We start from the raw sequence: 57671 nt of genomic DNA, 5'->3' as shown, positions 1-57671 counted from the left end.
AAATGGACTTTTTCATTTCCCCAGCATATTCTGTCCCGCCAATCAGGACAATTCGTTTGCTGAAGGAGATCATGATGAATGCTTCAGAATTTGTCCCGTCAACTGCTGGATCCGCTTTGAAATTCGGAGCAGAAACAATGCTGAATGCGGTTTCATGTTTAGCCAATTGCTCTTCATTTGGCTTGATAAACAGTTGTTGTGCAAAAAGGTTGTGCCAAGCGAACTCGTTGATTACCTGGATTGGCAGTTGATATTTCTCATCGGCACCTGCAAATCCTTTAAACACGAATACTTCCTCTTTGTTTTCTAAGTAAGTGAGAACTTTGTTATATAGGCGATCAAATACTTCTTCAGAGATAGGACGGTTGACGGTACCCCAATCAATTTTATCTCTGCTGATTTCTTCTTCTACAATAAATTTATCTTTAGGGGAGCGACCCGTGTATTTGCCAGTAGTAGCGAGTACTGCACCAGTAGAGGTAAGGCAGCCTTCGTTACGGTTTAATATCTTTTCTACCAATTGAGGAACAGACAGTTGAACATGTGTGTTGCTTCCGTAAATTAATTTTGTTAACCCATTATCAATTCCAACCGTTTTCATCATGGATAACTCTCCTTCAATTATATAATTTGCTTTTTTCTCATCTGTTAAAAAGTATAACACATTTAACTTAATAGTCCATACTAATTAGCTTATTTTATGAAAATTAATAGGAATTCGTTAACATTTTGTGAAAAAGAGGCTTATCCTAGTGGAAATGCACACTATCCATAAAGTGAAAGCGTTATCATTTATGCCTGTCCTACGAAAAATTTCACCAAACGCCCTCTCTCATTATAAACCCTGCCATCCAGAAGTAAAAGAAAATGATATAGAGATTTTTAAGTGAGGAGAGCTATATTATAAGGAAGCAATTATTTCCTGTAAATTAATGTCGAATTATTTCTCTTTTTTATTGACATGCAAGGTTTTAGTACGCTAATATAGAACCTTGAACGGATACTCTTATTCCGAGCTGGTGGAGGGACAGGCCCTATGAAACCCAGCAACCTGCTCAAAGGATGAGCGAGCGCAAAAAAGCACGCCGCTGTTTTGTATTAGGCCAAGTTTTTGGTCGCTTGAGAAAAGGTGCTAAACCTGAGCAAGGCTTTGACCTTGACCGATAAGAGTGAAAGGCTAATTCTCGACATCAAACCTTTCCTCAATTTTGTGGGAAGGTTTTTTCTATTTTTACACAAGATAACATAGAACATCACAATAGGAACTGAGATCCGTATCAAATATAACTGCTGTACATGAAGAGAAGTCAAACGCTTTTCATAAGTAAAAAGGAGGAACTTTTTTTAATGACTAAACAACGTCGTTTATTTACTTCTGAGTCTGTAACGGAAGGGCATCCGGATAAAATTTGTGACCAAATTTCTGATTCAATCCTAGATGCGATTCTTACAAATGATCCCAATGCACGTGTAGCGTGTGAAACTTCCGTAACTACTGGATTGGTATTGGTTGCTGGTGAAATCACTACTTCCACGTATGTTGATATCCCGAAAATCGTTCGTGAAACAATCCAAGGCATCGGTTATACTCGTGCAAAATACGGTTTTGATGCGGAAACTTGTGCAGTACTTACTTCCATCGATGAGCAGTCTGCTGACATCGCAATGGGTGTGGACCAAGCTCTAGAAGCTCGTGAAGGTCAAATGTCTGATGCAGAAATCGAAGCAATCGGAGCTGGGGACCAAGGTCTAATGTTCGGATTTGCTTGTAATGAAACAAAAGAATTAATGCCATTACCAATTTCACTGGCGCACAAGCTTTCTCGCCGTTTAACGGAAGTAAGAAAAGATGAGGTTCTTCCTTACTTACGTCCAGACGGTAAAACGCAAGTGACAGTGGAATATGATGAAAACGACCAACCAGTTCGTATTGATACTATCGTTATCTCAACTCAGCACCACCCTGAAGTTTCCTTGGAGCGTATCCAACGCAACATCAAGGAATACGTAATCAAGCCGGTAGTACCTGCTGAATTGATTGACGAGAACACAAAATACTTCATCAACCCAACTGGCCGTTTCGTAATCGGTGGACCACAAGGGGATGCAGGTCTTACTGGACGTAAGATCATCGTTGACACTTACGGTGGATACGCTCGCCACGGTGGTGGAGCATTCTCCGGTAAGGATGCAACGAAAGTAGACCGCTCTGGAGCTTATGCTGCTCGCTATGTTGCTAAAAACATCGTAGCAAGCGGACTTGCAGACAAGTGTGAAGTTCAATTAGCTTACGCGATCGGTGTTGCTCAACCAGTTTCCATCGCAGTTGATACTTTCGGAACTGGTAAAGTTTCTGAAGAGAAATTAGTTGAATTGGTTCGCAACAACTTCGACCTTCGTCCAGCGGGAATCATTAAAATGCTAGACCTTCGTCGTCCTATCTACAAGCAAACTGCAGCTTACGGCCACTTCGGACGTAATGATCTGGATCTTCCTTGGGAGCAAACAGATAAGGCAGATGCTTTAAAAGAGCAAGCCAACGCTTAATATAGTAAATAAAGAAAACCGCCCGGGAATAAGGCTTTTTGAGAGCTCTATTCTTGGGCGGTTTTTAGCATTAAAGGATTTCTTCTAATTTTAAATATAAAGAATCTCTTTCCGTTTCTAAAAGAGTGAGTTCTTCTTGCAGCCTTTGAAGTGTCAGCAAGTCTTCTTCATTGTTCATTAAAGTTTCCAATTCATTAATCTCTGTTTCTAAATCCTCTAATTTTTTTTCAACCTCTTCAAAACCATTACTTGAAGAGTTCGGAGCGGAATGCTTTATCTTTTTCTCTATTTCGACAACTTTAGGAAAGTCTGCAACCTTCTTCCTCTCTAATTCCTCGCGCTTTCCACGGGCATACTGATAATTCCCTTCATAGGTAACAAGCATTCCATCCTCTAGCCAGCATGTTTTTTCGAAATATTTATTTAAAAAGTACCGATCATGGGAGACGGCGAGGATGGTACCGTCAAACTCCTCCAATGCTTCTTCTAGCACCTCGCGGGAATCTATATCGAGATGGTTTGTCGGTTCATCCAAAATCAGCAGATTGATGTCCTGGTGCATGAGCTGTGCCAAACGGAGGCGCATTTTTTCGCCGCCGCTTAAATTCTCTACTTTTTTGAATACTGATGGACCATAAAACAAGAACTTAGCTAGCACATGTCTTGCTTGTTCCAATGTGATAGAGATGTCTTCACGGAAAGCTTCAATCAATGTTTGACTTGGATTACTGGCCTTGATGTGCTGAGATAGATATCCTACCTTTACATTACTGCCAAGTTTCACTAAACCGCTATCTGCCTCTAGTTCCCCGAGAAGTATTTTTAGAAGGGTAGATTTCCCTGTGCCATTCTGACCTACAATTGCAGCCCGTTCTCTAAAATAAACTGAAAGATCTATGTTTTTGAACAGATCTTTTGTATCAAATGATTTACGTACATTTTCCATCACTACCACATCTTTTCCGCTACGATCTGTGGCATCAAATTGAAGACCCATCGCCTTCCTTTCTAGGATAGGACGTTTTAGTTTTTCCATTCTATTCAATGCTTTCTCCATGCTTTTAGCACGACGGTGCATGGCAGCATTAGGGGGATTGCTTTGATTCGCCCATTCTTTCAGGCGTTTGATAGCTTCTTTCATTTTTTTGATTTTTTTCTGCTGTTCCTGATACGCAGAGAATTCCAACAACAATCGTTCTTCTTTCTCCTTAAGGAAACCACTGTAGTTAGTGTGGTACGTGTGGATTTCCCCGTCTTCTAAATCTATGATTTTAGTTGCTACTTCATCAAGAAAATAGCGGTCATGTGATATTGCAACAACTGTACCAGCATAGTCCTTTAAATATTGCTCAAGCCATTCTACTGAAAATATATCAAGATGGTTGGTCGGCTCATCAAGCAATAATACATCAGGGTTTTGCAACAGGATATATCCTAAGCATATTTTTGTTTGCTCTCCTCCACTCAAGCTTGCGAAGGGCTGAGAAAGTAAGGAGGTAATTTTTAGCCCGTTAGCAATTCGCTGAATGGAGGCATCCATTTCGTACCCTCCCATAAAACCAAAGCGTTCTTGCAGTACTCCGTATTCCTGCATAATCTTGTTTAATTCGTTCTCTTCTCCAACCACCGTCATTTGATGCTCTAAAAATCTTAACTTATGCTGCAGTTCCACAGTTTCCCGGAATGCGGAAAGTAAAACATCTTCTCCTGTTGTCCCATCAGGATAGGAGGGGATTTGGGCAAGGTACCCGATTTTAGCGCCTTTTTTTATATGAATAGCTCCTTTATCAGGAGCTTCCATTCCACTGATCAGTCGGAAAATCGTCGTCTTTCCGCTTCCGTTTCTACCAACAAGTCCAATCCGGTCATTTACCTGGATTTCCATGGAAACATTCTCAAAAATCATCGTGCCTGCAAAGCTTTTACTTATATTATTTAATGTACATATCATCATATTAAGTTCACTCCTTCAGAATTTAAACGCACAAAAAAACCATGAGTAAGAAGAAGCCTTCTTTCCCATGGTTTTTATTTAGACGCAAAGTACATGATGCATCTAGTGTGTGTCGGGCAAAAGATCTCTTACTATCTGTCTTTCCTATTCAGCTGTCTAAAAATGGACATACGTGTCCCGTTGATAGCTGAATCATGAAAAATTGCACGACAAATATGCAAGTATGCCATGTATTGTGTGCGAGCATTTACAGATAGTAACATCTTTTTCCCTCCTTCCGGACATGTAAGATAGATATAGTATATAATATTCCAATTTAAAGTTGCAAATTTTTTAATAATTTCTTCGCTTTAACAGAAAAAGGAGGCGAAATGGCCTCCTTTTTCTTATGCTAGTATTTGTAGCTTTTGTGGAGTTAAAGCAGTTTGGTAGTCGTGAAGGAGTCTTTCGAAAACGGAGTCCCAGGATTGCTCCAAAGCATAGTTACGGCCGGCATAACCCATTTGTACTCGTTTTTCTTCGTCTTCTATAAGACTAGTTATGGCAGCAGCAAAAGAAATAGCGTCATTTTGTTTGCACAGATGCCCTGTCACGCCTTGATTAATGATGGTCTGGACACCTCCAGCATTGGCACCCACAACAGGTGTCCCCGATGCCAAGGATTCTAAGACGACATTCCCAAAGGTTTCGGTTGCAGAGGGAAAGACGAATACATCAGAACCAGCATAAATCTCTGCCAGGTTTTTTCCAGACTGAAAGCCAGCGAAAGTCATATTGCTGGGGGCATTATTTTGTAAATCTTGTTTTATCGGTCCGTCTCCTACTATAAGCCAGTGCACATCATGACGTATCGTTTCCGGCAGGGAAGATTGAATTTTTGGAAGTAGGGCTACGTCTTTTTCAGGGGCAAGTCTGCCAACGTAGGAAAGAATATATGTTTCTTTTATATTGAATTTACTTTTTAATAGTTGAGAGGATGTACGTGGATGGAATACTGAGCAGTCAACCCCTCTAGGCCAGATTGCAGTATTGGTGAATCCGTGATTCTTGAGGTGATTCTGGGTGTCAGTGGATGGAACAAAAATCTTGCGTAATGGACGATGAAACCAACGCATATAGCTCCAAAGCACTTTTGTCAGAAATTGAAGATCATAGTATTCGAGGTATTTGTCAAAGTCAGTATGATAAGAACCGACAACTGGAATGTTTAGTTTTTTTGCATAGTGAAGTCCGCAAAGGCCGATATTAAATGGCGTTGCAACATGAATGAGGTCTGGCTTGAATTTTATAAGCTCGGCCTTCACTGACAGCATGTTCGGTAAAGCAAGTCGGCACTCGGGATATAAGAAGAATGGAAGACTTGCAAAGCGGTGGACCTGGCTGGAAAAAAGGTCTTTGTTTGTACTTTCTGGCGCAAATACTCGGTATTCCAATCCTTTGTTGTCCAAGTAATTGGTCAATCGTTTTAACGTTTTAGCGACACCATTGACATCTGGTGCAAAAGTGTCTGTGAAAATGGCAATTTTCATAGTGAGCCTCCTTCTTTTTAAGAAAATAGGGGAAGAATTAGTAGAAAGGAAAATATTCCTGTGCTGCTTCCGAGTATCATTCCAACTGCAACATCAGATGGGTAGTGAAGTCCAAGATAAATCCTTGAAATACCTACACATAACGCCAGAGGAATTAAAAGGACTGCCAGTGGCGGAAGAAATAGGACAAAAGGAATAGTACTTGAGAAAATGGCAGTAGTATGACCAGATGGAAAAGAGTGATCTTTAAGCGGGTTAGTGGCCACTTTGATCTCAGCAAGGGCTAGGTATGGACGCCGTCTTGGATATAGTTTTTTTGCAATGGCTACAGGTATGTGACTAAGTGCCAATGATAGCCCCGCTGCAATAGCTGTATGTTTTAGGGAATGATTGCTGAAGATAATGAAAAGTAAGAGGGTGCAAATGGTAAAAGTGGCTCCGCCAACATGAGTAATGTTGCGAAAAAAGAAATTCACATACTTTCTGTCAAAATGACGATTCACACTGCGAAACAAATTGCATTCAAATTCGTAGAAATTAGCTAGTAATTTGACCATCATTAGGACTCCTTTTTAGCTAGGTTTTATTCTTATTTATATTTTAGATGTACAATATTTAGGAAGTTATAAGACTATGTAAAGAATGGGTAAGAATTTGGTGGTGTAATATTTACAGAAATTTTAGAATGAAAACACCACCCTGGGAGTTGGGTGGTGTGTGGAAAGTATATTTTGCATTAACGGTTGATTTCCGTTCCAGGCGCTTCGCTTGCCTGCGGGCGGTCCGTGAGCCTCCTCACTTCGTTGCGGGGTCTCACCTGTCCCTTCCTCCCGCGGGCGTCTTCGCGCCTTCCTCTGCAATCAACTGGGTTTTTCTTTAATCAAAAAATCAATTTTGTATGGATTTGTAAAATTGGCCTTTTTCGACGTATTCTCTGCGGATGCGTGCCATGTCTAGTTTGTCTTCTTCTGTTAGTTCCCGGACAACTTTGGCGGGGCGGCCAAATGCGAGTGAATTAGGTGGAATGCGTTTTCCAGGTGGAACTAGACTTCCGGCTCCGATGAAGGAGCCTTCTCCAATTTCAGCCCCGTCTAAAATGATGGAACCCATGCCAATTAAGGCATTTTTTCGAACAATAGCACTGTGCAGTGTACATTGATGCCCAACTGTGACATCATCTTCTATTATCAAAGGCTTTTTTGGACTTTGATGTAACAGGGATTGATCTTGGATATTTACTCTGTTCCCGATTATGGTCGGCGCAACATCACCGCGAATGACAGTATGAAACCATATGCTGCTTTCTTTTCCGATGATCACATCACCAGTGATGATGGAAAAGTCTGCTAAATAGGCGGTTTCATCAATTTGTGGTTTTTTATCTAGATATGGGTATATTTTATACATGTGTTCCTCCAGCTTGTAAGAGATGATTGTTTTATTTTATTATATCAGAAAGAATTTTATATTTTTAAGGGAGTGTTTGAAATGTGGAAATGGGAGGCTGAAAATCCGAAAGGTACCATTGTCATTGTCCACGGTGCTCAGGAGCATCACGGGAGATACACATGGCTGTTAGATCAGTGGCAAACAAACGGGTATAATGTCATCATGGGGGATTTGCCCGGGCAAGGTCTTTCCACACGAAGAAGAGGGCATATCGATAATTTTGATGAATATATAGAAGAAGTGGAAAAATGGATTAAAGAAGCATATCTCTTGAAACCACCTGTCTTTGTTATCGGACATAGTATGGGAGGACTTGCAGTTATCCGTACGCTTCAAGAAAAGAAACCATTGATGGTGGATGGTGTCATATTATCTTCACCATGCTTGAAACTGTTGCATCATCCAACCAAAGGGCTTGACGTTCTTTCGAAAGGGCTTAACTTTATCTTGCCGAAAACAAAGTTCAAAACGGGTTTGACGATAGACAAAGCGACAAGAAATGAGGAAATACGAAAAACTGCTGCAGGAGATGAGCTTTACATCACGAAAGTGTCTGTTAGATGGTATCGTGAACTTGTTCAATCAATGAATCAGGCTTTTACCGGTATTGAAAAATTCCCGGATATTCCTGTTTTACTTTTGCAGGCAGGAGATGACTTGATTGTTGACAAATTTGCATCAGAAACATGGTTTAATTCCCTGTCTGCCAAAGAGAAAACGTATAAGGAGTGGGAAGGACTTTACCATGAAATTTTCAATGAACCAGAGCGTGCACGTGTTTTCCGTTATGCAAAGGCTTTTGTGGACTTACAATTAGAAGGAAGTGACTGAATTTGAAGGTACCCACCCATCCTTTTTCTTTGATGAAAAGAGTGTATCGAGATGTGTTTCCTGTAGTATATGAGGAGCTGGAGCTTTGGAAAAAGAGGGCTTCTGTTATTCCCGATGAGGAGCTTCGCAAGCAGGCGCTGGCAAGTATTGAAACGAAAGCTTTTCATTGTGAAGGCGGCGGGATCCTGTCTTTACTTGCAGGCACTGATTTTCGTCATGCTGTGAAGTTTATTGTTGCATATCAGACCATCAGTGACTATTTGGATAACTTATGCGACAGAAGCACATCGTTGGACCCTGAAGACTTTGCGGCACTGCATGAGTCCATGCCGGATGCTTTGACAGTCGGAGAACCTTTGAAAGAGTATTATCGATTTCGGGATGAACAGGATGATGGAGGGTATCTCGCCAGTTTGGTGACGACCTGTCAAGAAGTGCTGAGTTCTCATCGTAATTATGATTTGATAGCTCCGCATCTAGTTAGGCTTGCAGGCTATTATTGTGATTTGCAGGTACATAAGCATGTGATCGAGGAAGAACGGGTGCCAAGACTGGAAGAATGGTTCTCTCTTTACAAAGAGGAGCTACCTCCCATGGAATGGTATGAATTCTCGGCTTGTACAGGATCCACTCTTGGGATATTCTGTTTGGTTTCTCAAGCATACCGAGAAACATTCACCTCCCAACATGCCGAGAAAATAGTAGGTGGCTATTTCCCTTATATTCAGGGGCTACATATTCTGTTGGATTATTTCATTGATCAGGAAGAGGATATAGATGGTGGGGATCTCAATTTCTGTACTTATTATGAAAGTGAGTCTGTGTTTTTGGACAGATTACAGCATTTTATGAATCAGGCAGATGCCTATACAGCTGGATTGCCATTTGAGAAGTTTCATCGCCTCATAAATCGGGGCCTGCTTGGCGTTTATCTTTCAGACCGTAAAGTCCACGAATGCAAAGACATCTCCTCCATGGCCAAAAGCATCATCAAAGCAAGTGGCGGCACCGCCTACTTCTTCTACATGAACGGCCGGGCTTACCGCAAATTTCAAAGCTGGCGAGGGGCATGAAGCTTGGAGATGGAAAGCTTCAGTGATTTAGAGAGTTGAAGAGGGGTCTGACCCTCAATGCGTTAATGCAATAAAGGAACCGGCATCTCTGCCGGTTCCTTTATTTTTTTTCGATTGCGATGATGAATGGTGGGTTGTTGATTTGGTTCATGAAGCGGTATTGAAGGACGTGGGCTTTTTTTTGTTCCAGTTTGGTTACGTAGTCGAGAAGGGCGTCGCGTTCGACTTGTCCTTCTGGATGTCCATGGTAGATGACAAGGACGATCACTGCCTCTTTTTCCATCACAGATAATAGGCTGTCGACGGCTTGTATCGTACTTTCTGGAACTGTCACAATGTCTTTGTCGCCACCAGGAAGATAGCCAAGGTTGAAAATGGCTCCTCTGATTTTTCGCTGCTTTTCCAAAGGAATGCGATCCAAAACTTCGGCATGACTATCTTCAAAAAGAGTGACTCGTGACTCCAAGCCATGCTCTGCTAGCAAAGTTTTCGTATTCGACAGTGCTTCTTTTTGAATATCAAAGCCATACACATGGCCGTTTTCCCCTACAATCTCAGAAAGGAAAAGGGTGTCATGGCCGTTTCCGACCGTACAGTCCACAGCTATATCTCCCTCAGATAAGGCGAGCTTCATGATCTTTTTGCTATACGGCAATACTCGTTCCAATTTCATCGGCCATCACCACTATTATAATATTTCCCCTGCCAGCTATCTCGCCTTTTCAACTCTGCATCAATAGCATTCAATACAGACCACTTGTCCACACTCCACATTGGACCGATCATAATATCAATAGGTCCGTCTCCTGTAATGCGGTGGACAATCATCTCAGGAGGTAAGATCTCAAGCTGATCGCAAACAAGCTGGATGTAATCCTCAAAAGACAGGAATTCAAGCATCCCTTTTTCATATTGCTTCACCATCGGAGTGCCTTTCAGAAGATGTAGCAAGTGAATCTTGATTCCCTGAACGTCTAACCTCGCCACAGCCTCTGCAGTCTCCATCATCATCTTGTTATCTTCAAGTGGCAGGCCGTCAATGATATGAGAACATACACGAATACCGTGTTTACGCAGCTTATTGACTCCTTCTACATACGTTTGGAAGTCATGCGCACGGTTAATCAACAGCGCTGTACGCTCATGAACCGTCTGGAGGCCAAGCTCGACCCATAAATAAGTGCGTTTGTTCAGTTCTGCCAGATATTCGACCACATCATCTGGCAAGCAATCTGGACGTGTACCGATAGAAAGTCCGACTACACCTTCTTGTTTTAGCACCGTTTCGTATTTTTCGCGAAGAACTTCAACAGGTGCATGCGTATTGGTGAAAGCCTGAAAATAGGCCATGTATTTGCCGTCTTTCCATTTGTGGTGCATTTTATTTTTAATTTCATTAAACTGTGTAATCAAATCATCAGCACGATTTCCGGCAAAGTCACCAGATCCTGCGGCACTGCAAAAAGTACAGCCGCCATGTGCCACTGTACCGTCCCGGTTTGGACAATCAAAGCCGCCATCTAACGCGACTTTAAATACTTTATGCCCAAAATGGTTACGTAAATGATAATTCCAAGTGTGATATCGTTTATCTTCAACGGAATATGGAAACGGATTTTGCTCATTTGTGTTATTCATCCGTACTCCTCCTCTTTTTTCTCCATTATTGCTAACAAACCATTTTAGCATGTAAATTGCTTCTGCTTCAATGCTCCTCATTTTTTTAGCATGGTCTAAAGAAAAATGAGCAAAATAAAGCCGAGTACACAGAAAAAATGTGGGGTGAATGGAATCATGGCAACAAGAGAATCTGTTGAACAGTTTATACAGCAATGTGAAGATGCATTGCGCAATGCACATGCACAGTACACGGAAGCAAAACAATTGGAACACTACAATGATACAGAGTTTACGAGCGCTCAAGAGCAGATTGAGGCAACGTATAACGACTTGATGCACCTTTCCCAAAGTTGTAACGCACAGCAGCGAGAGCAATTAAACCGCATGCGTCTTCAATTGCAAAACCTGCAAAATGAAATGACTTTATTGAGACATTAAGGGAGGATACCATCAATGAAAAAACGCTCTAAGCAAAATAACCCGGAACAAAAAACAAGAAATGCAGAAAACACTGCAGTGGAAATGGGTGCAGAGTATAATCCGGTAAGAGAAGTTAAGCAAAAGAATCTGAAAAAGTCCCAGCCTGTCCGTTCTAAAAATCATAGCGAAAACGAGTAGGAAGCAGCCTTAGTGCTGCTTTTTTTGATGCAATATGAGTCATCTTGATAATCAAGTAATGTTGCATTCCCTCGGCAGACTAGAGAAAGATGTGCAAAGTTACAAAGTTTATGCAAAAGTCACAATAACCCTTGAAAAAGTTAATATCCACTTAGCAAAAGTCACAATAACCCTCTAAAAAGTCACAATAATCTCTGCGAAAGTCACAATAACGTTCGAAAAAGTTACAATAACACTCTAATAACCACCATCCCCCTCCACCTCGTCCCAAAAGTCAGAATACATACACTTTCAGATTTGAAGTTTTTTATATTGAAACTCCCTTCAAAACGGATTACAATTATTTTGGATTTCGAAATAATTGGTTGAAGGAGGGCATGCAGTGATGCGAAAAATGCCCAGAGCCCTTTGGTTATTAGTAATTGGAATGGCAATTAATGTAACAGGGGCTTCTTTTTTATGGCCGTTAAATACAATATACATTCATGACATACTTGGAAAATCTCTGTCTGTAGCGGGCCTTGTTCTAATGGTCAATGCTGGAGCAAGTGTAATAGGCAACCTGATCGGTGGGATCCTTTTTGATAAAATTGGGGGCTACCGGTCGATACTGTTGGGAATTTCCATCACCATTACAGCATTGATTGGTATGACCATCAATCACTCGTGGACTTTTTATGTGGTATATCTCACCATCATTGGTTTCGGTTCCGGAATTGTTTTTCCATCCATGTATGCAATGGCCGGTTCTGTCTGGAAAGAGGGAGGGCGAAGAGCATTTAATGCCATGTATGTGTCACAAAACCTCGGAGTCGCAATTGGAGCGGCGTTAGGTGGACTTGTGGCAGACATCCGCTTTGACTACATATTCTTAGCGAATACGGTCACATATGCGGTCTTTTTCATGATAGCATTATTAGGTTATCGAAAAATCCAGGCAAACCCGACTAGCCAGACTTCGGTATTGGATCAAAAGCGCAAAATAAAAGATCATACTAAACTTTACGCGTTGTTAACGGTATGTATCGGTTATTTGCTTTGCTGGATGGGCTATGTACAATGGCAAACGACCATTGCTACACATACTCAATCTCTTGGCATATCGCTTAAACAGTACAGTATTTTGTGGACGATCAACGGGGCATTGATTGTGTTGGCGCAACCTATCATCTCGTGGATTGTAAAAAAATACACCAAGACGCTGAAAACGCAGATCATCGTTGGACTGGTCATCTTCATCGTTTCCTTTGCAGTTGTGGGAGTAGCGGAGCAGTATACAGCATTTGTAGTTGCGATGATTATTATTACCATCGGTGAAATGTTTGTCTGGCCGGCCGTTCCAACTGTCGCGAATCAACTTGCTCCAAAGGGGCGTGAAGGATTCTATCAAGGAATTGTGAACTCAACGGCGACAGGAGGACGAATGCTTGGACCTTTCATGGGCGGAGTATTGGTGGACTTATCAGGCATGGGGCTATTGTTTGGCGTCTTGATCTCCTTCATGTTGATAGCCATTTTTACCACATTGATCTACGACCGAAAATTAATGATGGGTACAAGAAATGTTCAGGAGCTATCAAAAAGTGCTTCATAGTAAAAGTAAAACGGTGCTGTTCTCCAATGAATGGCACTGTTTTTTTAATTTATGCTATAGTTGTAATTATCTAAAATATTCGAATGAGGTATAAAAAATGAAGAAAGAAATTAATATACCAATTCGTTGGAAAATAACAGGGTTATCATTTGGAATAGTATTATTTGCATTGCTTATCATCGGCATCATTCTGCTAGGATACATGTTAAGTGTAAAAGAAGAACAGTTTTCACAAAGAGCGCTTATTACTGCTCAGGTTGTTGCAAGTAATCCGGTTGTTCAGCAAAATGTGGGAGAACCAAATGCTTCCGAATTGCTAAGGCCAGTAGTAGAGCGAATAAGGGTGATTAATAACCATGACTATATTGTTATATTAGATATGGACAAGAGGCGTCTCACCCACCCAATTCAAGAGCGTGTGAACACACTTTTTGTGGGAGGAGATGAGGGGCCGGCCTTTGCAGAGCATATTTATATTTCCAAGGCGATTGTATCTGAGGGTGTTACCTCTGTGCGGGCATTTGTACCAATTAAAAAATCTGATCAAGTGCAAGAACAGGTTGGTGTTGTGGTGGTAGGGAATGTGTTACCCACTGTGAAAGACATTATCTATGAATATTTGCACTCTATAATTGTAATCGCATTCATTACGACTTTGTTTGGCGTGTGGGGAGCTTGGCTGTTGGCTAATCATATTAAAAAACAGACATTCGAAATGGAACCGGGAGAGCTGGCTCGTGTACTTGTGGAGCGAACAGCCACATTCAATGCTATCCATGAAGGAGTTATTGCCATTGATGATCATGAGAGAATAACCGTCATCAACCACGCAGCAAAAAAAATGCTTGGTATAAAAGGGGACGCAGTAGGGGCTCAAATTAGAGAGGTAATTCCAGATACACGTCTGCCTGAAATTTTGGAATTAGGAAGGCCGATTTTTCAGCGTGATTTATATGTTCAAAATAAGGCGATTTTAAGTAACCGGGTTCCTATTACTGTTGGAGACAGGACGGTTGGAGCGTTGGCGATTTTCCAAGATAGGACCGAAGTGAATCGGTTGGCTCAAGAGTTGACGGGAGTACAGGCATTTGTAGAGGCTCTTCGAGTGCAGAACCATGAGTATTCTAATAAATTGCATACCATTGCTGGTTTAATTCAACTCGATGAAGGACAAAAAGCATTAGAATATATTTTTTCCCTACAAGATGAGGAAACAGGAATCTCCCAAATCCTCCAAAAGAATATTCATGATGATAATGTAATGGGATTGTTATTAGGAAAAATCAGCCGAGGGAAGGAACTTGGGTATCTTGTCAAAATAGATCCTGAAAGCAGGTTTGGGGAATTTCCCGAAGGCATAACTAATCATGATTTAGTGGTTATGCTCGGAAATTTAATTGACAACAGTTTTGATGCATTGAACGAATCTACCAGTAACTGCAGGGAAGTTACTATTCTTTTAAAGCAAACTGAGCAAGAGTTACTAATCTCTGTGAAGGATAGTGGAAAAGGGATGAGCACATTAGAAGCGGAAAAGATGTTTTCCCGCGGTTACTCAACAAAGGCCAAGCAAGGGAGGGGAATCGGCCTGTTTCTTATCCATTCCATCGTTTCTCGTGTAGACGGTGACATTACATTTAAAAGTGAGCGGGGTCAAGGTACGGAATTCAAGATAAGCTTGCCGATGAAGAGGGGAATGTTGAATCATGTCTAAGAGAGATTCACTGATAAAAGTATTGCTGATTGAAGATGATCCAATGGTCCAACATGTTAATAAGCTTTTTATAGAAAAAATTGAGGGATTTGCTGTATCCGGAATTGCCTCTTCTGGAGTGGAAGGAAAAACACTCATTAAAGTATTAGAGCCGGACTTAGTTCTTTTGGATGTTTATATGCCGGGACAGGACGGCCTTTCCCTAATACAGGAGCTCAGACAAGAACAAATAGATGTCGATATTATCGCTGTAACGGCAGCAAATGATACAAATACAGTTAAAGCTTTTATGAGAAATGGTGTTATCGACTATATTGTTAAACCATTTACTTTTGACCGAATGGAAAAGGCATTTCTTCAATACAAAGAAGTGTACAAACAACTTTATCGAGAATCGGCTATTTCTCAGGATAAATGGGATGAAGTGATGTCCTCGGCCAAAAAGGAAACGTTGAATAAAGTTGTGGAAGGTTTACCGAAAGGGTTGCAGGAACAAACGTTAAATCAAGTATACAACTATGTAAAAAGACTGGAAGGGGCGCAGTCAGCAGAAGAAATAGGGAAGAAAGTAGGGTTAGCAAGGGTCACAACAAGGAGGTATTTAAATTATTTAGAGTCTGTTGGAAAAGTGGAGATGGAATTGATCTACGGGACAATTGGAAGACCAATTCAAATGTATCGTATAAAGGGGTAGGTGGAGAAAATGAAAGGATTTATCGCCATTCTGACCTTTTTATGTCTAGGTGTCATTTCTGCTTATTATATTGGTTTTGGTACAAATGCAAGTACAGAACCGAGAGCGGTAGACCACGAAATGGAAGGCTTAAATGAAAAATATGTGTTGAAGTTTAGCCATGTGGTCGCTGAAAATACGCCAAAAGGTCTGGCTGCTGCGATGTTTGCAAAACTTGTAAGGGAAAAGACGGAAGGTTGGGTGGATGTTCAAGTTTTTCCGAACGGGGTGCTTTATGATGCTCAGGAAGAATTTGAAGCACTTAAGGAAAATGAAGTGCATATTATAGCTCCGGCTTTTTCGGAAGTGTCAGTTCATGACCCTAATTGGATGGTAATGGACTTACCTTTCATATTTGAAAACGAAACAGAAGTGAAGCAGGCATTTGAGGGCAAGTTGGGAAGAAAGCTGTTTGAAAGTATTGAAAAAAGAGGCTTTAAAGGCATTTCCTATTGGGATAATGGATTTAAACAAGTCACCAATCGTATCCGCCCGATCATTAAGCCTAATGATATGAAAGGAATTTCTGTTAGAGTGATGCCAAGTGACGTGCTTAAGGAGACATACGAGCACCTTGGCGCAAAGCCTAGTACTCATTCCTTTAATGAAGTGTTTGAAGTGCTCAGTTCTGGAAAAATTGATGGAACCGAAAATACTTTTTCTAATATCTATTCAAAAGGTTTCTACAAACAACAAGAGTACATGACCGTGACTAACCACAACTACCTAGGATATGCGGTATTAATGAATGCTGATTATTGGAGTGCTTTACCGCTTGATCACCAAAAAAATATTCAAGAGGCTATGGCAGAAGTTACTGACTGGCTTAGGGAATACGCGAAACAACACAATCAAGAAATGCTAGACAAGCTGGAAAATAGCGAAGTGCTTGAAATACACTATCTTTCAGAATTAGAAAAGCAGATTTGGCGGGAGGAATTGAATCCTGTTTATCAAAAGTTTAAGCAGGTTATAGGGGAAGATTTGGTCAATGGGCTTATGGAACAGAAAGAATAGCGAGAAAGGGTTATTATAAAAAGTGGCAGTTCCGGTTTTTCATCAAACGGAGCTGCCACTTTTGTGTGAACAAAAAGACCAAAAAGATACTTAAGAGCAAATAACCAAATAAAAATGAAAGCGCTTTATAATTTGAATAGTTAGAAAAAAACAAGGAAGGAGAAAGTGAATAATGAATATTAAACGAACTTTATTAGCATCTGTAGCTGGAATAGGACTTATTTTCTCAGCGGCATGTGGAGGCAATGAAACAGGGGGTTCAAGCGGGGATGATACAAAGGTTCAATATCAAGATGCACCATCTACGGTTGTAATCGGAACAGCTTCCCAAGGAGGAGTTTACTACATATACGGTGGAGGTCTTGGTCAGCTCTTAGAGACAAAACTTAATGTAACAGCAAATGTAGAAGTTACAGGAGGTCCGGTTGATAATATTCGACTTATACAAAATGGCGATCAGGATTTGGGAATGATCACGACTGGGCCGGGTTATGAAGCAATGAATGGGGTAGGTACAGAGTTTGATGGGGATAAACATGACGATATCCGTGTTGTGTTCCCAATGTACAACACACCATTCCACTGGTGGGCATTGGAATCTAGTGGGGTCGCATCTCTTCAGGATATGGCTGATAGAGGTATTACCCGTGCAGGTGTAGGACCAATGGGTGGAACATCCGGAACATATCTTCCACAAATTCATGAATTGTTGGGCTTGAAAGTAGAGCCAGTTTACGCTGGTGCCGGGGATATGGCGTCACAACAGCAGGATGGACAGCTCGATGTTATCGGATTTGCCGCAGGTCTACCAATTCCTGCAGTCCAAGAAGTAGCCGCGCTTCGTGATGTTACTCTTTTCGGAATAGATGGAGAACAGCGCGACAAAGTTATCGAAGAGTTCCCTTTCTTTACTCCTTTCACAATTGAAGCTGGAACCTACGAAAATATCGACCACAATGACATTGAAACAATTGCACAATTTAACTTCGGGGTTGTTCATAAAACGATGAATATTGATTTTGTATATAATCTGGTAAAAGCGTACCATGAAAATAATGATCTATTAGTAAGTACCCACTCCTCAGCAGAAGAAGCAGTACCTGAAGCAATCTTATTAAATGAAACAGTGCCATTGCATCCTGGAGCTATTAAATACTATGAAGAGATCGGAATTGAATTACCTGAATCCGTCTATCCTCCGGAATATGACAAAAAGTAAAAAATAATTCATTCACTTTCCATTTAGCAATGGAAAGTGAATCTTCTAATAAATGGTATTCCAAAAGGGGTTTACCTTTTTAGAAACCTTTCGGAATACCATTTGAAAAATAACTGTAACCATAAGGAGGTTTTTTCCTTGAGCAAAAAGACAAACAAGAAAAGCGCTGACGAAGAAAAGGTTCATTCCATCGTCAGCGATGAAAAAGCAAAAGAGCTGGAGGAAGCAGTGGAAGGCAGTTCCAACATGAGGGTGCTGACAGGATGGATGAAATACACGTTCATGTCCATTGCCGTCTTTGGGGCATTGTTCCATTTATATATTCTTAACTTCCACCCTATTGACCCGCTGATTTTTCGGAGTGTCCATTTGGCATTTGGAGCTGTTCTAGGCTTTATTCTCTTTAAAGGCTGGAAGTCAGCATCCAACAAAGTGAACGTTTTAGACTGGCTGTTAATTGCAGCTATTCTATATGTTACATTCTACTTTTATACCAATCTACAGGCAGTTCTCAGTAGATTTGGTACTGTACCGCAAACGCAAGATACCATTGTAGCTGTGTTAGGTTTTATCGTTGTACTAGAATTGACTCGACGTACTAGTGGATGGACTTTGCCCATTCTCGCAGGTATTTTCTCTCTCTACGCATTTATAGGACCGTACCTCCCAGGTATACTAAATCATAGAGGTTACAGCTTTGAGAGATTTGTAACATATATTTTTAAAGATAATGGCATTTTCGGAGTAACTTTGGATGTTTCCTCCAAATATATTTTGCTGTTCATCGTTTTTGGAGCCTTTCTTCAAATGTCCGGTGTAGGCCGTTATTTTATTGATTTTGCCTTTTCATTGGCAGGAGGAATGCGTGGAGGTCCAGCTAAGGTAGCGGTTCTCTCGAGTGGACTGATGGGAATGATGAATGGTACATCGGCCGGGAATGCAGTAGCGACAGGATCTTTGACAATCCCTTTGATGAGACGTGTCGGTTATAGTGGTAGATTTGCAGCAGCGACAGAGGCAACATCATCTGCTGGTGGACAGATCATGGTTCCGATTATGGGAGCCGGAGCTTTTATCATGGCTGAAGTGACCGGAATTAAATATTCAGAGATTATAGTTGCAGCAACGATTCCTGCCATTCTATACTTCATCTCGGTTTATTTTATGGTGGATTTTCAAGCGATAAAAAATAACATGCGCGGCCTAAAGCGCCATGAACTTCCATCATTAAAAGGGATTTTAAAGCAGGCATATTTATTTATTCCAATCATCATTCTAATCTCCTCTTTAGTAATGGGGTATTCTGTCATTCGTTCAGGGACGATTTCCATCATTGCATGCCTAGTTGTGAGCTGGATACATCCTTCAAACAGAATGGGACTGAAAAAGGTCCTTCATGCATTAGAGCTTGGAATGAAAAATACAATCCAACTGCTTGCGGTGTGTGCATGTGCTGGCATTATAGTAGGAGTTATTGCTCTGACAGGCGTTGGTCAGCGTTTCAGTTCTCTACTTTTAAGCATTGCTGATAACAATATGTTGATTGCACTTGTATTCGCTATGCTCATTTCCATCATTTTAGGAATGGGAATGCCTACAACAGCAGCATACGCCGTAGCGGCTTCCGTTGTGGCACCAGGCCTTATTCAGACGGGGCTTGAGCCACTTGCAGCCCACATGTTCGTATTTTATTTCGCAGTTATGTCCGCTATCACACCGCCTGTTGCATTGGCAGCTTATGCAGCTGCAGGGGTGGCAGGAACAGATCCGTTCAAAACCGGTGTGACTGCATTCAAACTGGGGATTGCGGCGTTCATCGTACCGTTTATGTTCATTTACAGCCCTGAGCTGATGATGATGGGGGCAGGGTGGAAAATCATCATTGCCACCATTACAGCTTCTGTCGGAATCTATTTCTTGGCTGCTATGGTGCAAGGCTGGTTTGCTGGAACAAACACAAGTTTGCTAGTTAGAATCTTATTACTTGCAGCTGCTCTCACTCTAATAAACGCGGGGTTAGTGACAGATCTGATTGCAATAGGAATCGCAGTATTAGCGGTAGTAATTCAAAAAATTAAAAGGAAATCAAATCCCCCAGTGGTAACTAATAGGGCAGTTTAATCTATCAAGTCAGTACTCAATTAAAAAGAGTACTGGCTTTTCTCTTATTAAACTATTGACATAAAATATCCAAATATGATAATTATTTTATAGAGTATTAGCACTCTTGCTTTGAGAGTGCTAAAATATAGTCATACATATTTGGAAGGAGAAATCAGAACATGACAAAAAAAGAATTCCAAGCTGAATCCAAACGACTGCTAGAAATGATGATCAACTCCATCTACTCCCAACGTGAAGTTTTTCTAAGAGAACTCATCTCCAATGCAAGTGATGCGATGGATAAAATATATTATCGCGCATTGACAGATGAGTCTCTTACTTTCGATAAAGACAACTATTTTGTAAAAGTTATCCCAAATAAAGAAAATAGAACCTTAACCATTGTGGATACAGGTATTGGGATGACAAAAGAGGAACTGGAAGCAAACCTTGGTGTTATTGCAAAAAGTGGTTCCTTGGCATTTAAAAAAGAAAATGAAATTAAAGACGGACACGATATCATTGGACAATTTGGTGTCGGCTTCTATGCGGCCTTCATGGTTGCGGATGTAGTGACGGTGACAAGTAGAGCACTCGGCAGCGATGAAGCGTACAGATGGGAATCAGAAGGTGCAGATGGATACACAATCGAGCCAGCTGAAAAAGACTCTGTCGGTACGGAAATCATTCTGAAAATAAAAGAAAACACAGAAGATGAAAGTTATGATGAGTACTTAGAAGAGTACAGATTAAAGTCCATCATCAAAAAATATTCGGACTTCATCCGCTACCCGATTAAGATGGATGTAACGACTTCCAAACCGAAAGCGGACAACGAAGAGGAATTAGAAGAAGTGACAGAAGAGCAGACCATCAACAGCATGGTGCCAATCTGGCGTAAAAATAAATCAGAACTGACAGATGAAGATTATGAGAAATTCTATCAAGAAAAACACTATGGTTTTGACAAGCCTTTAAAGCATCTTCATATTAGCGTAGATGGTACAATTCGCTATAACTCTATTCTGTATATTCCAGAGAGCATCCCATTCGATTACTATTCTAAAGAATTCGAAAAAGGATTGGAGCTATATTCAAGTGGCGTATTGATCATGAATAAAAGTGCGGACTTGTTGCCTGACCATTTCAGCTTTGTGAAAGGGTTGGTGGATTCTGAGGACCTGTCCCTTAACATTTCTCGTGAAATGCTGCAGCAAGATCGTCAGCTGAAATTCATCGCGAAGAACTTGGCAAAGAAAATCAAGAGTGCCTTGCTTGGCATGATGAAGGACGAGCGCGAGAAATATGTGAAATTCTTTGAGGCTTTCGGTCGTCAATTGAAGTATGGAGTCTATGCAGAATATGGCGCTAACAAAGAGCAGCTTCAAGACTTGCTGATGTTCTATTCTTCTACAGAGAAAAAGCTTGTGACGTTAGATGAGTATGTCTCCCGCATGAAAGAGGACCAGAAGTACATCTATTATGCGACAGGGGAGTCCAAAGAAAGAATTGAAAAGCTGCCGCAAACAGAGTTAGTATCTGACAAAGGGTATGAAATCCTTTACTTCACAGAGGACATTGATGAGTTCGCTATCAAGATGCTGATGAATTATAAAGAAAAAGAGTTTAAAAATGTATCAAGCGGCGATCTTGGCATTGAATCTGAAGAAGATGACAAGCAAACGGAATCCAAGCAAGAAGCAAACAAAGCAATGTTTGAAGCAATGAAGGAGATTCTAGCTGATAAAGTTTCAGCGGTTAAGGTATCTAGACGTTTAAAAACGCATCCAGTTTGTTTGTCAACTGAAGGAGAAGTAACCATAGAAATGGAAAAAATCCTAAGTGCGATGCCGGATAATCAAAATATTAAGGCTAATAAGGTACTGGAAATTAACACAAACCATGAAGTGTTTACTGCCTTGAAAAGTGCGCATGAGGGAGATCGTGAAAAACTTGCGTTGTACACAAACCTATTGTACAGCCAAGCGTTGTTGATTGAAGGCCTGCCGCTTGAAGATCCTGTTGAGTTTACAAACGACATTTGTAAAGTGATGGTGTAAGAAAATAATAAAAGCCAATCCTGCTCTCTGAAGAGTGGGATTGGCTTTTTTATTGTTTTGGAAAGTGGATAATACAGTTGATTTCCGTTCCAGGCGCTTCGCTTGCGTGCGGGCGGTCCGTGAGCCTCCTCAGGCAAGCCTTCCGGGGTCTCACCTGTCCCTTCCTCCCGCGGGCGTCTGCACGCCTTCCACACCAATCAACAGAGTTTCTTCAATTAACTATGGATTTACCAAAGGGAGTCTAACCGAGTTAACAGTAAAAGCATTAACGTATCATCCTAATAATTTATAGCAGTGGATTGGAGAAAATGGCGTAGACTCCAGCGGGGGAGTAACGGTAGGTTGAGACCCAGCAACGAAGTGAGGAGGCTCAAGCACCGTCCCGCGGAAAGCGAAGCCATTTGCGGAAATCTACTGCGGCGATTACCCACTAACTAATGTTTTCTACTTGTTTTTTTCATTTGCTTCTATCAAGTTTTCAAAGGACTTTTCCTTAATATACCGAATAGTAAACAAGTGAACATAAAAAGGAGGGAGAAAACATGCAAAAAACATTGCCAATAAAAAATCAAATGAATGGTGTTTTCATTCACGTAACTAATTTAAAAAAATCTGCCCAGTGGTACTCTGATTTACTAGGGTTGGACCTTAATCTAGATTCAGTACAATCTCCTGTCTACAACATCCCCTTAGTTGGAAGCAGTTCATTGACTCTAGATGATCATACCTTTGATCCTGGGTTTAAACATATGCCAAGCGACGCAGCTCTGTTCAATTTTTATGCACCAGACATCGATGAAGCTTATCAATATATTCAAACAAAAGGCATTGAAATTATTCGGGAGATGGAGCGGGTGGGAGAGACGGCTTGGTTTAACATCAAAGATCCGGACGGTAACGTGGTCATGATCTGTAATTGCTGACCAAGTAAAATAAAGCCGATGAAGTGTTTTTTACTCCATCGGCAATGTGAGGATTCACTTGTATGACTTATTTCTTTTTGTGTAAATAATTATATGCCAATACTAATCCCGCTATATACAACCCTAAAGCGATATAGGCAGGAACCAAGTGAATGAATGTTGTATAGCCGATAGCAAAATGAATATAGATTCCCGCATTGAAAGCTGGTAGCCCTCCAATAAAAAAAGTCCACCATACCCATCGGTTCCCCTGTTGGAAGCCCCAAAGAGAAAGAGTCAATACCAATAAGCCGACACTTAAAAGAGCACTCCCAAAACCTGCGCGATCATGAGCTAATACGGGTATTAAGTTTTGGTTGAAACTCTCAAGCATCTCAGGTGGCATACAAATATATTGGATGTCTGTAGAAACGAAAACAATTGAAACGCCAATATAAGAGATAATAATTCCTCCAAGAACAAAAGAAAACCCTAGTAGGACAAAGGCTAATTGCCCATAAATTCCAAGCTTCCAGGCATAATCATTATGAAGGTTAGGAGAGGCTGGCGTCCCAGAAATACGTTTGGTTTTCCAACATCCATAAAGGTAAACAGGCAACAAAACCAACCAGAATAATAGATGCAACCAGTCAAAATATCCATAACCAATGAAAGCAAAGATACCGAGAAAGCCTAATATGGCAGCAATATCAATAGCCTGCTTAGCCCACTTTAACCCTCTTTTGACTCCGTACCTTGCCAGCTGCATATATACAATTCCACCCGAAATCATCGTTCCTGCAAGCGTCATCCGGTCATGTGCCATGAATAACATGATTCGTTCATTAAACAACCAGATTTCCTCTTTTTTCACGCCAAGGAAATGCTCGTCATAAGGTAAAATGATTGAAGTGATACTGAAAAGGAGAGCTAAAATTCCTCCAAGAAATACAAACATTCCAAACAGCCAATAAGCAAACCACCCTTCTTGTATGTGGGGAGTCACTTCTTTTCTGTCCAATAATGCCTCATTGATCCGCTTTGTTAGTCCCGGTCCAGAAAATACATACCCTTCTTTTAAAAGTAGCAGGTCAGCTCCAGCATCCTTCAGTTCAAGAGCATCAGCTGGAGTATTTATACCTCCTGAACTAATGATAGTTTTCTCCAATCCCATCTTTCTCAGAAGTTGTATTTCTTTCAGGAGATTTTTCTTTCCATTCGTTTCTTCCACAAGAAAACCAGAAAAATGAGCAAGGTCAGATACAGGAAGTGATCCGACTTTCTCTATAGATAGTAGAAAGGGCTTATTCTTAAGTCCTAAACTTTTAACATCAGATGATTCTAGAATAAATCCAGCTACCAGGTGCTCAAACCCTTTTGCCATTGTTTCGAGTTCATCTTTTGTACCTAGTAACCGAACGAAGAGTGGTTGCTTTACAGGAGTGTTTTCTATTTTTTCTAAAGCTTTTTTGAATCCAATCGTCTCTTTTGGAAAATGGATAGTTGCTGTATCTTCTCGCACAATTGGAGTCTCACTGCTATGAATGGGTTCCCACGTCACCGGACCTACTTCGATAAATCCAAATCCAAGGTTGGAAAATGCGCGAGTTCCGCTAAGGTTAGGGTCCAATTTTCCTGACAGGCCTACAGGGTTTCGGAAAAGAACATCCATCTGTTCGGTTTGAAGGTAAGGAGAGCATTCTTCTCTCCCAAGAAAGTTAATGATATTTTCCCCTACCCCAAAAGGAATAGAAGCGATAGTATTCATGCCGCGATGAATAAACTCCCTTGAAACAACAGGAGGCAGCTTCATTAGTATCGGCTTGAAAATTCCGTGATAAGACCAATCTGGCATAATAGATACCTCACATTCAAAAACAATCATTACTTACTATTGTATCAAACTTGCAAAATATGTATTTATGAAAACGTTCTCATCATTATTAGACTTTTGTGATATATTTATCTCAGATAAGCAGGAGGGGTATAGATGGGAGTAAAAGAAAGCTTACTTACAGATGAAATGATGGATACCATAATTGCCAACGCTTTTGAATGGATTGTCGTGGTCAATCATGAAGGCAAAATCATCTACATGAATGATAGTTATTGTGATTTTATCGGGGTAGACAACAAAGGTGTAATAGGCAGACACGTAACCCAAGTCATAGAAAACACCCGGATGCATGAAGTGGTCAAGACGGGAAAGGAAGAGCTTGCCGACCTTCAATATATAAGAGGAAACTACATGATAGCCAATCGTGTGCCTATTTTTAATAAGAACAGAGAAGTAATTGGTGCTTACGGGACAGTAATTTTCAGGGATACTAGTGAATGGGACAAAATGAATAGTCATGTGAAAAGCATGCTTGGGAGAATCAGAAACTATTTACAAGAATACGAGCAACAAACAGGTGTGAAGTACACGTTGGAGGATATTATTGGAAACTCCAAGCTTATCAAACTGTTAAAAGAGAAGGTAAAGCAGATTGCTGCAAGTGACGTATCCATCCTCATTAGGGGAGAAAGCGGAACTGGAAAGGAGCTGTTTGCGCATAGCATCCATCAGCTAAGCAACCGAAGTCAACTGCCTTTTATCAAACTGAATTGTGCGGCGATCCCAGAGCATCTTCTGGAATCCGAATTGTTTGGATATGAAGAAGGAGCTTTTACAGGAGCAAAAAAAGGCGGTAAAAAGGGGAAATTTATGCTTGCTGATGGTGGTACGCTGTTTCTGGATGAGATTGGGGATATGTCCTTGCCTATGCAAATCAAGCTTTTGCGTGCCTTGCAGGAAGGAGAAGTGGAGCCGGTGGGTGCTGTAAAGCCGATACAAGTGAATGTGCGTGTGATTGCAGCTACTAACCGACCGCTAGAAAAGATGATGGAAGAAAAGCGGTTCCGAGAGGATCTGTATTATCGTATTCATGTTATTCCTTTTCAGATCCCTTCACTAAGAGAGAGAACAGAAGATATACCGTTGCTTGTTGAGCATTTTATTCAGAAAATTTGTAAACGTACAGGTAGAAGGGTGACATCTGTTACTGAGGAAGCCCTTGATGCATTGTTGCGTTATCGGTGGCCTGGTAATATAAGGGAACTTGAAAATGTTATTCAAGCTGCTGTACATTTATCCACAGGTCAAAAACTGACATTGGAAGCACTTCCTGATTACTTAAGAGATTCTTATTCCATACCAATTGGTTCCAAACCGTTAAAAGAAACGTTAGAGGATGCGGAGAGGCAGGCTATCCTTCAAACATTAGAAAAGTTCCAACATGACAAGTTGATAACAGCCAAACAACTTGGTATTAGTAAATCAAGCCTCTATGAAAAATTAAAGAAATATGGGATAAAATAACCATTAGAATTTTTGATTTAATAGTCCAGGTTTCCGGAAAGTGTTCCGGATATCTGGACTCCTTTGTTTTATGGCAGTTCGTCTGTTTTTGTCCAGATTTCCGGAAAAACTTTTTGTTCGAAATATTGAAACAATTAAACTGTTTAGTTGGCACGCTTTTTGCATTGATAAATACGGAAAGAAAAATAATAGGTAAAAAGTTTACGTTATTTTGTAAGCGTTTACCAAAAGGAGAAAAAGGGGGAAAGAAAAATGTGGAGCATGATTGGTCTTATCGGTGGTTTGGCATTATTAATTTTTTTAACGATGAGGGGGATGAACCTTCTTGTAGTAGGTCCTCTGTCAGCATTATTTGTCGCTCTCTTAAGTGGAATGCCGTTATTTCCACAACTAGTAGGTGAAGGGGAAGTAAACTTTGTGAGTAGTTATATGGGAGGCTTCTCGTCCTTTGTGACTGCTTGGTACCTAATGTTCTTGCTTGGTGCCATTTTCGGAAAAGTAATGGAGGATAGCGGAGCGGCAGATTCGGTATCGAGATTGGTTGTCGATAAACTGGGCATGAAATTTGCTGTTCTGGCTATTGTTGCTGCATGTGCCATTTTAACTTACGGAGGAGTAAGCTTGTTCGTTGTTGCATTCTCCGTGTATCCAATGGCAATCAGCTTATTCAAACAGGCTAACCTGCCCCGTCGGTTCATTCCGGCCGCATTGGCATTTGGATCTGTAACATTTACGATGACTTCTGCAGGTTCTCCAGAGATCCAGAACTGGATTCCTATTCCATACTTGGATACAACTCCTTATGCAGGATGGGAAGTAAGTGCGCTTGTTGCGGTGTTCATGATGATTTTTGGGTATTGGTGGTTGAAACGAATGATCACCAAAGCAGTTGGTCGAGGAGAGACATTTATCTCTAGAGATACTGATCCTACTATAGATGCAAATAGGCCACTTCCTAACCCATTATTAAGCTTTATCCCATTAGCAGTAGTTTTAATTATCTCTTTCATTTTCCATGATAGTTTGAAACAATCTGCATTAATCATTGCTTTACTAGGCGGTATCATCACAACTTATGTACTTGGCAGAAAATACTTTAAGGATTTTTGGAATGCAATCTCAGAGGGTACAATGGGTGCTTTGATTGCTATTGGTAACACGGCTGCAGTAGTAGGTTTTGGCGGAGTTGCCAAAGCGGTACCTGCGTTTGGTACGGTCGTTGAGGCAATGACCAACATCCCGGGGAGCCCGCTAATTGGTGCAGCAATTGCAGTCAGCGTTATCGCAGGTATGACTGGATCGGCTTCTGGCGGCCAGGTAATTGCCTTACCATTAATTGCCCCACATTATATGGACATGGGCGTCAATCCTGAGGCACTTCATCGTACAGTCGCGATTTCTTCCGGTGCACTGGATTCCTTGCCACATAACGGTTATGTTGTAACTACCGTCCGAGCAATCTGTGGTGAGACACATCAGGCAGCATATGGACCTGTCGCAGCTTTGACTGTTATCGTCCCATTGATTGGATTGGCTATTGCTATCGCATTGTTCTCTATGGGACTAGGAATCTAATAATTTTTTCCTGAAAGGAGTTTGGAGCAGTGGTTAAAGATAAAGTTGTTCTCATTACGGGAGCAGCCCAAGGAATAGGGTACGAAATAGGAAAACAATTTGCCGAAGCTGGTGCAAAGGTCGTGCTGACGGATTTGCATGAAGAGAATGTTGTGGAGGCGGGAGAAGGATTAAATCGCCTTGGATTGACAGCTAGAGGGTTGCGTTGCGACGTAACGTCTGAAGAAGAGCTAAAATCCGTAATTGATACAACGGTTTCTGAATTCGGACGGTTGGATGTATTGATTAATAATGCGGGACTTCAATATGTTTCTATGTTGGAAGACTTCCCGACTGAAAAGTTTGAGCTCCTTACTCGCGTGATGCTCGTCGCACCATTTGTCGCGACGAAGCATGCTTTTCCTGTAATGAAAGCTCAAGGATTCGGAAGGATATTGAATATGGCCTCCATTAATGGTTTGGTTGGATTTGCCGGGAAAGCGGCATATAACAGTGCGAAACATGGAGTGATTGGTCTGACAAAGGTTTCCGCATTAGAGGGAGCAGCAGATGGAATTACCGTCAATGCACTGTGTCCAGGCTATGTCGATACACCGCTTGTCCGAGGTCAGTTGAAGGATCTTGCAGAAACAAGAAAGGTCCCTCTGGAAAAAGTATTGGAAGAAATCATCTACCCATTGGTTCCGCAGCGGAGACTGCTAGATGTAAAAGAAATAGCCGATTATGCAATGTTCTTAAGCAGTGATGCGGCTGGAGGCGTTACCGGGCAGGCAGTGGTTATAGATGGTGGCTATACGGTGCAATAGTTCTTTGTTAAGCTAAGTCTCAGGTCTCTCTCCTCTAGCGTTGAGGGGGCCTGGGGTTTTTTGTTCTATGGAAGAAAAATGTCGAACGATAAATCAATTTTTTTTGATTTAAATTGTTGCATATTTTTTCCTCCGAACATATAATGAAATTAATTAATCAATTAAAATTGATTTAAGGAGGAGAAAATATGAATTTACATCCGTATACACTTACTAAATTGAACGAACAGAGATTAGCAAGCTTACAACATGACAACCGATTGGCAATAGCTTCAAAAGGCAGAAGAATAAACATCATTCGCTATCTGCAAAACCTGTATGCCCAAGTTGCCAGAAACAATCAGAGTCAACAATGCTGTGCACAAAACTAGATTTTGGACTATTAATCAAAATAAATTGATGTATTAACATAGGAGGAAAGGTTATGTTTTCATTTTTAAAGAAAAGAGAAGTAGGCTGTTGTGGTGTAGAAATTATAGAGGTAAAAGAAAATCAGTCATGTTGTGATGAGGTTGAAGCAGGGGGTTGCTGCAGCGAAAGTCAGAAGGAAAAGGAATCTTGCTGCTAAGCGGCTGTACCATTGAATACTTTTCTGGAAAACGTTCATAATGATTAGTGAAAATACCCCTTGCAGTTTTTTACTAAATTCATTACAATACAAACTAACAACAAAAACTTATACGTTGAAAAGGATCAGTAGTGGACGAAACGAGCATAGAGAGTTGACGGGTGGTGGAAGTCAACAAACGATCGGACATGAACTCGCCTTGGAGTAGCAAGTGTGAACCCTTCTAAATGGAAGGCAGTAATATTTCGCCGTATCATCCGCGTTAAGGATTCGAGTGATTATCATTTTACTGTGATAATAATCTGGGTGGTACCGCGGTAGGTTAAGTATATTCAAACCTCTCGTCCCTTTATTGGGATGAGGGGTTTTTTGTATTTATTTGAGTTAACAGGAGGAAGAAAAGATGTCATTTCAACATCAGTCCATTGAACAAAAATGGCAAAAGTATTGGGAAGAAAACAAAACATTTAAAACGCAAGAAGAAAAAGGGAAAGAAAAATTCTACGCACTAGACATGTTCCCTTATCCATCCGGAGCAGGTCTGCACGTAGGTCATCCAGAAGGTTACACAGCAACAGATATCCTTTCCCGCATGAAGCGTATGCAAGGACAAAACGTCCTTCATCCAATGGGGTGGGACGCATTCGGTCTACCTGCAGAGCAATATGCGTTGGACACAGGAAACGACCCAGCAGAATTCACGGAACAAAACATCAACACATTCCGCAGACAAATCAAGTCCCTAGGCTTCTCCTATGACTGGGATCGCGAAGTAAACACAACTGATCCCGAGTACTATAAGTGGACTCAATGGATTTTCTTGAAGCTATACGAAAAAGGCTTGGCATATGTGGATGAAGTTCCGGTAAACTGGTGCCCTGCACTTGGTACAGTTTTAGCAAATGAAGAAGTAATTGACGGGAAATCTGAGCGTGGCGGACATCCGGTAGAACGACGTCCAATGCGTCAATGGATCCTTAGAATTACAGAATACGCTGATCGCCTATTGGAAGACCTAAACGAATTAGATTGGCCGGAAAGCTTAAAAGATATGCAACGCAACTGGATCGGTCGTTCGGAAGGAGCGAATGTACATTTCAGCATCGACGGTACGGATGAGAATTTCACCGTTTTCACAACACGTCCAGACACACTTTTCGGTGCAACTTACGCAGTACTTGCTCCTGAGCATCCTTTAGTGAAAAAAATCACAACCGATGAACAACGTGAGGCAGTAGAAGCATATATCGCAAAAGTTCAAAGCAAGAGCGACCTTGAACGTACAGAGCTTTCCAAAGAAAAATCCGGAGAGTTCACTGGTGCATTCGCAGTGAATCCAGCTAATGGCGAAAAATTGCCAATTTGGATTGCAGATTATGTGTTGATGAGCTACGGTACTGGCGCAATCATGGCAGTACCCGCACATGATGAGCGCGACTGGGAATTCGCGACAAAGTTTGATCTTCCAATCGTAGAAGTAGTGGCAGGTGGCGATGTTACAAAAGAAGCCTACACAGGTGACGGAGAGCACGTTAACTCCGACTTCTTGAACGGTCTTGGAAAAGAAGAGGCAATTTCCAACATGATCGAATGGTTAGCTGCTAACGAAAAAGGCGAAAAGAAAGTATCCTACCGCCTTCGTGACTGGTTGTTTAGTCGCCAACGCTATTGGGGCGAGCCGATTCCAATCATCCATTGGGAAGATGGCACAACAACAGCAGTACCGGAAGACCAGCTTCCACTTGTTTTACCAAAAACGTCAGAAATCCGTCCATCCGGAACAGGCGAATCCCCGCTTGCTGCCATTGAGGACTGGGTGAATGTCGTAGATCCTGAAACAGGCAAAAAAGGTCGCCGTGAAACAAACACGATGCCACAATGGGGCGGAAGCTGCTGGTACTACCTGCGCTATATCGACCCGAAAAACAGCGAGAAATTAGCTGATCCTGAAAAACTAAAAGAATGGTTGCCGGTAGACATCTACATCGGTGGAGCAGAGCACGCCGTACTTCACTTACTTTACGCTCGCTTCTGGCATAAATTCTTATACGATATCGGTGTGGTTCCAACGAAAGAGCCATTCCAAAAGCTTTTCAACCAAGGAATGATCCTAGGTGAAAATAACGAAAAAATGAGTAAATCCAAAGGGAACGTCGTAAACCCTGATCATATCGTGGAATCCCACGGTGCTGACACCCTTCGTCTATACGAAATGTTCATGGGACCACTTGAAGCTTCCATCGCATGGTCCACCAATGGACTAGACGGATCCCGCCGCTTCCTTGACCGTGTGTGGAGGTTGTTTGTTGAAGAAAACGGCAAATTAAGCTCCAAAGTTGTGGAAGTTACAGAAGAAGACACATTAGAGAAAACGTACCATGCTACCGTGAAAAAAGTAACGGAAGACTACGAAGGCCTTCGCTTCAACACGGCTATCTCACAAATGATGGTCTTCATCAATGAAGCTTACAAAGCAGACACCATTGCTAAAGATTACGTAGAAGGCTTCGTAAAATTGCTTTCCCCAGTCTGTCCACATATTGCAGAAGAACTATGGGAAAAGCTTGGTAACGAAGGCACTATCACTTATGAAGCATGGCCTACATTCGATGAGTCCAAACTAGTAGAAGATGAAATTGAAATCGTGGTCCAAGTAAACGGTAAGCTTAAAGCTAAACTTTACGTACCTTCCGACGCTACCCGCGAAAAAATGGAAGAAATCGCTCTTGCCGATGACGCGGTAAAAGAAAGCATCGAAGGCAAGACAGTCCGCAAAGTCATTGCTGTTCCAGGGAAACTTGTGAATATCGTTGCGAACTAAGAGTTGTACAGAAAATTAGCCTGAGATTGCAAGACTGCCGACGTACGGATTGGCAGTCTTGTTTTCTTTTTGTTAAAATAGAGGTAATTAGCATTACACTACATAGAATCGAGGTTTTCATACATGTCAGAAATCCAAACAATTACGACTGATGAGCTAAAAAAGAAACTTGACGCCGGCGAAGAACTTTACCTAGTCGACGTCCGCGAAGACGAAGAAATCGAAATGGGCAAAATCAAACAAGCAGAACACATCCGCATGGGTGATATACCAGAAAACCTGGACAAGCTCGACAAAAACAAAGAATACATCGTAATCTGTCGCTCAGGACGCCGCAGCGAAAACGTCTGCCACTACCTGCAAGACCAAGGCTACAAAGTCCGGAACATGGTCGGCGGCATGCTAGAGTGGGAAGGCGACGTAGAATAATTTGAATGTGACCACTGACCAGTGGGCGAGAAATGCGCCGCTGGTTGGTGGTTTTTTGGTTTTTCTAGAAGTCGGTGATTTTGGGTTACTGGTCTGGATTTTTGCTTTTTTCAAAAGTAGGTAATAGGGGGTTAGGTTTGGATCTTGGAACTTTTCAGAAGTCGGTAACTGGGTCTAGTTATAGAGGCCTAAGGAGTGAGTTACTTCTCGTGGCAAAGGGAATTTAAAGCTTAAAAGAGGAATTAGTCAAAAAACGAGCTGAAATAGTCAAAAAACCCCTCCAATTATACGAATAATCCTTCCAAATAGTCAAAAAAACTCTTCAAATTATCAAGAATCCATATTCTGTAAAGGGGAATTCCTCTTCATTTAACAAAAAGAGGTAATTTCCTAAAAGATTTTTTTCAGAAAAGAAGGAAATATGTAGAAAGATGTCAAATGATACTCTTATCCTTTAAAAGAGGTGATTCTTTGATAAAAAAACCAAGATGCGTCCCCATGAGAGTGCATATTTTAAGAGCAATGAAGAGGCGAGTTCGCCCGAATCATGAGAAATTTCAAGATTTCCTCAACGAATTAGGTAGAAAAGAAGCAGGAATTTTCGGTGAACAAACTTTAGACTATTACTTGAAAAGTCTTCCAGAAACAGAGCATCCCTACTACATTTTCCATGGGCTAAGACTTCCATTTAGGGACACCTTCTTTCAAATGGATACCCTCATCTTATATTCAAATTTCTTTTTAGTATTAGAAGTTAAATTTTTTAAAGGAACTCTCTACTTTGATCCGAAAAACTATCAACTTTTACAAGAAGTTGACGAGAGTCCGCTTAAAGTATATCCAGATCCTATATTGCAAGCTTCTAATCAATGCTCCAAATTAGAATCATGGCTTAGAACCAAACAGTTTCCTGAACTTCCCTGTGAAAAGCTAGCAGTACTAACTAATCCTAAAGTTATTTCGAAAGTCCTTTCCTCCCCTAGCGAAGTGGATAGATATGTAATAAAAAGCCCCGCACTCGCTGTTAAAGTTAGTATGCTACTAAAACGACATTACTCCCAGCCTCTGGACAAGAAGTTTATAAATAAGTTAATAAAACATTTAATTAAAGATCATACACCAGATACTTCATCCCCCATTACTCAATATGGAATATTGCCTTCAGATATAATTAAAGGTGTATTATGTTCTAGTTGTAATTCATATAAAATTATGAAAAGAATTTACGGTACATGGGAGTGCCCCAATTGTTTAGTAAGATCAGATAGTGAACATATAGTAGCTTTAAAGGATTATGCCCTATTAATAAGTCCGTTTATCACTATGAGAGAGTTAAAGATGTATTTAGGGTTAGAAAATAGATTGACCATTATCAGATTGCTGAAAAACCTCAATATTGAATTTATAGGAGGAACCAAATCCCGCACCTACAACCTCACCCCACTCCTAACAAAAACTTGAAACCATTCCCATTCTCATCCGTACAATTAAATAACACACTCAGCTAGAAGGAGGCCAAGCCAACAATGGACTTCATCGACCAAAATATATTTCCACTTTTTCTAGTATTCATTGGCGTAATACTTATTGTGGAAGCCATGATGAGTTTTCAACAAAAGGGAGTTTCAACGATTTCAACTAGTAATAGATTCCAAGGAATACTAGTTACAGGGGTTATCACGCTTGGACTATTATGGTACACGACATCTTCAGATAAACTGGACATCAACACACTCTATTTTGCGCTAGGACCTCTACTCATCCCATTAATGGTAATGATCATGCAAAGAAAAAAAGACGAGATACATATCAAGAAATATGAAGCCCAGACTGTCATGGGTATCTTAGAGCGAAACCTGGACGACAAAAGATATCCTTATAAAAAAGATGTCAAAGCAGATGAAGATTATATTAGCAGAAACTATATCACGATGTATTATTTAGATGATCCTAATCAAACCATCAAATTAAAGTGGAAGGATCTTGAAACGAGTGGTTTAGAGGTGGAGTTCCAAAATTTTGCCGATAAGGATTTCATTAAGGAAGTGGTGGGGGACCTTCGTGAGGAAAGACCACCTATCTCATTCTTTAAATTTAACAAAATTTCACTGAGTATCGCAGCAATCGCTATATACATTGGAAGCATGCAATTGCTTGGATACTAGTATTGAAGGAACCAGACCATATTCGACACAAACTTCAAAAACCCTTTGGGGGTCTGACCCCCAAAAGGTTTTTTTCTCTATTTCCCCCAAACAAAAGTATAAAACCCAAAATTTCCACCTATACATAGTAATAGAATACAAGCTTTATAAACCATACTTGAAGGAGGGTGTCGGGGTTGGTGCAGATTAGGGTGTTTGATGAGGAGCATGAGCGGGACCTTGAGGATGCGGTTAATGATTTTCTGAAAGGGTTGTCTGATAGGGATGTAATTGACATCAAGTATCAAGTCGGGTGTATCAACGACGAGGATGAACAAATCTATTGCTTCTCTGCAATGGTAATATTTAGAACCTGAAAACTTCCCAGAAAGATGTTTATCAGGTTCTTTTTTGTGGGTATTGATAAATATCTAAAATAATTCATAAATAATTGAAACATTTTTGTAACACTACTCGTCTAATTAGTAACAGGTCATATAATCAACCAAACTAAAAACAGAAAGGGATGTATTCACTATGAACCACCACACACAAAACGAGGTACTTCAAGAAGAAAGTAAATCATTTATCAACGAGTTTGGCATGTATGGTGTAGGACTAGCATTTGTAATGTCTTTCGTATTACTAGTAACGACGTAGGCTTGCCGCCTTTTTCCCGGCGTTCAAGCCTGCAAGTCTTCCTGTCACCAAGGCCGAGGTGATGTTATAACCACCAGTATATCCATGGATATCTAGCACTTCTCCACAAAAATATAATCCATCTTTCATTTTCGAAGACATCTCTTTTGGATGAACTTCTTTCACTGAAACCCCGCCTCCGGTAACAAATGCCTTTTCAATGGAAAGGGTGCCGGATACTTCAAACCGGAACTGCTTGCACATTTTCGCAAGTTCCCTTATTTTTTCGTGTGCTAATGTGGCACCAATTTCCAGTTCATCTATTCCGCAAACTTCCAACAAAAATAATAAATATCTTTCAGGGACAAGCCCTTTAAGCACATTCTTGATGGCTTTTTTTGGTTCGTCCTTCAAAGCGTTGTTAAGCTGCTGAAATACTTGTTGTTCATTCAATGAAGGCATTACATCTAAATTCATCGTTACTCTATCCACACCGAATTTTTTCATCGTCTTCACAACATATTGGCTGCAACGTAATACAGCTGGCCCCGATACCCCAAAATGTGTGAAAATCATATCCATTTGATGCGTTTTTACCACTTTCCCTTTAGGATTCAAGACGCTCAAAGCTACATCGCGCAGGGATAGTCCTTGCAATCTTTTCTCGTGGATGAATTTTTCTTGTGAATTCAACGGGACCTCAGTTGGGAATAAATCTGTAATCGTATGCCCAGCTTTGCGTGCCCAAGGATATCCATCACCAGTGGAACCTGTGTGCGGCACTGATTTTCCACCAACAGCGATGACTACACATGAGCATTCCAAAAATTCTCCCGTTTTTAACAATACACCGCGCGTACGTTCCTCATCATATTCCACTGTTTCCACAGAAGTATTGGTCCGAATGTCCACTCGCAATTCCTTCATCCTATTCAACAACGCATCAACTACACTTTGTGCTTTATCTGAGACAGGGAACATTCTGCCGTGATCTTCTTCCTTTAACTGTATCCCAAGGTTTTCAAAGAACTTGATGATATCTTCATTATTAAACTCCGAAAATGCGCTATATAGGAATCTCCCGTTACCTGGGATATGTTTGATGATTTCATCCACTGGAAGCCTGTTCGTGACATTACAGCGACCGCCTCCTGAAATGGCCAGCTTCCGCCCAAGTTTATTTCCCTTATCTATCAATAGTACTCTTGCTTTTTGTTCTGCCGCAGCGATGGAGGCCATAAGCCCTGATGGACCGCCGCCTATAATAATCACATCGTATTTCATTTTTTCACCAACCACCTATATTTTCTTACATGTTGCTTATTATACCCTCTATTCTCTTGTTGGACAAAAAGAGCTACATTCCGTATGATTTCTAGTAGATTACAAATCAAAGAAAAGGGGTATCTCATGACATACTCGCCAAATCTTTCAGAAGCACATATACCATATGACGGAGGCTGGACAGAGGAAAATGGGAAGTCGGTTCTACTACTTTCCGTCCCGACAATTCCCATAGAAGTAACCACCAATATACATAAGTTTTCTTATACATGGCTTTATGAAAAAGAAATGGATGCCTATGTCCTTTGCATCCGACTAAATAATCAAGAAGAATTTGGGCTTATTTTCAGTCAAAAAGATGCAGGAGTCCTCTTACTGGATACGGATGCGTATGGCGAATTCACTTTAGTCGTAACAAAAGAGCACATAGAGAACTTGAAAGTCGAAACGCCATATCTATCTTTTCCAAAGATATCACTAACTAGAAGTTTACTGGCGGGATGGTAATATAGTGCTTCCACAATAAGAAGTATGATAAAATACAAAGGTTAGACAAAAAGTTACAAATAGTAGGTAGGGATTTTATGTCAACTTCTAATATATTGAGAGGTACCTTGATTTTGACAGTGGGAACAATGCTGTCACGGGTACTCGGTCTAGTTTATATTTTTCCTTTCCATGCCATGGTTGGTAATGATGGTGGAGCTCTTTATTCATATGCTTATGTGTTATATTCTGTCTTCTTAAGTATCGCTACACTCGGGGTTCCATTAGCGGTCTCCAAGTTTGTCGCAAAGTATAATGCTTTGGGAGAGTATAGTGTTGGGAGGAAGCTTTTCCGTTCAGGTATTATGGTCATGAGTATTACAGGAGTGGTGTCGTTTTTAACGTTGTTTCTGTTGGCACCATATCTTTCTCCTATGATTATAGAAGAAGGTAAACATACTTATGAAGATATTACATTTGTCGTCAGAATGGTAAGCGTGGCTTTGCTAGTGGTTCCTATTATGAGTTTGATTCGTGGGTTTTTTCAAGGATATGAATCCATGGGCCCAACCGCAATATCTCAAGTTGTGGAACAGCTAGTAAGAATTGTTTTCCTATTGGGAAGTCTATATTTCATACTGGAAGTATTAAATGGGGATATGACTGTTGCGATTGGCTTTGCAACATTTGCTGCTTTTATCGGAGCCATTGGAGGTCTTGTCGTATTAGTTTGGTACTGGTTTAGTAGGAAAAAGAAATTGGACTCCATGCTGGAAAAAGACCCAGAGACAGTGGATCTCTCTTATAAAGATATGTATAAGGAATTGATTTCGTATGCAATGCCATTTGTTTTCGTGGGATTGGCCATGCCTCTATATCAATTAATAGATACATTTTCATTTAATGATGCAATGGTGTTAGCAGGATTCACTGCAACCTACGCAGACACCGCATTTGGTATTATCAACAACTATGGTCAGAAATTGATTATGATTCCAATTACTCTTGCGACTGCTTTTGCACTGAGCCTCCTTCCTGCTATAACAAAGTCGTTTACTAATGGTCAGCAACAAAGCTTGCAAAAACAGCTTAGTGTAACATTGCAGATATTGCTTTACTTGACTGTCCCTGCTTGTATAGGACTATCCCTCCTTGGAGGTCCAGCTTATGCTGCATTTTTCTCTTATGATCCTTTAGGTGGGCAGCTATTGACTTGGTATGCTCCCACAGCAATACCATTAGCAATTTTCACCGTTACTGCCTCGGTATTGCAAGGAATTAACAAACAGAAATACACGGTTGTAGGACTTGCAATTGGGTTGCTATTGAAACTGGTCCTCAATTATCCGCTTATTCTGTTGATGGGTGCGGAAGGATCCATCATTGCAACTGCAATTGGCTATACAGCCAGTGTCGTGATAAATCTATGGGCTATTAAGAAGTTTACTGAATTTGATTACTCCATGGTAATAAGACGTGGTTTTCTCATGACCATCTTTAACGTCGTCATGATTGCTGCAGTCCTAGTTGTCCTTCAACTATTAGAAAGCTTCGTCCCTTACAGCGAAGGTCGTCTTCAAGCCATCATCGTAGTGGCTGTCAGCGGTCTAGTGGGAGCGGGCATCTACTTCTTACTGAGCTACAGAAGTAACCTATTAATGTACCTGTTCGGAAATCGTTTTTCATTTTTAAATAGACAAGAAAGAGGATAGAGGTCTCGAATCAAAGGGGGCCTCTTTCCCTATGAAAGGAGCGGCACAAGATATGAGATTGGATAAAATGCTAGCCAACAGTGGTTTTGGAACCCGAAAAGAAGTGAAGAAGCTTTTAAAAACTGGTGTGGTAAAAGTGGATGGAAATGTGGTAAAGGATGCAAAGGTGCATGTGGACCCGGAGGTGCAGGAGGTAACTGTCCATGAAGACATCGTGGAATACCGTGAGTTCATTTACTTAATGATGCACAAGCCACCTGGACTATTATCTGCAACGGAAGACTACCGCCAAGAAACCGTAGTAGATATTTTGCAAGAAGAGGATAAGATGTTCGAACCGTTCCCGGTTGGACGCCTGGATAAAGATACAGAAGGTCTACTTATACTGACAAATGACGGGCAGCTGGCACACCAGTTGTTATCACCGAAAAAACATGTACCGAAAACTTATTATGCGAAAATTGATGGAGAAGTAACAGTGGAGGATATCGAAGCCTTCAAAAGAGGTGTTACCTTAGATGATGGTTATGAAACCTTGCCTGCTGAACTGAAAATACTTGAGGCTGGTTCGGAATCACAAATCGAGATTACCATCGTTGAAGGAAAGTTTCATCAAGTGAAAAGGATGTTCCAAGCAGTTGGAAAAACGGTTACCTACCTGAAGCGTTTGAGCATGGGAGAACTAAAGCTTGACGAAGATCTGGAGCTTGGGGAGTACCGTGAGCTAACGGATGAAGAATTAGAACTATTACAGCGGAGATAAAAACGAAGAGCCCCATTCCAAATGAAAAGGAATGGGGTTTTATTATTGTCTGATTAATTTTATATGTAGTCTTATGAAGTCAACCTAACTTTTTTCTGCGTAGTAGTCCACTTACCTTTCGTCGGACTTTGAACCAGGTCATTAAATGCCAGCACATTTAAATCACGCTGGACGGTTCGGGGTGTAATCCCAAATTCATCGACCAACTGCTGTGTAGAGACAGTTCCCTTTTCATGAATAAACATGTAGACGGCTTTAATACGGGTTAGCATACGGTTAGTTGAAGGCTTCAAAAAACCACTCCTTATCCGGTATTTAACATGGTACTACTCGCTAAATTCTTGATGATAGGTGTTAGGTATTAAGTTAGTTTATATTGTACACGATTATGTGGAAAAAATTCTAGAATAATGATGCAATTTACACAATATTAACATTTAGTCTTGGATGTGTTAAGAGTAAATGAGTAAATTATGAGTCTATATACATTATTTTACACCACTCGACAATAATCTGCTAGTAATTATTTGAAAAATATGAAACTTTTGACCTAAAACATCGTATTAGACAGGAGAGAGGTGGGACCATAAATGAAATTACTAACCTTACAGTTAGATAAAGCAGGATATGATGATGAAATGTCTGTCTTGCAGAATATTGATTTTACTGTTTCAAAAGGTGAGATGGTGGGGCTGATTGGTCCAAATGGCGCTGGTAAGAGTACGACTATCAAAACCTTACTTGGCTTAAATCCTTTTTTTGAAGGAGAGATATCACTTCCTTCCGATAAATCATATGCCTATATTCCTGAGAAGCCTGTATTTTATTATGATATGACATTATGGGAGCATATAGATTTGATGGCTTCTTTGCTAGAGATAGAAGAAAAGGTTTGGAAAGAGAGAGTAGAGGAACTATTGAAGTTGTTTGATTTGGAAAAAGTCATTCACGAATCTCCGGCTACCTTTTCAAAAGGGATGCAGCAAAAAGCCATGTTGATTTTTGCCATCATGTCTAAGCCTTCTTTATATATTGTGGATGAACCGTTTATCGGGCTTGATCCGATTGCAACGAAGAAGCTTCTTCAGCTTTTTCATCAGGAACAGGCTAGGGGTGTAGGGATCTTGTTGTGTACCCATGTTCTGGATACGGCGGAAAAGATTTGTGACAGGTTTATTCTTTTGGCTGACGGGCGCAAGAAAGCAGAAGGGACCCTACAAGACATACAAACAAACTGCCAGCTTCCCGGTGCTTCTTTGCTAGATTGTTTTTACACCTTATCCGAAAGGGAGCAAGAGAGATGACGGCATTCCGCTTATACATGGAGCGCTTAAAACAAGAGCGTCAGTATCAATGGAAGAATACAAAAGCTGTTATTGATTGGACGATCCTAGTCTATATTGTCCTTACATTATTATTCGTTGCAGCCCTGATTTATGATATATTTCCGAGTTTCATTGCATTGCTTCAGGAACTTCCATACGGATTAACCCTTTTTGCTATCTATTATCTCGCTTGGACGGGGACTATTCGTGTTTATTATCAGCAAGCGGATATGTACTTTTTTGTTCATCGAAGAGATTTATTGCAAGGGTTGAAAAAGTGGGGTGTGATAGCGAGTACAGGATTGAATGTGATAAAATCCTTGCTGATTGCTATTCTTACCTATTTGATAATGGAGGCGATCAGCCCGACTACCCTCCCATTACTTGAGTGGATAACATTTTATCTTGCATTGTTTCTATCCACTACCATTCTAGATAAAGTGATACATTTACATTGGTCTGGATGGAAGCGAAAACTGATTACGTTCACAGCCTTTCTATTTCTTGGATTTATTACTTATCTAACAGTGAATCAATCTATGTGGATTGTATCAGTCGCTCTCCTCATGCTTGGGGTCATTACCTTTTTTACCATTTACTTTCGAACAGAGAGTTTTATGGTTGATATGGCTCATAACGAAAAGGTGCGTCAGAAATATGTCGGAATGATTTTCTATGCTTCGGAATATGTGCATGTTACTCGTTCTTCTGAGCGAAAAAAACCTTTATTTTTCGGGCGGTCTCAAAGGATATTCGAAGACAGGAGTCCCCATAGTGCCTTGACGGAATTGTTCTTTAAATATCTATTGCGAAACTCCCGTCATATTTTTTCGTATTTGCAGCTGATTGGTATTACCATCGCTGTTATGGGATATCTCCCGTTATGGATGACATTCGGCTTGTTTATGGCGTTTTTCTTTTTTCTAAAAGAGTGGTTAAATATAGTATATGATGAATTGGTGGGACATCCCTTTTTGAATATGTATAAAGGGAAGAAGCTGATTCAAGAACACTATCAAGATCTTGTAACAAGGTGGCTGTATTATCCGGCCGTCGGGTTAGTTGGATTTGTACTTATGATGAATACGCTTTTTCATTTTCTAATGAGGTGATGATTAAATGGGAAATATTAATTGGTTGGAAGAAGTAGAGAAAAGAAAAGATTCCTTAATAAAAGATACACAGGAATTCTTGCAAATCAACAGTGTGCTGAATGAGGAAGAAGCGAGCCCTGAGACTCCTTTTGGCAAAGGAATTGAAGAGGCGCTTCAATATTTATTACATAAAGGGGAAGCAGACGGCTTTCTTACAAAAAATGTTGACCATTATGCCGGTCATATAGAACACGGCCAAGGAGAAGAGCTTGTAGGAATCCTATGTCATGTGGATGTAGTACCAGAGGGGGACGGCTGGACAGATGAACCATTCAGTGCCACCATTCGTGACGGGAAAATTTTCGCACGAGGTGCAATGGATGACAAAGGTCCGACAATGGCGGCTTATTATGCTTTGAAAATAGTAAAAGAGCTAGACCTCCCACTTTCTAAACGTGTGCGCATCATTATTGGTACAGACGAGGAAAGCAACTGGCAGTGTGTAGAACACTATTTTAAACATGAAGAAATGCCTACAATGGGGTTTGCCCCTGACGCGGACTTCCCAATCATCTATGCGGAAAAAGGAATAGGTGATATCCAGCTAGGGCTTGATTTCAAAGGTGAGAAGCCATCTTCAAATGTCACCTTGTTAACATTTGAATCAGGTCGCCGATTGAATATGGTGCCAGATCATGCTAAAGCGTCACTTGAAGTGACGGAAGGAATGGACAAAATCACGCACGCTTTTAATGAATACATTTCAGAAAAAGGTATTGAGGGTGGCTATACGAAGGAAGGCAATGCTTTGTACCTTAACATCAAAGGGGTGTCAGCACATGCCATGGAGCCGGATAATGGTACGAATGCAGGTTACCATTTGGCAGATTTCCTTTATTCTTTAGGATTGGATGCAAGCGGGGCATCGTATGTCGGCTTTATTAGTGAAAAGCTTGCTTTTGATTCTCGTGGTAAGAAGCTAAAGATCAATTTTCACGATGAGATTACCGACGATTTAACCATCAATACAGGTGTTTTCCGTTATGACCGCGCAGCTTCGGTTGGGACTTTAGGGGTAAACATCCGTTTTCCGGTAACATGCGATACAAAGGAATCGGAAGAGCAATTGCGTAAGGAAGCAGTTTCGTATGGTTTTGACGTAAATAAGTTTAATGTTTCTCCTGCACACCATGTGCCACAGGATCACGAGCTTATCCAAACTCTTCGAAAGATTTATGAAGAACAGACTGGAGATAAAGCGGAGTTATTGTCCATCGGTGGTGGAACATATGCAAGATCGCTTGAAGCAGGGGTGGCTTTTGGTCCGCTTTTCCCTGGCAGGGAGGACGTGGCGCATCAAAAAGATGAGCATATTTTCATTGAAGATCTCATCAAGGCGACTGCCATCTATGCACAAGCTATCTATGAATTAGCTAAATAACATATTTATCCTAAATATAATTGTGGTAGAATGTAAAGGTTACTTCCCTGTGGGGCGGTAGCCTTTTATTTTTTCCTTTATTTGACGAGAAGAAAGAAGGATATATCATGAGTACTGCCTCAATGAAAGACAATACAACTCGCTACTTTTACAGTTTTTACTTTTTAACATTTTTCAGCTTTGGGGCTCTATTCCCATTGCTGACCGTATATTTGAAAGAAGACGTGGGGTTGAGCGGATCACAAATTGGGATGATCATGTCGATCAGTCCTGTTGTGATGATATTCGTCCAGCCATTGTGGGGAATCTTTAGCGACTATACCCAAAAACCAAAACAAATCCTGCTCTGGACGCTTTTTCTCACAGCAGTAACAGGTATTGTCTTTTCATTTATGGAAAGCTATGGTGCGCTACTTGCCGTTGCGTTTCTGTTGGCTGTTACACAAAGCGCCCTTGTCCCCATTTCAGACAGCATTACCCTCAATTATGTTCAGAGGACAAAAGGGAATTATGGTTCCATCAGGTTATGGGGGGCGATAGGTTTTGCTGTGGCTGTTCTAGTTGCAGGGTGGCTTTCTGATTTCTTTTCCTTAAAAGTGATATTCTTTACCTTTGCGATAGCTTTATTGCTTGGCACGGTCGTGTCGAGCTTTTTACCGAAGGAAAGTCAGACAATCAGTGTCAATGTCCGTGATGGCATCGGCACGCTCATGAAGTTGCCTAAGTTTGTGATGTTCCTTGTGACAACGTTTCTTGTATTCGGTCCTGTATTCGCCAACAACTTTTATTTTGGCCTGTTTATTACTGATATTGGAGGCACCGTTACGGGAGTTGGGATTGCCTTCTTGCTTGCTGCCGGAAGTGAGGCGCCTTTTATGAGGGTGGCAGGCAAGTGGATTGCGCGCTTTGGCCTTCATACAATCATGATCAGTGCGGCGTCCATTGCGATGATCCGTTGGGTCCTTTATTTCTTTGAACCGCCACTGTATGTAGTGTATGCGACTACGATTGCCCAAGGTTTTTCTGTTGGCCTTTTCATACCTGCAGCACTGCAGTTTGTTCGGGATATCGCCCCAACCTCTGCTCGTGCAACGGCGGTTTCTCTATACACTGCCATCGGTAATGGGTTAGGGAGTTGGTTCTGTACATTCTTTGGTGGGTTTATTGCAGAGTACTATTCCGTTGCACATGTCTATTTGTTCTTCGGCCTATTAACAATGTGCGGATTAGTCTTTATCCTGATGATTAACCAAGCCGATAAAAAACAACTCGCAAAAGCATCATGAGTTCTTAAAAATGAGTGGATTGGAGCGGAAGGCACTCGACTCCGGCGGGAAATAGCGGCAGACTTGAGTCTCCATAGGCAAAGCGAAGCCACTGAAAAACTGATATGATATAGTACTTAGTAATTTTGAGCTGTGGATTGGAGCAAAAGGCGAAGACTCCTGAGGGAGATAGCGCTAGGTGGAGACCCCACAGGCGAAGCCGAGGAGGCTCCAGCAGCGCCCCTAGGAAAGCGAAGCCATTTGCGGAAATCCACAGCGGTGTCTAAAACAATATATAAATTCAAAGACTTTTTCAGTGGCTTTGGCAAAGCCGAGGAGGCTCAAGCACCGCCCCGCGGAAAGCGAGTGCCTGCAGCGCAAAGGAACGGTTAATATGACAAAGACCCTTAGCTACTTCAGCCAAGGGTCTTTTCGTTTATTCATTCTCAAATTCAAAAAGGTCCGTAGACAAATACCTTTCCCCCGTATCGCATGCGATACAAACTACTACATCATCAGGAGTCAACCGTTTTGCTACCTCAATGGCAGAATAGCAAGCAGCACCTGAAGATGGTCCAACCAATATGCCCTCATGACGAGCAAGCTTACGCGTAATTTCATAGGCATCTTCATCTTTGATTTTAAATATTTCATCATATACTTCCTGGTTCAAGATATCTGGAATGAACCCAGGACTGGTTCCCACAAGCTTATGTTTGCCAGGCTTCCCTCCTGAAAGGACAGGGGATCCTGCAGGCTCCACAACATGGACAGTCAACCCTTCAAAATGCTTTTTCAACTCTTCACCTGTCCCAGTAATGGTTCCACCAGTACCGGCTGTTGCTACGAAAGCGGACAATGGCTTGCCGATTTGTTCCATACCATCAATAATCTCGAGTGCCGTAGACTTTCTGTGTGCATCAGAATTGGCATGATTTTCAAACTGCATCGGCATGAAGCTGTTGGGTATTTCTTTAACAAGTTCTTGGGCCTTTTTGATAGCACCTGGCATTTTTTCATCGCCTGGTGTTAATACTACTTCTGCACCATATGCTTTCAAAAGGTTAATCCGTTCTTTAGACATCGTATCGGGCATGATCAAAATCGCTTTATATCCCCTTGCTGCTGCATTCATTGCCAACCCAATCCCTGTATTTCCGCTTGTTGGTTCAATGATGGTTGCACCAGGTTTGATGAGGCCATCCTTTTCTGCCTGGATGATCATATTAAAAGCAGCTCTATCTTTTACACTGCCGCTGGGGTTTTGAAATTCCAATTTTAAATAAACTGTCGCCGCTCCTTCAGGCACAATGCGGTTTAACTTAACAAGTGGAGTATCTCCAATTAAATCAGCCATATTTGAAACAACCTTCACTACTACGCACAACCTTTCTCTTTCATGACTCAATAATCAGTATTGTATCATAAATTATAAAAACGGACTAAGCACATGGCTTATTATGGGATTAAGATAAAACTAACTATATCGTCTGTTTGGTGCTAAGATAATATGCAAGACAATTGAAGATATCTGGTAAAATAAGAAGGGTGAGAATATGACGACACAAACTCATTATTTTGTTGCTGTACCTCTTCCACAACCGTTAAAGGAAGCGTTTCATTTATATATGAAAGAATTAAAAAGCCACTTTCCGTTTACAAGGTGGGTGCATCCGGAAGACCTTCATATTACGCTAGCATTTTTAGGTGATTTGGAAGAAGGACAAAAAGAAAAGTTGACAACCTTTCTTTTAGAAACAGCTACAAATCATCAACATTTTTCGCTCACATTAAGTGAGCTTGGCACATTTGGGAACCCTCAGTCACCACGAATTTTTTGGTACGGTATCGAAAAGTCAATGGTACTTAATCAACTGCGAAAATCTGTATATGATGCATGTGAGATGGTTGGACTCCAGCCCGACTCACGTCCATTTCATCCTCATATCACCATAGCAAGGAAGTGGAAGGGGCCAGGATCCATTAATCATGATCTGCTTCCTGTCCACAGTTCGCAAAAAGAGACGTTTATTGTGAACAATATTATTTTATATGAAACACATCTAAACAGATTGCCCAAATATGAAGAAAAGGAAATTTTTTCATTAGTATAGGAGTATGATTAGAAAATGAGGGGAATGAAACTATTAATTCAAGTAGTAGTATTTTATTTGTTTTACAAAATTGGTGTGGTACTACAAAGTACTTTTGACATCCCGGTTCCAGGTAGTATTATCGGAATGGTTTTTCTTCTTATTCTGCTTTTGACAGGTGTAGCGAAGGAGAGATATTTGCAAGACGGAGCTAATGTACTACTTTTATATCTCCCTTTGTTTTTTGTCCCAGCCACTGTAGGAGTCATGGACTACTTTAGCATTCTATCAGGAACAGATGGAATGCTCATGTTGCTTGCTCTTTTAGTAGGAACCATTATCGTCCTGCTATGTTCTGGAATGGTTGCTCAAAAAACAGCAGTATCTGTCGATAATAAGACAGAAGTAACAGGAGTGATGGAGGATGAATAGTTGGATTAGTTTCTTGTTCATCCTTATTACCTACCTAGCTTTTCTCGTAATGAGACATATATATAACCGATTTCGTGTTCCAATTTTCAATCCTGTCGCCACTACGACTCTAGTAATTATTATTGGCTTGCTTTTGACTGATATATCGTATGATACATATATGCTAGGAGGTTGGTGGATCCAGGAGTTGCTCGGTCCGGCGGTTGTCTCGCTTGCTTACCCCCTATACCATCAACGTTCAAAAATCGTTCGTTATCGGATCCCGTTGATAGCAGGTTTATTGTCTGGAGTATTTGCGGGTATGGTTACTGGTTTTTTGTATGTAAAGGTGGCTAGCCTTCCACCCGTATACTCCGTGTCATTCCTTCCAAAATCCGTCACTTCCCCTATCGCCATGGAAATTGCCGACCTTACAGGGGGGATACCAAGCTTAGCTGCCGCGCTCGTTATACTAAGTGGCATCTTTGGTGCATTGTTTGGGCCAGTCTTATTGAGACGACTTGGGATAACTCACTATTTAGGGGTTGGAGTGGGGCTTGGGTGCGCTGCACACGGGATTGGGACTGCTAAAGCGATGGAATATGGTGAAGAAGAAGCGGCATTCAGTTCCATCAGCATGACACTATCTGCATTACTATACGCCATAATATTACCTGTAGCCATTCATTATTTATTATAGAAAAGAGTGACCACCATTGGCACAATTAATAAAATTACAAGATTATATCACCCGTTATGAAGCCGATATATATCGCTATCCAAACCAATATATCAGGTTGAAAAAGCAACAATGGAAGACCTATCAAGAGATGTTAAGAAACCCGGTTGATATAAAGAGTCCTTCTCCTAATGCTCAAACAGAGGTAACAACCTCAAAAGATGGCAGGTTAATCAGCCTTATAAAGTCCTTCAGGAAAAAGGAACAAGAAGATGAGCTGTTCACTGGTAACATCCAAAACGGTGATGACGTACATGAGGAAGAGTGGGAGCTTCCCAGTGTCACATGCAGTAAGACGGCAGAGGAGAGAAAACAAGAATTTCTTGATTCCATTCTTCCTCTTCAGCTAAAATGGGCAAGTTCGACCATCAGAGAAATGTCCTATCTGCAGAAGAATTATAAACGTGAGCGGTTACTAAGATATTTTTTGCAAAGGTTTCCAGATACGTTTTTTGTGATGTATAAACCTATCTTTTTAGTAAAGCAGGCACCAGTGGAACTTGAAATCATCCTTATTACCCCTAACGAAATTATGGCTCTCTTTTACATGGAGGAGCAAGAAGAGAGTGTAGTTTTAGGAAATAATGACCGCTTCTGGTCCATTAGGGAAAGAGAAAAGGAAAGAAAAATAGTAAACCCAACGATAAGCCTCAACAGGATGGGGTCAATCATAAAGAATATCCTTCCGCTATATGATGTGAGCTTGCCTGTTACTAAGCTTTTGTTGCACCCAAAAGGATATATTGACATAACGGATGGGCCGGCAGATGTACAAGTCGTAGATAAACGTACATATACAAAATGGTTTGAGAAGATGCGGGCTAACAAACTTCCTTTAAAACATAGTCAGCTAAAAGCGGCTGGAGCATTACTTTCTCATTGCCAGTCAACTTATATAGACAGACCAGAATGGCAATAATGAAGAATTGTATGAATATATGTCAAGGTCATGACTATGCTTGAATAATATAGAAGATGGTCAGTTCTAGAAGAATCGCACTTTAGGAGACAGGGAGGGAAAGGCATGATTTTCATCAAAAGAGAATTCGAGGCCTATTTAGATGAAATGGATCAGATCACTATTCTTTTGCCTAACGGAAGTTTTAATGGAGAATCAGCTTCCTTTACCCTATCAAACGAAAAATCTACTTATCCGCTTGAGATTATAGATAGAAAAACGCTCCAGAGCTCGGTTAAATATATATGTAAAACAAATACGCTAATCTCCATAGGCTCCAAATATATGATTATAGATGAACATGGTAGGAAAACAGATTTGCAAATCGGTGCAGTTATCCGCTCACAAGCATTTGATGAGGCATTCTATTATGAAAAGGATGACCTTGGGGCGCATTATCAAAAGGGGGAAACCACCTTTACCCTTTGGGCGCCAACAGCATCTGCAGTGAAAATAAAACTTGTAGCTCCAAAAAGTAAGGAAAACATTTTCTATAGCCTCATTCGTGAGGAAAAGGGGATATGGCGAATAACGGTTCAGGGAGATTTAGAAGGTTTTCAATACACATACCTAGTTTGCGTGAATCTTGTATGGAGGGAAGCCGTCGATCCGTATGCGATTGCATCTAGTATAAATAGTGAATCTGCCGTGATTGTAGATAAAGAAAGAATAAATGTTCCAAAAGTGTCAATGCTTCCTTTTAACGATGCAACAGATGCCATTATATACGAGCTGCATGTTCGAGACTTTTCCTCCCATCCAAAAAGCGGAATGGCTCATAAGGGTAAATATGCCGCTTTTACAGAGAATCCTCTAGAGGTGTCTGAAATTGGAATTACAGGCATGCCTTATATCCAAAGTCTCGGAGTAACTCATATTGAGTTATTACCATTAAATGACTTTGGAGGAGTGGACGAAGCAGAACCTGATAAGGACTACAACTGGGGTTATAACCCTCTTCTTTTTAATGTACCTGAAGGAAGCTATGCGCTAGATCCAAATGACCCTTATTCTCGAATATTGGAACTGAAAAATCTAATTAATACGTTGCACCATAAAGGGCTAAGGATAATTATGGATGTTGTATATAATCACGTGTATATCCGCGAGGACTCCTCTTTTGAAAAAATAGTGCCTGGTTATTACTTTCGCCATGATGAGCATGGCATGCCATCAAACGGTACGGGAGTAGGCAATGACATTGCATCTGAACGGAAAATGGTACGTAAGTTTATCCTGGATTCTATTCGATACTGGTTGCAGGAATATGATGTGGATGGTTTCCGATTTGACTTGATGGGAATATTAGACGTTCAGACCATGAATGAAGTAAAAGAGGCGGTATCTGTCATCAAACCAGGAGCCATCATCCTTGGAGAAGGGTGGGAACTGAACACGCCTTTAGCGGCTGACCGTAAAGCAATGATACTCAATGCCAAGAAGATGCCGGGAATCGCATTCTTTAATGACATGGTTCGCGATTCAGTCAAAGGTAGTACGTTCAACTTGTTCGACAGGGGATTTGCGCTTGGCAATACTCACAAAACTGCTCTGTTGAAACAATCGCTTGCAGGTAGTGTACAAATTGATCCGAACCATAAAGGACTTTTCCTTGAGCCTTCGCAATCGATCAACTATATTGAATCCCATGATAATCATACAATGTGGGATAAAATAGCCGTCTGCAATAGCCATGAAGATGAAGAAACAAGAATAAAGCGTCATCGTCTTGCCGCTTCCGTTACACTCTTATCTCAAGGCATTCCATTTTTACATGCAGGGCAAGAGTTTTTCAGGACAAAAGGCGGGGAAGAGAATAGCTATAAATCTCCAGATTCCGTCAATTGCTTAGATTGGGAAAGAAAGTATCGTTACTCAGAGAATGTGGCTTATGTGAGGGGGCTGATCTCGCTTCGCAAAGCACACAAAGCTTTACGTTTATCGACAGTTACGGAAATAAAAAGACATGTGCGCTTTCCTCTCGATAAAGGAAATATGCTCATGTATCACCTCAGTGATGTGAAACAGTATGGAAAGTACAACCATTTACTTATTATTTTCCATAACGGGACGAATACAGAAAACGTAACCCTTCCATTCTCAGGAGAGTGGGAAGTTCTTGTAGAAGGCAGTACAGCAGGTGATTTACCAATCGGCAAAGTAAACAATGAAGTCCAAGTGCCACCTATCAGCACAGTTGTATTGGCACAATATTAATTGTTACACAGGGACTTGATTTAATTGGGAAATAACGATAAAATTTAAAAGATAGCTATTGCGAAATTGTTCAATAGCTGTTTTTTTGCTTAAAAAAGTTATTAATATGAAAATTCTTATTTAGCGCTTGCGCTTTTCTAATATTTGATAATGAAAAGTTGTGTTGAAATTGAAGGTGAAATGGTTGGAACATTTATTAGGTGATGAGTGGAAAATCAGTCCTGCGGGTGGTTTGACGGGAGATGCGTATTTCGCTCAAAATGAAGGGAAAAAGCTCTTCCTTAAAAGGAATTCATCGCCATTTTTGGCTGTTCTTTCAGCAGAGGGAATTGTCCCGAAATTGGTCTGGACGAAACGCCTGGAAAATGGAGATGTCATTACGGCTCAGCACTGGATAAGTGCAAGAGAACTTAAACCAAACGACATGAATATGGAAACAGTGGCTCAGCTTCTTCACAAGATTCACCATTCCAAAGAGTTGCTTGATATGCTGACTAGGTTGGGGAAAGAACCTGTGGAGCCATCGACTATACTGGAAGATATTAAGAATGGGATGGCTTTAGATCTCTTTTCTTTGGACGTGATTCAAAAATCACTGGATTTTCTTACAAAGGAAATTAAAAATGTCCAGTTTAGAGATAAGGTAGTCTGCCATTGTGATCTTAACCATAATAATTGGTTGCTTTCCGATAATCAAGAGCTTTTCTTAATTGATTGGGATGGAGCTGTTATAGCGGATCCGGCCATCGACTTATGCATGTTATTATATTGGTATATTCCGGAACAGGAGTGGAATGACTGGCTTTCCACTTATGGGATACCACTGACAGACGATTTGCGCCACCGTATGCACTGGTATGTGATAGCTCAGACTATACTATCCGTACAATGGTATCACCACAAAGATATTGAAAAAGAGAAACAGAACTGGTTGAACTATTTGGAAAGACTTTTACCGGTTGAACTATGAGTATTGATCGATGCTATCGATCCAGTTGGTGAATTTTGATTGATGCAATTGATTGTGATCATGGTCATTGCTGGAATTGATGCCAGCCTGGCTATAGGTGTAGATATCCTGCAAGATATTCTTTACATTATGATCGATTTCATTATTGACCATTAATGATTTGATGACGCGCTCCAACTGCTCGTATTCAGCAACAGAACCGCAGCAATCAATTTGATGATCCGCCAAAATATCCTTTAGAAGATGTATTTGATCATGATAATTTAACGGCATTTGTCAGCACTCCTTTATTTTATATATGTACTAGCCTTTGTTTATTTATCATTCTTATACGCGACAAAAGAATCGGTCCATCGCGATCGGTTTTTTTCTGTCATCGACTATAAACTAATAAAACGCCGAGGTGACCAAACGACATGAGATTCAGAAACAAACCATGGGCAGCAGATTTTATTGCCGAAAATTCCTATTACTGCATTCCAGATCCCGAAAATAAAAAAGGGAAGTGGAGTGAGATTTTCGGAAATGACAACCCAATCCACATTGAAGTGGGAACGGGAAAGGGAACATTTGTTACGGAAATGGCAAAAGCTAATCCGACCATAAATTATATCGGCATAGAATTATTTGAAAGTGTTATTGTAAAAGCATTGGAAAAAGCAGTAGCAGCTGATATTCCAAACGTCAAACTGTTGAATGTCAATGCACAAAAGCTATCTGATTACTTTGATGCTGGTGAAGTGGACAGAGTATATTTGAACTTCTCTGATCCATGGCCAAAAACCCGCCATGAAAAGAGAAGATTAACCTACAAAGGGTTCTTGGACTTATATAAAGAAGTTTTGGTTCCACAAGGTGAAATTCACTTTAAAACAGATAACCGTGGACTATTTGAGTATTCGTTGATGAGCTTTTCTGAGTATGGATTATTATTGAAATATGTTAGTTTAGACCTTCATAATAGTGAGTTTGAAGGAAACGTCATGACAGAATATGAGGAGAAGTTTTCTAGCAAGGGATTCCCTATCTATCGATGTGAGGTAAAATATCAAGAATAAATGAAGAAGCGTCCTTTTCCTTTAGTGAGAGGGCGCTTTTTTTGATACAATAAGGACATACATACAAATCGTACAAAGAGGGAGATGGCTGATATGGAAACGCTAACATTTGGTAAGTGGAAGCTGACTTGGTTGAATGGTGGAGTAACGCATCTGGACGGTGGTGCAATGTTCGGTGTAGTCCCAAAAGCTTTATGGTCAAAAAAATATCCTGTAAATGACAAAAATCAGATAGAGCTTAGAACGGATCCTATTCTTATTCAAACAGGGGAACGTAATATCCTTATTGAGGCAGGACTTGGGAGAGGAAAGCTCTCCGAAAAACAAAGACGAAACTATGGTGCAACGGAAGAGTCGTCTTTGGAGGAAGGTTTACAAAAACTTGGACTGACACCAGAAGATATAGACACCATCATCATGACTCATCTTCATTTTGACCATGTCTGCGGACTGACCAAATGGGATGAAGAAAAAAATAAATACGTATCTGTATTTCCTAAGGCAACCATCTATGCCTCAGAAGTTGAATGGAGCGAAATGAGGAACCCTAATATACGTTCAAAAAATACGTATTGGGAGATGAATTGGCAAGGAATTGAAGAACAGGTAAAAACATTTCAAGAAGAGACAACCATCATCAATGGAATAAAAATGATACATACAGGTGGACATAGTGATGGGCATGCCATAATTGAAATGACTCAAGGGGAGGAAAGTCTTATTCATATGGCAGATCTCATGCCTACCCATGCTCATTCTCCGTCTTTATGGGTCCTTGCCTATGATGATTATCCGATGACATCGATTGAAGCAAAAGAGAAATGGATTAAAGAGGGAATAAGACGTAATGCCTGGTTTACTTTTTATCATGACGCATTTTACCGAGCAGTAAAATGGAATGAATCTTATGAGATACAAGAAAAAATAGAACGGAATAGATAAAACATGCCTGGCAGTTTTTATCTGCCAGGCATGTTTTATTTTAATTGACTAACATCCAATATGACTCCCGTATTCTTGTCGACGATGAATTCATATTGCTCCAAGACGTCCTCGATTCTACGGGAAATTCCGCCTCTGTAGATGGAGTAGGACATATCATTTCGTATAATCGTTTCTGGCACCATCTGAATCCAGGAGCCATCAACAGGGCCTCGCTTTTTAAAGGCTTCCTTGGCAATTTTTAACGCTTTTTCAGGTTTTATGGATTGCTGCTTAGATGCTTCAGTAAAAAGATATGCGGCTGCTGCACCAATTCCAGCACCGATTAGAAGTGCTTTCCATTTCATTTCGTATCATCCTTCCATATATCATACTCGTTTTCTAAGTAAGCCCTTTTCAAATGGGAGTAACTGATGAGGTGAATTGATTCTGCCTATCTTACTAATAGTATAACTTGTAAAACAAATAAATGTCATGCTAAAGCTGGAAACAATAAAGAAAGTTCGATACAATATAATTAAAATATTTCGATAATCTAACGAAGTATAAGTGTCATTCTACATATAGGTTTTGAAAAAAGGAGCTGACTTAGTTGAATCAGGAAACACTAACTTTATTTAAAACGTTAACAGAGCTACAAGGGGCACCTGGCTTTGAACATGATGTTCGCCGCTTTATGCGCAGTGAATTAGAAAAGTACTCAGATGAAGTGGTACAAGACCGACTTGGTGGTATATTCGGAGTGAAAAAAGGCGACGAAACTGGCCCAACAGTCATGGTCGCAGGCCACATGGATGAAGTCGGCTTTATGGTCACTTCCATTACAGAAAACGGGATGTTAAGATTCCAAACGCTTGGCGGCTGGTGGAGCCAAGTCTTGCTTGCTCAACGTGTGCAAGTAATGACAGACAATGGTCCAGTTATTGGTGTTATTGGATCGATCCCTCCGCATCTTTTGGATGAAGCGAAACGTGCTAAGCCAATGGACATAAAAAATATGCTAATTGATATCGGTGCAGACAATAAAGAGGACGCAATTAACATTGGCATTAAACCAGGTCAACAGATTGTTCCTATCTGTCCGTTCACACCTATGGCTAACGAGAAGAAAATTCTGGCTAAAGCATGGGATAACCGTTATGGCTGTGGACTTGCCGTTGAACTATTGAAAGATCTTCAAGGTGAAACACTACCAAATATCCTCTACTCAGGAGCTACGGTTCAGGAAGAAGTAGGTTTACGTGGAGCACAGACAGCTGCAAATATGATCAAGCCTGATATCTTCTTTGCGCTTGATGCTTCACCTGCAAACGATATGACTGGAGATAAGAAAGAATTCGGCCATTTAGGCAAAGGTGCATTATTGCGCATTTATGACCGCTCTATGGTAACTCACACTGGTATGAGAGATTTTGTATTGGATACAGCTGAATCTAACAGCATTCCTTATCAGTATTTCATTTCTCAAGGTGGCACAGACGCTGGCCGTGTCCACACTTCCAATGAGGGAGTTCCTTCAGCGGTAGTGGGAATTTGTTCACGTTATATCCACACACACGCTTCCATGGTCCATGTGGATGATTATGCCGCAGCAAGAGAGCTCATTGTCAAACTTGTAAAATCTGCAGACCAGTCCACAGTAGACTCCATTAGAAGCAGATAATTATATAAAGTCGGGAAGCGATGGGGAATCCCCATCGTTTTTCTTTTAATCGAAAGGTGAGGTAATGATGAAAGTGGTAGTCGGTTCAAGAAACCCTGCAAAATACGAGGCGGTGCAGGGTGCAATAAGAGAGCTTGAGATGGAAGCTGAAACAATTTCACTTGAAGTAGAATCTGGTGTACGCAAACAACCCATGACAGAACAAGAAACGATTGAAGGAGCATTGCACCGTGCGAGAGGGGCTCTAAAAGAAATAGATGATGCAGACTTTGCCATAGGCCTTGAAGGTGGCGTGGTTCTTGGTTCCACACCATTCTCAGAAGTAATGGTCTGTAATTGGGGAGCACTAGTTTCTAAAGATGGGATGGAATACATAGCTGGTGGTGCCAGAATACCTCTACCTGATGCTTTTAAAGAGGAGATTTTAGCAGGAAAAGAGCTAGGGGACATAATGGATGAGTACTGTCAGCGGAAAGACATTAGGAAACATGAAGGAGCATTGGGGATCTTTACAGATGGTGCTGTTTCAAGAATGGAAATGTTTCAACATGTTAGCAAGCTATTGATTGGACAATGGAGATATAATGAGAAAAAGCAGGCTTAAATTGCCTGCTTCTAGTCCAATACGTATGTAAGTACTTTTAGGGCTTGGTTGACTGTTTCTACGGTTACATTTGCCTTGTTAGATAACTCTTTTAATGGATGATGAAGGTTTTCCGGACGAATTAAAATAAGCGGTTTTTGTAGACTAATGGCGGCACTTGCGTCCATCGCAGTGTTCCATTGTTTATATTTCTCTCCAAATAGGGCGATAACAAGGTCAGATTTTTTCATTAAGAGTTCCGTACGAAGATTATTGATTTGAGATGCTGCTTCGTCTTTTGCAATAGAGCTTGGCTGTGTACCCATAATCGCTTCTCCTATGTTGTCTGAGCGCTCGTGGTCTGTCATTGGTCCCACAAACTCTAACGGAAGATCCAGTGCTTGTGCTTTGTCTATTAATTCTTCTCTCCATTTAGTATGGATTTCACCTGCAAGGTAAACAGTAAATTTCATTACAATCCCTCCAAATAGTACCTCTTGTTATTTACCTATTTTCTAGTCTATCATAAAATAGGGAATTAAGTGATAATTCCAACTTATCCTTGTCAAGGGATAAGATTTATAGGTATGATAAGTTTGATGTGTATTTTCTAGTCTTATTGTACTAAAAGGAGTGGAGAGTTTGACTTTTGGAAGAGCCATTATTTATATTTTATTTTTATCATTACTATTTTTAACAGGTTGCTCTGTGTCTATCGAAGACGCAACACAAAAATCAGTTGATACTTTCGAAGAAACATTTAAAGCGCAATCATTAGACACTTCTGAGGATACAGATATATTTGCTTATCATTTACCCACTGGATTTACCATTGATTCGGAATCAGAGAACAATATTGTTCTTACAGAGGACGAGCAAACTTACCTTTTGTTTGTAAACCCTTTTGAACCAAAAGATTCAGAGGTATTATATGATTCTACAAAAATGAATCACTCTGATTTATTGGTAGACCATACAGTAACCGATGAAGGTCGTTTAGGTTACTTGTTGGTTTCTCCTGTTGGTGGGGAAGAGGAAGAGCTTTACGAAGTGACAGTGGGCTTGGGCGGAGTAAAAATGACAACGGTAACAGAAACGGGCAATATGGAAGCTAGTACGAAGAGCATGATGGAGATTATTTCTTCTGTGAAAATTAAATAAGTGTGAGTAAAGAATACGAAGGGGAAACCTGGAGTATTCTTTTTTATTGTTTAGTAAATTATAAAAATAATCGAATTGTGGATAGCCTTCAGAATAATTCTTGATCGCCGTTATGAAGACCTTGGTGACGAGAAAACAGGAGGAGAGAAGTCCTGATCGCCGTTATGAAGACCTTGGTGACGAGAAATCAGGAGGAGAGA

57 protein-coding genes, 1 riboswitch and 1 other annotated feature (1 of these 59 running past the window's edge) are annotated in these 57671 nt (G+C 40.8%); of the genes, 42 read left to right on the top strand and 15 right to left on the bottom strand.

Annotated features, from left to right (window positions below; all coding sequences use genetic code 11):
- Positions 1 to 601, bottom strand: the beginning of a protein-coding gene (pckA, locus tag HC179_RS12015) for a phosphoenolpyruvate carboxykinase (ATP) (protein ID WP_168864610.1). It extends 986 nt beyond the left edge of the window; the window shows 601 of its 1587 coding nt (coding positions 1–601); its start codon is at positions 599 to 601; the stop codon falls past the left edge of the window.
- A 402-nt stretch (positions 602 to 1003) separates the two neighbouring features.
- A riboswitch (SAM riboswitch) is annotated at positions 1004 to 1170 on the top strand.
- Between the two features lie 177 nt (positions 1171 to 1347).
- Between pckA and metK the strand changes: the two genes are divergently transcribed.
- A complete protein-coding gene (gene metK, locus HC179_RS12010; protein WP_148987974.1) occupies positions 1348 to 2547 on the top strand; it encodes a methionine adenosyltransferase in 1200 nt (399 codons plus the stop codon).
- A gap of 70 nt (positions 2548 to 2617) precedes the next feature.
- On the opposite strand, the gene abc-f is transcribed toward metK, so the two are convergent.
- The 5 genes from abc-f to HC179_RS11990 form a co-directional block, all read right to left on the bottom strand.
- The gene (abc-f, locus tag HC179_RS12005; protein WP_168864509.1) at positions 2618 to 4501 is read right to left on the bottom strand and encodes a ribosomal protection-like ABC-F family protein; all 1884 of its coding nucleotides are present in this window, start codon (positions 4499 to 4501) and stop codon (positions 2618 to 2620) included.
- 131 nt (positions 4502 to 4632) lie between these two features.
- Entirely contained in the window at positions 4633 to 4764 is a 132-nt protein-coding gene (locus tag HC179_RS21215) for an RAxF-45 family protein (RefSeq protein ID WP_263290307.1), read from the bottom strand.
- A 123-nt stretch (positions 4765 to 4887) separates the two neighbouring features.
- Positions 4888 to 6030, bottom strand: a complete 1143-nt coding sequence (locus HC179_RS12000) for a glycosyltransferase family 4 protein (protein ID WP_168864508.1) — start codon at positions 6028 to 6030, stop codon at positions 4888 to 4890.
- Positions 6031 to 6047: 17 nt separating this feature from the next.
- Positions 6048 to 6590 (bottom strand): phosphatase PAP2 family protein, encoded by a 543-nt coding sequence (locus HC179_RS11995; RefSeq protein ID WP_481747973.1) that lies wholly within the window; start codon positions 6588 to 6590, stop codon positions 6048 to 6050.
- Between the two features lie 328 nt (positions 6591 to 6918).
- Positions 6919 to 7437 (bottom strand): gamma carbonic anhydrase, encoded by a 519-nt coding sequence (locus HC179_RS11990; RefSeq protein ID WP_168864507.1) that lies wholly within the window; start codon positions 7435 to 7437, stop codon positions 6919 to 6921.
- Between the two features lie 81 nt (positions 7438 to 7518).
- Here HC179_RS11990 and HC179_RS11985 point away from each other — a divergent pair, with 81 nt between their 5' ends.
- Positions 7519 to 8310, top strand: coding sequence for an alpha/beta hydrolase (locus tag HC179_RS11985; RefSeq protein WP_168864506.1), 792 nt, complete (start codon positions 7519 to 7521; stop codon positions 8308 to 8310).
- Positions 8311 to 8312: 2 nt separating this feature from the next.
- Positions 8313 to 9383 carry a tetraprenyl-beta-curcumene synthase family protein gene (locus HC179_RS11980; RefSeq protein WP_168864505.1) on the top strand — a complete coding sequence of 357 codons (1071 nt, stop codon included), beginning with the start codon at positions 8313 to 8315 and terminating at the stop codon, positions 9381 to 9383.
- Between the two features lie 100 nt (positions 9384 to 9483).
- On the opposite strand, the gene mnmM is transcribed toward HC179_RS11980, so the two are convergent.
- Both mnmM and mnmL read right to left on the bottom strand, forming a co-directional pair.
- On the bottom strand, positions 9484 to 10056 hold the full coding sequence (gene mnmM / locus HC179_RS11975) for a tRNA 5-(aminomethyl)-2-thiouridylate-methyltransferase MnmM (RefSeq protein ID WP_168864504.1): 573 nt from the start codon (positions 10054 to 10056) through the stop codon (positions 9484 to 9486).
- Complete coding sequence (gene mnmL / locus HC179_RS11970) at positions 10053 to 11021, bottom strand: tRNA modification radical SAM protein MnmL/YtqA (RefSeq protein ID WP_168864503.1); 969 nt, start codon at positions 11019 to 11021, stop codon at positions 10053 to 10055. The genes mnmM and mnmL overlap by 4 nt, the downstream gene beginning before the upstream one ends.
- Positions 11022 to 11177: 156 nt before the next feature.
- Between mnmL and HC179_RS11965 the strand changes: the two genes are divergently transcribed.
- The 10 genes from HC179_RS11965 (at position 11178) to HC179_RS11920 (ending at position 22984) form a co-directional block, all read left to right on the top strand.
- Positions 11178 to 11441, top strand: coding sequence for a YtzC family protein (locus HC179_RS11965; protein ID WP_010195299.1), 264 nt, complete (start codon positions 11178 to 11180; stop codon positions 11439 to 11441).
- 15 nt (positions 11442 to 11456) lie between these two features.
- Positions 11457 to 11621, top strand: a complete 165-nt coding sequence (locus tag HC179_RS11960) for a glycogen biosynthesis protein GlgD (RefSeq protein ID WP_148987966.1) — start codon at positions 11457 to 11459, stop codon at positions 11619 to 11621.
- A gap of 394 nt (positions 11622 to 12015) precedes the next feature.
- Complete coding sequence (locus HC179_RS11955; RefSeq protein WP_168864608.1) at positions 12016 to 13215, top strand: MDR family MFS transporter; 1200 nt, start codon at positions 12016 to 12018, stop codon at positions 13213 to 13215.
- A 97-nt stretch (positions 13216 to 13312) separates the two neighbouring features.
- Positions 13313 to 14929, top strand: a complete 1617-nt coding sequence (locus HC179_RS11950; protein ID WP_205825306.1) for an ATP-binding protein — start codon at positions 13313 to 13315, stop codon at positions 14927 to 14929.
- Complete coding sequence (locus HC179_RS11945; protein ID WP_168864502.1) at positions 14922 to 15623, top strand: response regulator; 702 nt, start codon at positions 14922 to 14924, stop codon at positions 15621 to 15623. Before HC179_RS11950 ends, HC179_RS11945 begins: the two co-directional genes overlap by 8 nt.
- A gap of 9 nt (positions 15624 to 15632) precedes the next feature.
- The gene (locus HC179_RS11940; RefSeq protein WP_168864501.1) at positions 15633 to 16679 is read left to right on the top strand and encodes a TRAP transporter substrate-binding protein; all 1047 of its coding nucleotides are present in this window, start codon (positions 15633 to 15635) and stop codon (positions 16677 to 16679) included.
- A gap of 172 nt (positions 16680 to 16851) precedes the next feature.
- Positions 16852 to 17898 (top strand): TAXI family TRAP transporter solute-binding subunit, encoded by a 1047-nt coding sequence (locus HC179_RS11935; protein WP_168864500.1) that lies wholly within the window; start codon positions 16852 to 16854, stop codon positions 17896 to 17898.
- Positions 17899 to 18036: 138 nt separating this feature from the next.
- Complete coding sequence (locus tag HC179_RS11930) at positions 18037 to 20019, top strand: TRAP transporter permease (RefSeq protein ID WP_240948524.1); 1983 nt, start codon at positions 18037 to 18039, stop codon at positions 20017 to 20019.
- Positions 20020 to 20180: 161 nt separating this feature from the next.
- Entirely contained in the window at positions 20181 to 22061 is a 1881-nt protein-coding gene (gene htpG, locus HC179_RS11925; protein ID WP_168864499.1) for a molecular chaperone HtpG, read from the top strand.
- A gap of 542 nt (positions 22062 to 22603) precedes the next feature.
- Positions 22604 to 22984: a VOC family protein gene (locus HC179_RS11920; RefSeq protein WP_168864498.1), complete on the top strand. Its 381-nt coding sequence runs from the start codon at positions 22604 to 22606 to the stop codon at positions 22982 to 22984.
- A gap of 67 nt (positions 22985 to 23051) precedes the next feature.
- Here the strand turns inward: HC179_RS11920 and HC179_RS11915 are convergent, their stop codons facing one another.
- Positions 23052 to 24818: a beta/alpha barrel domain-containing protein gene (locus tag HC179_RS11915; RefSeq protein WP_168864497.1), complete on the bottom strand. Its 1767-nt coding sequence runs from the start codon at positions 24816 to 24818 to the stop codon at positions 23052 to 23054.
- Positions 24819 to 24953: 135 nt separating this feature from the next.
- On the opposite strand from HC179_RS11915, the gene HC179_RS11910 reads away from it, so the two are divergent.
- The 11 genes from HC179_RS11910 to HC179_RS21210 all read left to right on the top strand — a co-directional run bounded on the left by HC179_RS11910 (position 24954) and on the right by HC179_RS21210 (position 35327).
- Positions 24954 to 26324 carry a sigma-54 interaction domain-containing protein gene (locus HC179_RS11910; RefSeq protein WP_168864496.1) on the top strand — a complete coding sequence of 457 codons (1371 nt, stop codon included), beginning with the start codon at positions 24954 to 24956 and terminating at the stop codon, positions 26322 to 26324.
- Between the two features lie 252 nt (positions 26325 to 26576).
- Positions 26577 to 27899 (top strand): GntP family permease, encoded by a 1323-nt coding sequence (locus tag HC179_RS11905; RefSeq protein WP_168864495.1) that lies wholly within the window; start codon positions 26577 to 26579, stop codon positions 27897 to 27899.
- Positions 27900 to 27928: 29 nt separating this feature from the next.
- Entirely contained in the window at positions 27929 to 28705 is a 777-nt protein-coding gene (locus HC179_RS11900; protein WP_168864494.1) for a 3-hydroxybutyrate dehydrogenase, read from the top strand.
- 188 nt (positions 28706 to 28893) lie between these two features.
- On the top strand, positions 28894 to 29076 hold the full coding sequence (locus HC179_RS11895; protein ID WP_168864493.1) for a hypothetical protein: 183 nt from the start codon (positions 28894 to 28896) through the stop codon (positions 29074 to 29076).
- Between the two features lie 53 nt (positions 29077 to 29129).
- Positions 29130 to 29273, top strand: coding sequence for a hypothetical protein (locus tag HC179_RS11890; protein WP_168864492.1), 144 nt, complete (start codon positions 29130 to 29132; stop codon positions 29271 to 29273).
- A gap of 106 nt (positions 29274 to 29379) precedes the next feature.
- Positions 29380 to 29625 (top strand) — a binding site (T-box leader).
- 51 nt (positions 29626 to 29676) lie between these two features.
- Positions 29677 to 32094, top strand: a complete 2418-nt coding sequence (gene leuS, locus HC179_RS11885) for a leucine--tRNA ligase (protein WP_168864491.1) — start codon at positions 29677 to 29679, stop codon at positions 32092 to 32094.
- A gap of 123 nt (positions 32095 to 32217) precedes the next feature.
- Entirely contained in the window at positions 32218 to 32523 is a 306-nt protein-coding gene (locus HC179_RS11880) for a rhodanese-like domain-containing protein (protein ID WP_168864490.1), read from the top strand.
- Positions 32524 to 32994: 471 nt separating this feature from the next.
- Entirely contained in the window at positions 32995 to 33984 is a 990-nt protein-coding gene (locus HC179_RS11875; RefSeq protein ID WP_168864489.1) for a nuclease-related domain-containing protein, read from the top strand.
- 65 nt (positions 33985 to 34049) lie between these two features.
- On the top strand, positions 34050 to 34688 hold the full coding sequence (locus tag HC179_RS11870) for a hypothetical protein (protein ID WP_168864488.1): 639 nt from the start codon (positions 34050 to 34052) through the stop codon (positions 34686 to 34688).
- Between the two features lie 176 nt (positions 34689 to 34864).
- Entirely contained in the window at positions 34865 to 35044 is a 180-nt protein-coding gene (locus HC179_RS11865; RefSeq protein WP_060664705.1) for a sporulation protein Cse60, read from the top strand.
- 160 nt (positions 35045 to 35204) lie between these two features.
- Complete coding sequence (locus HC179_RS21210) at positions 35205 to 35327, top strand: hypothetical protein (RefSeq protein WP_262372513.1); 123 nt, start codon at positions 35205 to 35207, stop codon at positions 35325 to 35327.
- On the opposite strand, the gene HC179_RS11860 is transcribed toward HC179_RS21210, so the two are convergent.
- Positions 35313 to 36590: a BaiN/RdsA family NAD(P)/FAD-dependent oxidoreductase gene (locus tag HC179_RS11860; RefSeq protein ID WP_168864487.1), complete on the bottom strand. Its 1278-nt coding sequence runs from the start codon at positions 36588 to 36590 to the stop codon at positions 35313 to 35315. The two genes, HC179_RS21210 and HC179_RS11860, sit on opposite strands and share 15 nt — an antisense overlap.
- A gap of 126 nt (positions 36591 to 36716) precedes the next feature.
- Between HC179_RS11860 and HC179_RS11855 the strand changes: the two genes are divergently transcribed.
- From HC179_RS11855 to HC179_RS11845, 3 genes are all read left to right on the top strand, one after another.
- Positions 36717 to 37097, top strand: coding sequence for a hypothetical protein (locus tag HC179_RS11855; protein WP_168864486.1), 381 nt, complete (start codon positions 36717 to 36719; stop codon positions 37095 to 37097).
- Between the two features lie 77 nt (positions 37098 to 37174).
- A complete protein-coding gene (locus HC179_RS11850) occupies positions 37175 to 38788 on the top strand; it encodes a putative polysaccharide biosynthesis protein (RefSeq protein ID WP_168864485.1) in 1614 nt (537 codons plus the stop codon).
- 52 nt (positions 38789 to 38840) lie between these two features.
- Positions 38841 to 39551, top strand: coding sequence for a pseudouridine synthase (locus HC179_RS11845; protein ID WP_168864605.1), 711 nt, complete (start codon positions 38841 to 38843; stop codon positions 39549 to 39551).
- Between the two features lie 71 nt (positions 39552 to 39622).
- Here HC179_RS11845 and HC179_RS11840 read toward each other — a convergent pair whose 3' ends face one another.
- Positions 39623 to 39844 (bottom strand): DeoR family transcriptional regulator, encoded by a 222-nt coding sequence (locus HC179_RS11840; protein ID WP_010195377.1) that lies wholly within the window; start codon positions 39842 to 39844, stop codon positions 39623 to 39625.
- Positions 39845 to 40141: 297 nt separating this feature from the next.
- On the opposite strand from HC179_RS11840, the gene HC179_RS11835 reads away from it, so the two are divergent.
- The 4 genes from HC179_RS11835 to HC179_RS11820 all read left to right on the top strand — a co-directional run bounded on the left by HC179_RS11835 (position 40142) and on the right by HC179_RS11820 (position 44697).
- Positions 40142 to 40855, top strand: coding sequence for an ABC transporter ATP-binding protein (locus HC179_RS11835; protein ID WP_168864484.1), 714 nt, complete (start codon positions 40142 to 40144; stop codon positions 40853 to 40855).
- Entirely contained in the window at positions 40852 to 41988 is a 1137-nt protein-coding gene (locus tag HC179_RS11830; protein ID WP_168864483.1) for an ABC transporter permease, read from the top strand. The genes HC179_RS11835 and HC179_RS11830 overlap by 4 nt, the downstream gene beginning before the upstream one ends.
- Before the next feature lie 7 nt (positions 41989 to 41995).
- Positions 41996 to 43411, top strand: a complete 1416-nt coding sequence (gene pepV, locus HC179_RS11825) for a dipeptidase PepV (RefSeq protein ID WP_168864482.1) — start codon at positions 41996 to 41998, stop codon at positions 43409 to 43411.
- A 107-nt stretch (positions 43412 to 43518) separates the two neighbouring features.
- Positions 43519 to 44697, top strand: a complete 1179-nt coding sequence (locus HC179_RS11820; RefSeq protein WP_168864481.1) for an MFS transporter — start codon at positions 43519 to 43521, stop codon at positions 44695 to 44697.
- Positions 44698 to 45112: 415 nt separating this feature from the next.
- On the opposite strand, the gene cysK is transcribed toward HC179_RS11820, so the two are convergent.
- Complete coding sequence (gene cysK, locus HC179_RS11815) at positions 45113 to 46033, bottom strand: cysteine synthase A (protein ID WP_168864480.1); 921 nt, start codon at positions 46031 to 46033, stop codon at positions 45113 to 45115.
- Positions 46034 to 46232: 199 nt separating this feature from the next.
- On the opposite strand from cysK, the gene thpR reads away from it, so the two are divergent.
- From thpR to HC179_RS11785, 6 genes are all read left to right on the top strand, one after another.
- The gene (gene thpR, locus HC179_RS11810; RefSeq protein WP_168864479.1) at positions 46233 to 46790 is read left to right on the top strand and encodes an RNA 2',3'-cyclic phosphodiesterase; all 558 of its coding nucleotides are present in this window, start codon (positions 46233 to 46235) and stop codon (positions 46788 to 46790) included.
- Positions 46791 to 46805: 15 nt separating this feature from the next.
- Positions 46806 to 47201, top strand: coding sequence for a CidA/LrgA family protein (locus tag HC179_RS11805; protein WP_168864478.1), 396 nt, complete (start codon positions 46806 to 46808; stop codon positions 47199 to 47201).
- Positions 47194 to 47880, top strand: coding sequence for an LrgB family protein (locus HC179_RS11800; RefSeq protein ID WP_168864477.1), 687 nt, complete (start codon positions 47194 to 47196; stop codon positions 47878 to 47880). The genes HC179_RS11805 and HC179_RS11800 overlap by 8 nt, the downstream gene beginning before the upstream one ends.
- A 16-nt stretch (positions 47881 to 47896) precedes the next feature.
- Positions 47897 to 48838 carry an NERD domain-containing protein gene (locus HC179_RS11795; protein WP_168864476.1) on the top strand — a complete coding sequence of 314 codons (942 nt, stop codon included), beginning with the start codon at positions 47897 to 47899 and terminating at the stop codon, positions 48836 to 48838.
- 105 nt (positions 48839 to 48943) lie between these two features.
- The gene (gene pulA / locus HC179_RS11790) at positions 48944 to 51094 is read left to right on the top strand and encodes a type I pullulanase (protein WP_168864475.1); all 2151 of its coding nucleotides are present in this window, start codon (positions 48944 to 48946) and stop codon (positions 51092 to 51094) included.
- 169 nt (positions 51095 to 51263) lie between these two features.
- A complete protein-coding gene (locus tag HC179_RS11785; protein ID WP_187442009.1) occupies positions 51264 to 52064 on the top strand; it encodes a phosphotransferase family protein in 801 nt (266 codons plus the stop codon).
- Here HC179_RS11785 and HC179_RS11780 read toward each other — a convergent pair.
- A complete protein-coding gene (locus HC179_RS11780; protein WP_148987943.1) occupies positions 52059 to 52337 on the bottom strand; it encodes a YtzH-like family protein in 279 nt (92 codons plus the stop codon). The genes HC179_RS11785 and HC179_RS11780 overlap by 6 nt on opposite strands.
- Positions 52338 to 52480: 143 nt before the next feature.
- Between HC179_RS11780 and trmB the strand changes: the two genes are divergently transcribed.
- On the top strand, positions 52481 to 53122 hold the full coding sequence (gene trmB, locus HC179_RS11775; protein WP_168864474.1) for a tRNA (guanosine(46)-N7)-methyltransferase TrmB: 642 nt from the start codon (positions 52481 to 52483) through the stop codon (positions 53120 to 53122).
- A 93-nt stretch (positions 53123 to 53215) separates the two neighbouring features.
- Positions 53216 to 54064 carry a YtnP family quorum-quenching lactonase gene (locus HC179_RS11770; RefSeq protein ID WP_168864473.1) on the top strand — a complete coding sequence of 283 codons (849 nt, stop codon included), beginning with the start codon at positions 53216 to 53218 and terminating at the stop codon, positions 54062 to 54064.
- A 35-nt stretch (positions 54065 to 54099) separates the two neighbouring features.
- On the opposite strand, the gene HC179_RS11765 is transcribed toward HC179_RS11770, so the two are convergent.
- Positions 54100 to 54411: a PepSY domain-containing protein gene (locus HC179_RS11765; protein WP_168864472.1), complete on the bottom strand. Its 312-nt coding sequence runs from the start codon at positions 54409 to 54411 to the stop codon at positions 54100 to 54102.
- A 245-nt stretch (positions 54412 to 54656) separates the two neighbouring features.
- Here HC179_RS11765 and HC179_RS11760 point away from each other — a divergent pair, with 245 nt between their 5' ends.
- Positions 54657 to 55727 (top strand): M42 family metallopeptidase, encoded by a 1071-nt coding sequence (locus HC179_RS11760; protein ID WP_148987939.1) that lies wholly within the window; start codon positions 54657 to 54659, stop codon positions 55725 to 55727.
- 67 nt (positions 55728 to 55794) lie between these two features.
- Positions 55795 to 56331: a DUF84 family protein gene (locus tag HC179_RS11755; protein ID WP_168864604.1), complete on the top strand. Its 537-nt coding sequence runs from the start codon at positions 55795 to 55797 to the stop codon at positions 56329 to 56331.
- 11 nt (positions 56332 to 56342) lie between these two features.
- Here the strand turns inward: HC179_RS11755 and HC179_RS11750 are convergent, their stop codons facing one another.
- Entirely contained in the window at positions 56343 to 56783 is a 441-nt protein-coding gene (locus HC179_RS11750; protein ID WP_168864471.1) for a YtoQ family protein, read from the bottom strand.
- Positions 56784 to 56952: 169 nt separating this feature from the next.
- On the opposite strand from HC179_RS11750, the gene HC179_RS11745 reads away from it, so the two are divergent.
- Positions 56953 to 57471, top strand: coding sequence for a hypothetical protein (locus HC179_RS11745; RefSeq protein ID WP_168864470.1), 519 nt, complete (start codon positions 56953 to 56955; stop codon positions 57469 to 57471).
- Positions 57472 to 57671: the final 200 nt, after the last annotated feature.

It is taken from the genome of Bacillus sp. RO1, assembly GCF_012524115.1.
Classification (GTDB): Bacteria; Bacillota; Bacilli; order Bacillales; family Bacillaceae_I; genus Sutcliffiella_A.
This window is presented reverse-complemented; position numbering and strand designations above follow the sequence as displayed.

Coding starts and splice junctions, on each gene's coding strand:
- HC179_RS11935 (WP_168864500.1), top strand. CDS start 16,852: ATGAATATTAAACGAACTTTATTAGCATCTGTAGCTGGAATAGGACTT.
- HC179_RS11940 (WP_168864501.1), top strand. CDS start 15,633: ATGAAAGGATTTATCGCCATTCTGACCTTTTTATGTCTAGGTGTCATT.
- HC179_RS11985 (WP_168864506.1), top strand. CDS start 7,519: ATGTGGAAATGGGAGGCTGAAAATCCGAAAGGTACCATTGTCATTGTC.
- HC179_RS12000 (WP_168864508.1), bottom strand. CDS start 6,030: ATGAAAATTGCCATTTTCACAGACACTTTTGCACCAGATGTCAATGGT.
- pulA (WP_168864475.1), top strand. CDS start 48,944: ATGATTTTCATCAAAAGAGAATTCGAGGCCTATTTAGATGAAATGGAT.
- HC179_RS11770 (WP_168864473.1), top strand. CDS start 53,216: ATGGAAACGCTAACATTTGGTAAGTGGAAGCTGACTTGGTTGAATGGT.
- HC179_RS11830 (WP_168864483.1), top strand. CDS start 40,852: ATGACGGCATTCCGCTTATACATGGAGCGCTTAAAACAAGAGCGTCAG.
- abc-f (WP_168864509.1), bottom strand. CDS start 4,501: ATGATGATATGTACATTAAATAATATAAGTAAAAGCTTTGCAGGCACG.
- pepV (WP_168864482.1), top strand. CDS start 41,996: ATGGGAAATATTAATTGGTTGGAAGAAGTAGAGAAAAGAAAAGATTCC.
- HC179_RS11750 (WP_168864471.1), bottom strand. CDS start 56,783: ATGAAATTTACTGTTTACCTTGCAGGTGAAATCCATACTAAATGGAGA.
- HC179_RS11755 (WP_168864604.1), top strand. CDS start 55,795: ATGAAAGTGGTAGTCGGTTCAAGAAACCCTGCAAAATACGAGGCGGTG.
- HC179_RS21215 (WP_263290307.1), bottom strand. CDS start 4,764: ATGTTACTATCTGTAAATGCTCGCACACAATACATGGCATACTTGCAT.
- cysK (WP_168864480.1), bottom strand. CDS start 46,033: ATGGCTGATTTAATTGGAGATACTCCACTTGTTAAGTTAAACCGCATT.
- HC179_RS11855 (WP_168864486.1), top strand. CDS start 36,717: ATGACATACTCGCCAAATCTTTCAGAAGCACATATACCATATGACGGA.
- HC179_RS11990 (WP_168864507.1), bottom strand. CDS start 7,437: ATGTATAAAATATACCCATATCTAGATAAAAAACCACAAATTGATGAA.
- HC179_RS11835 (WP_168864484.1), top strand. CDS start 40,142: ATGAAATTACTAACCTTACAGTTAGATAAAGCAGGATATGATGATGAA.
- HC179_RS11805 (WP_168864478.1), top strand. CDS start 46,806: ATGAGGGGAATGAAACTATTAATTCAAGTAGTAGTATTTTATTTGTTT.
- HC179_RS11850 (WP_168864485.1), top strand. CDS start 37,175: ATGTCAACTTCTAATATATTGAGAGGTACCTTGATTTTGACAGTGGGA.
- HC179_RS11845 (WP_168864605.1), top strand. CDS start 38,841: ATGAGATTGGATAAAATGCTAGCCAACAGTGGTTTTGGAACCCGAAAA.
- HC179_RS11860 (WP_168864487.1), bottom strand. CDS start 36,590: ATGAAATACGATGTGATTATTATAGGCGGCGGTCCATCAGGGCTTATG.
- HC179_RS11995 (WP_481747973.1), bottom strand. CDS start 6,590: ATGATGGTCAAATTACTAGCTAATTTCTACGAATTTGAATGCAATTTG.
- HC179_RS21210 (WP_262372513.1), top strand. CDS start 35,205: ATGAACCACCACACACAAAACGAGGTACTTCAAGAAGAAAGTAAATCA.
- HC179_RS11820 (WP_168864481.1), top strand. CDS start 43,519: ATGAGTACTGCCTCAATGAAAGACAATACAACTCGCTACTTTTACAGT.
- mnmL (WP_168864503.1), bottom strand. CDS start 11,021: ATGAATAACACAAATGAGCAAAATCCGTTTCCATATTCCGTTGAAGAT.
- trmB (WP_168864474.1), top strand. CDS start 52,481: ATGAGATTCAGAAACAAACCATGGGCAGCAGATTTTATTGCCGAAAAT.
- HC179_RS11895 (WP_168864493.1), top strand. CDS start 28,894: ATGAATTTACATCCGTATACACTTACTAAATTGAACGAACAGAGATTA.
- HC179_RS11905 (WP_168864495.1), top strand. CDS start 26,577: ATGTGGAGCATGATTGGTCTTATCGGTGGTTTGGCATTATTAATTTTT.
- mnmM (WP_168864504.1), bottom strand. CDS start 10,056: ATGAAATTGGAACGAGTATTGCCGTATAGCAAAAAGATCATGAAGCTC.
- HC179_RS11920 (WP_168864498.1), top strand. CDS start 22,604: ATGCAAAAAACATTGCCAATAAAAAATCAAATGAATGGTGTTTTCATT.
- HC179_RS11765 (WP_168864472.1), bottom strand. CDS start 54,411: ATGAAATGGAAAGCACTTCTAATCGGTGCTGGAATTGGTGCAGCAGCC.
- metK (WP_148987974.1), top strand. CDS start 1,348: ATGACTAAACAACGTCGTTTATTTACTTCTGAGTCTGTAACGGAAGGG.
- HC179_RS11965 (WP_010195299.1), top strand. CDS start 11,178: ATGGCAACAAGAGAATCTGTTGAACAGTTTATACAGCAATGTGAAGAT.
- HC179_RS11945 (WP_168864502.1), top strand. CDS start 14,922: ATGTCTAAGAGAGATTCACTGATAAAAGTATTGCTGATTGAAGATGAT.
- leuS (WP_168864491.1), top strand. CDS start 29,677: ATGTCATTTCAACATCAGTCCATTGAACAAAAATGGCAAAAGTATTGG.
- thpR (WP_168864479.1), top strand. CDS start 46,233: ATGACGACACAAACTCATTATTTTGTTGCTGTACCTCTTCCACAACCG.
- HC179_RS11780 (WP_148987943.1), bottom strand. CDS start 52,337: ATGCCGTTAAATTATCATGATCAAATACATCTTCTAAAGGATATTTTG.
- HC179_RS11960 (WP_148987966.1), top strand. CDS start 11,457: ATGAAAAAACGCTCTAAGCAAAATAACCCGGAACAAAAAACAAGAAAT.
- HC179_RS11880 (WP_168864490.1), top strand. CDS start 32,218: ATGTCAGAAATCCAAACAATTACGACTGATGAGCTAAAAAAGAAACTT.
- htpG (WP_168864499.1), top strand. CDS start 20,181: ATGACAAAAAAAGAATTCCAAGCTGAATCCAAACGACTGCTAGAAATG.
- HC179_RS11910 (WP_168864496.1), top strand. CDS start 24,954: ATGGGAGTAAAAGAAAGCTTACTTACAGATGAAATGATGGATACCATA.
- HC179_RS11950 (WP_205825306.1), top strand. CDS start 13,313: ATGAAGAAAGAAATTAATATACCAATTCGTTGGAAAATAACAGGGTTA.
- HC179_RS11800 (WP_168864477.1), top strand. CDS start 47,194: ATGAATAGTTGGATTAGTTTCTTGTTCATCCTTATTACCTACCTAGCT.
- HC179_RS11955 (WP_168864608.1), top strand. CDS start 12,016: ATGCCCAGAGCCCTTTGGTTATTAGTAATTGGAATGGCAATTAATGTA.
- HC179_RS11870 (WP_168864488.1), top strand. CDS start 34,050: ATGGACTTCATCGACCAAAATATATTTCCACTTTTTCTAGTATTCATT.
- HC179_RS11915 (WP_168864497.1), bottom strand. CDS start 24,818: ATGCCAGATTGGTCTTATCACGGAATTTTCAAGCCGATACTAATGAAG.
- HC179_RS11890 (WP_168864492.1), top strand. CDS start 29,130: ATGTTTTCATTTTTAAAGAAAAGAGAAGTAGGCTGTTGTGGTGTAGAA.